The following is a 46,489-nucleotide window of genomic DNA, read 5'->3' as shown; positions in this document are numbered from 1 at the left end:
CGCAGGGCGACCGTGGCCCGTGGCCGCATCGGCCCGTCGCCCGTGCGTGAGAGCAGGACGAGTTCCCAGACCGTCGCCGTCATGGCCTCGAGCCGGGTGGCACAGTCGGCGGTGACTCGCCGCGGATCCCGGGTCCGGCCCAGGGACAGATGCGGGGTGAAGTCCTTGGCAGGCCCACGACAGCGCGGGAACCGCTGCCGCAGAACGCGGTGCAGGTCCGCCCACGGCGCCCTGCCGGCCGCCGTCGGGTCGAGCCACACGGTGAAGTACGCCCTGTGCCGGAAGGTGCACACTCCGTCCAGCCGGGCGGTGAAGACCGGCGTCTCGGCCATCGCCGCGGCAAGCAGCGGGGCAGCCCGCTCGAAGTCTGACTCCGGCACGAAGCCGAAGAGCACATTGACGTGCGGCGGCCAGCGCTGGAGCTGCGGATCGTAGTCCCGGCGGATGTCCTGGATCGGTGGCCACAGCTCGGCAGGCGGGATCCAGGCCACCGCCGTGCGGGCCGTCGGGGACACGTCGAGGACGCCGGCAGGCCCGCCCCTGCCGGAGCTCGACTCGAAGCTCAGGTCCGCCTGCGGGTCCCGCACCCGGCCGGCGCCCGACGCGTCGATGCGGTCCACACCCGTGGCCCGGTCCCAGACCACCTCGCCGTCCGCCTCGATGAACACCACCCGGTGCCACGGGATGTCGCCCCCGGGCACGAAGGAAGACAGCGGGATGCGTTTGACGGCATTCCTGCGCTGGCTGATCCCCAGCACAAACCGGGCCGGGTCGAAACGCGGGTCCCAGCGGACCCGGTGATAGATCTCGTCACTGGTCCGCATCACGCCTCCTCTCCCGTCTTCACGCCTTCTCTTCCTCCAGGGTGCCGCCCCCCTGTCCTCGACGGTTGTTCCATCCGCACCGCGACGCACCAGGTGCGGTACGTGATGGTGCCGGCGTAGGCTCCTCGACGTCCGCCCCACCGGCAGGGGGGATGCGCTCACTGACGACATGGCCGTGAGTACGCAAGGGGGCGTGCCCGCTCGCACCGCTCGTGGTGCTGATCTTCAGACAGGGGACGGGGCGGGAGCCGAGCAACGAGCCGCGTCCTGTCGTGAAGGACGGCAGATCCGCGCCGTCGGCGACCGTGCCGTTGGCCGACACCGGGGCGTAGCCGGGAGTGTCCACGAATGTGAGTCCTGGTGCCCTGTGTGGCGTGCACGCGACCGCGTGCACGCCACACAGGGCATGGAGACGGCGAGTGACCCGGAGAGCACCGCCTACTTGAAGCGGACCACCTGCGGGTCGTGATCGCTCGTCTGGTCGGAGAACTCGGCGTTGATGTGGACGACCTGGTAGTGGAACTTCTTGATGGCCGGTGAGACCAGGATGTGGTCCAGCGTCTGGGAGTTGCCGTCGTACACGTAGCTGTACCGCTCGTTCACCGGCAGGGTGTTGATGACGTCCGTGAGGACACCGCCCGAGGTCAGGGCGGCCAGCGGCTTGGAGAACTGGTAGTCGTTCAAGTCGCCGAGGACGACGACCCTGGCCTTGCGGTCCTTGGCCAGCAGGTCCGAGACGAAGGCGTTGACCTCCTTCGCCTGGGCCATGCGCTGGGTCTCGGAACCGAGCGTGGGCGGCTGGAAGGCGCCGTGCACCGGCTGGTCGCCGCCCTTGGAGTTGAAGTGGTTACCGACGACGAAGACCTGCTCGCCGCGGAACCGGAACTCACCGACCAACGGCTTGCGGCTGCTTGTCCAGGCGTTCGACGTGGGGTTGATCCGGCCCGGGGAGACCGACAGACGCACGTCGTCCTTGCCCGTGGTGACGGCGGTGACGGCGGTCGTGGAGTCGCCGCCGGGCCGGTCCACGAAAGTGACGCGCTCGGGGTTGAAGAGGAAGACGTTGCGGATGTTGCCACCGGGCTCACCGCCGTCCGAGTCGTTGACCGGGTCGATGGCGCGCCAGTCGTAGGACGGGCCGCCGGCCGCCTTGATGGCGTCGATGAACTGGGCGATGGTCTTGTCGGCCGCGACCGTTCCGTCGTCCTTCGGACCGTCGTTGTCCTGGATCTCCTCCAGGCTCACGATGTCCGGGGCCGCCAGGTTCGTGACGATCCCCTTGGCCAGCCGGTCGAACTTGCTCTGCGGGTCGGTCGGGTCGAGGTTCTCGACGTTGTACGTGGCCACGGAGAGCTCGTCGGACTTGCCCTTCTTCGCCACGTCCGGCGTGAGTCCACCGCGCTCGACCGCTCCGAGAGTGGTCGCCTGAATGTTGTAGCCGCCGAAGTCGGAGTAGTCCACGGGGCCCGCGGTGGTGCCGGACAGGGTGTCGCCCACGTCGGCCTTGAGCTGATCACCGGTCAGCGAGGTGACCAGGAGACGCCCGGAGTTGGGGTTGTCGTAGCCGGTGACGATGGTCCCGCCCCGGGGGGTGGGGTTCTCGTCGGGCTTGGTGGTGATCCACGTCTCGTCGTAGGCGTTGGTCGCGCCCACCACGCGGGAGTCGCCGATCTGCACACGCATGCCTTCGTGGGCTTCCAGCCAGTCCAGCGCGTAGGCGCCGGGCTGCAGTTCCAGGGCCTCGATGCTCGCTCCCTGTGCCTGCGGCGCATAGGCGTCGGCGAGCGTGGCCGAGTCGATGACCTGGGCCTCCGGCAGCGTGTTGCCCGAGGAGAGGGCGACGGCCGTCGGTCCGGTCAGTTCGGTGACGGACTGAGTGCCGCTGCTCTTGCCACCGGGGTAGTACTCGCTCACCTTGCCCGAGACGAGTACCGAGTCGCCGACCTTGACCAGGGGCGTGGCGGAGCCCGTGTAGACGAAGATGCCCTCGCTGGTGGCCGGGTTTCCGTCGGGCTCGGGGTCCTGGATCCAGTAGCCCTTCGAGCCGGTGCTTCGCACACCGGTCACCACGCCGGGCACGTCGGTGACGGTCTTGCCGTTCTGCGGGGAGATCCGGCTGGTGCCTTGGATGTCGTGGATGCGGAGACTGCCCGGGGTGGGGGTGGGCGACGGCGTGGGGGTGGGCGAGGGGTCGCCGGTGCCGCCACCTGTGCTGTTACGGGGGCTCGGAGCAGCACCGGTCAGGTCCGCCGAGTTGTCGTCGGTGTCGGTGAACGTGGCGTCGCGTGAGACGGAGGTGGTGTTGCCGGCGCCGGTGGCGGGGGAGCCCTCCCGGACCACGGCGGTGCCGAAACCGACCAGGTCCTTGATGGTGCCGTCCGCCGCGCAGTCAGCAGCGGTCAGGCAGGTGAGGGCGGTGGTCGAGTGGACCAGTGCCACGGTGCCGCTGGTCGCCGACATGGGGATGGTCCCCGTGGCGTCGGGCGAAGGCATGGGCGTGTCACCGCCGGAGCCCTTGGCCTCCTGGACCAGGTAGGTGCCGCCCGCGGGGAGGGCGCCGGCGAGCGGGGTGACCTGCCACTTGCTGCTGGCGGAGGGCGAGCCGGGCAGGTACTGCACGGACCATCCGCTGAGGTCGAAGGGTGCGGTGGCGGCGTTGCCCAACTCGATGAAGTCATTGGTGTAGGAGGCGCCCGAGTTGCCACCGCCGCCGTACACCTCGGAGATGGCGGCGTCCGACGACGGCGCCGCCTGCGCGGTGAAGGGAAGCGCGATGAGCGATCCGGTGAGACCGACCGGAAGCGCCACGAGGAGGGCCTTGGCACCTCGGCCGCGCAGGGCCGGGGGTATGCGTGAGGACACGTGGGTGTCACCTTCTGACGGGAGCGGATGTCGATGGCGCGGCTCAGATGTGGGGGGTGTGTGATTCTTTCAAGTCCGCGTGAAGATACGCGCGTAGATCCGCGTCGTACAAGGCACCGGGCCCTCGAAATGGCAAACGTTTCCCGACCGTTCGCCGACGGTGCGGACCCTTGATGCTCCGGTGAAGCCTTGTCTCCCGGCCGGGATTCTTTTCTTTGGCCAAGTCGGGGACGGCTGAAGGCGGGCGGGAGCGTCGAGTCGGAGTTGTCGCTCGCGCGGGTGGCGGGCCGATTCGGGCCGGCGGACCGGCGGTGGCGCATGGGGATGTGACGGGCCCTCACCAAGCTTCCACGCCTCGTCGGCAGGCGGGGGACCGGGCGCTGCTGAGCCGACGAGGGGGAGCCGACCAGACGCGTCGACCAACTGGCGTAGTAGACATGACCTGTTGGGGCGTCACATCTTTCAGCCCGAGGGTGACGCGCCGACCCCCCGGGTTCGACATTCGACAACGTCGGCCGGCCGGCCCCCACTACCGACGGCAGGAGGAGGACCATCATCTACCTGGACCATCGCGGCGCAGTTCCGAACACTGAGGACGGATCCCCAGCCCGCGCCCGCGAGACAGGAGAAATCATCCGCGCCCGCGAGAGCGGACATACCGTCCCCCGGGCCCATGTCACACCGATTCTGCGGTGGTGGGATCGACCGATGCTCCGCCCGCCAGCTCGAGCAGCGTGATCAGGACCTCCTTCCCGGAATCCCGATCCCGCGCGTCGCACAGCACCACCGGCGTCCCTTCATCCAGGTCGAGGGCCGTCGCCACTTCCCGCGCGCTGTAATCGCGTACGCCGTCGAAGCAGTTGACGGCCACGATGAACGGCAGCCTGCGCCCCGCTCGAAGTAGTCGACGGCGGGGAAGGAGTCCCGCAGCCTCCGGGTGTCCGCGAGTACAACCGCGCCCAGGGCGCCACTGGCGAGCTCTTCCCACCGACGAACAGGAATCCGTCCTCCAGCTCGACCAGTGTCTGGACGACCCTGCCTGCCTCGAAGTGGCGTCCGGCACCTTTGGCGAGGCTGTGGAAGCCGGAGGCGATCGCCGCGAACCGTTCTCCGTCGTCCCTGGACAGCGCCTTCGACGTGCCGACCGGCAGTCCTTCGCCTCTTGTCTCGTGGTCGCTCTCCCTCTGAGGGCGCGGCCCCGTCCTGACGGCCTGGCCGCGGGTCCAGCCCGCCCGGAAGGACGCCATGGTGGCGCGGGCCTCCTCGGGTGTTCTCCCGGACCGTTTCCGCGCCTGCTCGTGCGGTTCGGTCTCGTCGGGCGACTCGGGTGCCGGACCGGCGTGGCGTACGCGGCGGGGCAGTTCGGGCCGACCCGCAGGCGACGGGGGGTCTCCGGCGGCGGTCGGCGACGGCCGTTCGGCGGGAGCAGACTTCGACGTGGGGAGCACGGGCTCCGCACCTTGTGCGGTCGTAGGACGTGCCGACTCCTCCGGCGTGTGCACCGGGACCGGATCAGGGGCAGCCGGAGCCCCATCCACCTGGCCGGCATCCGCGGCCGCACCCGGCGCCGAGACGGTGGCACTCGGCCTGACCGGGGCCCGGCGGGGCAGACCGGCGGTCGTACCGTCCTCGGCCGCTTCCCTCACCGCCGCACCGTCACCAGCCTCGTCGATCGGCTCGCCCGCCACTTGGCCGGGCAGGAGGACCACGGCGACGACGCCCCCGTACACCGACGAGCGCAGGGCCACACGCACGTCCAGGCGGTGCGCAAGCCGGTTCACGACGAACAGGCCGAGCTGGCCGCTGTCGAGCAGGTCGATCCGTTCGGTGTCGGCGATGCGCCGGTTGGCCTCGGCGAGCGCGGACTGCTCCATACCGAGTCCGCGGTCCTCGATCTCCAGGGCGAGGCCCGCGCCGACGCGCTCGGCGGACACGCGCACCGTGGTGTGCGGAGGTGAGAACGCCGTGGCGTTCTCGACGAGTTCGGCAAGCAGGTGCGTGAAGTCCGCGACGGCCGCGCCGGGCAGCCGGACTTCTGGGATCTCTGTGATCAGCACCCGGTCGTAGTCCTCGACCTCGGCCACGGCCGCCCGGACCACGTCCATGAGCCAAACGGGATGCCGCCAGCCACGCCCCGGCACGGCACCGGAGAGGATGATGAGGCTCTTCGCGTGGCGGCGCATCCGGGTGGTGAGATGGTCGAGCCGGAACAGATCCTCCAGTTCGACCGGGTCCTCGTTGCGGCGTTCCATCGTGTCGAGCAGGGCGAGCTGACGGTGCACCAGGGCCTGGCTGCGGCGCGCGAGATTCACGTAGACGCCGGAAATGCCGTGCAGGACCTCGGCCCGATCGGCCGCTGCCTTGACCGCGGCCCGGTGGACGGCGACCAATGCGGCGCCGACCTGGCCTATCTCGTCGTCGCGATGGGCATGCACGGGTGCTACGGCATCGAGGTCGACGGGCTTGCCGGCGTGAAGCCGCGCGATGGCACGAAGCAGTTCGCGCCCGGCCAGCCTGAGCGCCGAGTTGCGCAGGCCGACGAGTTCGACGATCAGGCCACGGCCGATCCTGACCGAGATCACCAGCGAGAGCACCACGCCCACAAGGCCGAGGAACACGGCGGCGCCCGAGCCGCCGAGGGCGTCGAACGAGAGGGGGTCCGCGCTGTCGGCGGCGCCCGTGCTCGCCTGCTGCTGCGCCTGTGCGAGCTGCTGGAGGACGTCTCCGGCAGGCGTGCTCCAGCCGGCGGACGCGGCGACGTGTCCGGCTCGCCCGGCATCGCCTGCCTTGCGCACGGCGTCTTCGACGGCCTGCAGGTCCCACATCGCGGTCCCGGTGAGGACCCTCCGGTACGTTGCCGCGTCGGCGGCCTGTAGATCGTCCGCGGAGGCGGAGAGGAGGTACCGCTGGGTGTGGACCGCGCCGGTGAACTCCAGATATTGGTCTTCAGTCATACGGCCCGACACCTGCGCGGAGCCCATCAGCGCGTCCTCGCGGGCGATCATCTCCCGGGCATGCGCCAGTTCGAGGACGACGCGCGCCGCCGAGGCCGTGTCGGGGCCGTGCATGACGGCCAGGGATCCTTCCAGGGCGAAGGCCCGGGCGATCGTGCTGTTGTAGGCGTCGTAGGCGTCCTGCCACCCGGCATCGCGTCCGCGCAGCCGCTCGTGCAGCGCACCGAGGTCGTCGAGGCCGGTCATCAGCTGGTCGACGCGGCCCTCGAGGGTCGCGCCCACGGCCTCGCTGTCCAGGCTGCTCTCCCGGATTCCCCTGTGGAGCGCGGCGACGGCCGCATCGGTGGCCTTCCCCCTGTCCGCCATGGTCTCGGCCCGTTCACGGCTGCTCGGAGAGTCGACGCAGTGCGGCGGAGCGTTCATATCTTGATCCCGTAGTCGACGGGCACTCACCCCGAGCTGCCCTACTGGCGAGTTCTGTGATCACAATGTGCGTCACCCGGACACTTCGCCTGCCCCGGCGATGAGACTCTCGACCATGCGTTGGTGACGTAGATCACGCCCCGACGTGCCGGCGCGTGGTGGAAGGCGGGTTCGGACTTGACGGACTGCGGGCTCTTCGTCAGCCTGGCGGCGGCAGGTGATGGACGGTGACACGCGGCTCTCGCAGACCTCACCGACTTGGGCACCGCCGTAGGGTTCCAAGGGCCCTGCCTATGCGCCGACCTGGGCGTTCGCCGATTTTCCTGATCTTCCTCAGGTGGCGTTGCGGTACTCATGGATCAGCCCGCCGAGGATGTCGGCCACGCTCATGTACCGGCTGACCCTGTGCTTGACAGGACTCGCCGTGGGATGGCCGTCAACAACCGTGCCATGCGGTTCGCCTTGGGCACGGGGGTCACTCAGCAGACGTGCACCGGCACCACCACCGCTTCCGGTAAGGCGAGTTGCACTATCTACTCGGCCGGCCAGCCGCAGGGGGCGTCGAACACGGTGCCGGTCACCGTCGTCTTCGGCGACGACGACCACAACCCGTCCAGCACATCCACCGAACTGGGTCTGACCTCTGCGACGAGACTCGACTCCACCGTCGTGCGGCGCCTCGCCAACGGCACTCTGGCTCAACATGCGGGCGGACTCGTCGACTTCGGTGGAGACGCGGTGCCCGGGCACAGTGCGCGTGTCACCCTCGGTACCGGCGAGGACCAATAGACGTGCGCGTTACGACGAGCCCTACCGGTTCCGCAACCTGCACCGTCACCTTGGTCGACCAGCCGGTGACCGACTCCGCCACCGTCCCGCTGCGCGCGTCCTTCGCCGGTGACGCCGGTCACCTGGCCTCCGACACCTCCGCGCAGCCCCTGAAGGTCGCGGGAATTCCGGTTACCGTGTCGGGTGATCCGAATACGGAGATCCCGCTCGTCGGAGGTGGCCGGCTCATCGTGAACCGACAACTGTCCTCGACCGGTGCCGATGCCGGTATCGAGGTCAACGGCGTCCGCCTCGTCCCTCCCGCCGACGGCGGTGAGGCCGTCCTGGCCCCGACGGACAGCGCGATGCGCAACTGCGGTGAATGACGACCCCGCCGGCGGGGCCGGGCCGCAGGAATACACGGACGTATTCCTGCGGTCCGCCCTCCGGGCTGTCCAGGATCTTTGCGAACGACGTGGCGGCGAACTGCAGTCACTCACCTGCGAAGTCGTACCCGACGCTACGGGCGACGTGGTCGTCGCCGCCACGACAGTGGTGCTCTTCCGAGGCCGTCGCTGCGTCTTCCGCCGAGGGGTCTGGCCGCCGAACCACCCTGCCGGCACCCGAGCCGCCCTGTACGCGTCCGTCCTGGAGGAGTGCCTGATGACGCGGGTACGCCCCTGGCCCGGCAAAGACGCGTCGCCAGTCGATCTCTGAGGGCACGTACTCCCGATCGCGGTCGGGTGCGCAGAGCAAGGGGCGCCGCCTGACCTTGGGTGCAGCGGGTGAGCATGGTCATCCGCTACGGGAGCGCCAGGATCACCCAACCGTCCGGTCAGGCACCCCGCGAATTCGGCCACAGTGGTTTGGGTACGAGTGGCGGAAGGGGCGAGGGCGGGTGAACGGTGACCGCTTCGAAGTCTCCAGGTTTTGGGGTGTGCCGGGGCTGAGGCGTCGTACTGAGCCGGCACCGCCCGTGCAGAAGCTGTGGATCGCCTGTCGGGGGCGCGCGGGCGTGATGTGCGAGTACCGGAAACAGGCCTTCACGAAACCTCCTCACGGGGTGGCCGGAAGGTGCCTTGTTTCGACAACCACACCCGAACCAAGGTGGGTTGAGCACTTGGGCATCAGGAGTCACAAGCACGTTGCTTGACCCGGGCGGTCGATCGTCCGGGCGCTGACGGGGGAACTGATGCGGTGCGCTCGGCCGCCGTCGTCCAGTCGTGCGGGGCTGTGTGCCGCGCCGATCCGGAACATGTCCCTCCGCTGTCTTCTCTTGGTGCCTTCGTCCGGTGCCCGAGACAGGTATAGGAGGGGGAAAGCCGATGAGCGCGGTGAGCGCCGCCAAGCCGATGTATCCCGGCGTCTACGTCGAAGAGCTTCCCAGCAGCACTCGCACCATCTCGACCCTGACCACTTCAGTGACCGCCTTCGTGGGACACACCCGGCGCGGTCCGCTGAACGAGCCGGTACGCGTCACCAGCTTCGCGGAGTTCGAGCGTCGTTTCGGCGGACTGAGCGCGCGCAGCGCTGTCGGCTACGCGGTGCACCAGTTCTTCGGCAACGGCGGCACCGTCGCCGTGATCGTCCGCGTGACCAAGGCCGGCAGCGGCAAGGCCGCGCACGTCACCCTCAAGTCCACCGAGGGACACAGCGGGAGCAAGGTCCTCGAGGTGCACGCCAAGGAGCCCGGCGTCTGGGGCAACGGGCTGCGCATCGCCGTCGACCACGACACGAGCTGCCCCGACGAGACCTTCAACCTGCGCGTCCACGACGCCCGCGGCGAGGCTCGCGAGAGCTTCACCGGCCTGTCCGCGGACCCCGACAGCGGCAGCTACGCGCCGACCGTGATCAACGCCGGTTCCCGGCTGATCCGCGTCGAGGTCGTCGGCGAGGGCCGCCCCGACCCGTCCGGCACCGTCTCCAAGCCGTTCGGGCACGAACTGCCCGACCTGGCCGTCGGCCTCACCGTCAAGATCGGCGACGTGGAGCGGGAGTTCACGCTCTACGACGCCGACTCCGACGGCGAAGCCCCTTCCTCCGTGACCGAGTTGGCGCTGTTGCTCGAGCGCAAGCTGCGCGCCCTGCCCGACGCCCCCGGCAAGCACGCCTTCGCCGGTACCGAGGTCACCGCCTTCGGCCGGCGCCTCCAGGTGATCGCGGGCTCCACGGACCCCGAGGACGTCGTCCGCTTCGTCGGCGAATGCGCCAACGACCTCGGCCTGGAGGCCTCCGTCAACCCGCCCGTCTTCCCCCTCGAGGGCGGAGAGGACGGCGAGGCCCCGGGACCAAGCGACCTGATCGGCTCCGAGGCGGGCAAGTCCGGCATCCAGGCTCTGCGCGGCGTGGCCGACGTCAACCTGCTCGTCCTGCCCGAGCTGGCGGCGTACGAGAAGACCGAGGACGCCGTCACCGTCGTCTCGGCGGCCCAGCGTCTGTGCGAGGAGCGGCGGATGTTCCTGCTCGTCGACGCCCCCGCCACCTGGGTGAGCGTCGACTCGGCGCGTGCGGGCCTCGCCGCCTTCGACGCCGTCCGCGGCAACCACGCGGCCCTCTACTTCCCGCACCTCCAGCTGACCGACCCGCTCACCGGACGGCTCCGGTCCTTCCCGCCGTCCGGCGCAGTCGCGGGCGTCGTCGCGCGCACCGACTCCGAGCGCGGCGTGTGGAAGGCCCCGGCCGGCACCGAGGCGCGGCTCGCGGGCGTGCACTCGCTGACCGTCAACCTCACCGACCGCGAGACCGGACTGCTCAACCCACTGGGCGTCAACTGTCTGCGCAGCTTCCCGCTGACCGGTGCGACGGTGTGGGGCGCCCGCACCCTGGAGGGCACCGACGCGCTCGACAGCGAGTGGAAGTACGTGCCCGTACGGCGGCTCGCGCTGCACGTCGAGGAGAGCCTCCAACGCGGCCTGCAGTGGGTGGTGTTCGAGCCCAACGACGAGAACCTGTGGCAGCAGATCCGCCTCAGCGCATCCTCGTTCCTGCACAACCTCTTCCGACAGGGCGCCTTCAAGGGCGGCACCCCGCGCGAGGCCTATTTCGTCAAGTGCGACAGCGACACCACCACCGACGAGGACATCGCGAACGGCGTCGTGAACGTCCTGGTCGGCATTGCGCCAGTGCGCCCGGCGGAGTTCGTGATCGTCAAAATCCAGCAGACGTCCGGCCAGTTCGAGCTGTAGGCCCCGGGAATCGTGGAGAGCTGAAGGAATCCGATGGCAGAGTTCACCGTCAACGCCCATCGTTTCGACCCCTACAAGAACTTCAAGTTCCTGGTCCTGTGGGACGGTCGCACGGTCGCCGGCATCAGCAAGATCAGCCCGCTCAAGCGCACCACCGAGGTCGTCAAGCACCGCCACGGCGGCGACCCGTCCTCCCCGCGCAAATCGCCCGGCCGCTCCGAGTTCGAGGGCATCACCCTGGAGCGCGGGGTCACCCACGACCCCGAGTTCGACCGCTGGGCCAACAAGGTCTGGCAGGTCGGCGCCGGGCTCGGCTCCGAGGTGTCCCTCGCCGACTTCCGCAAGGACATCGTCATCCAGGTCCTCAACGAGGCCGGCCAGGTCGCCGTCTCGCACAAGCTGTACCGGACCTGGCCCAGCGAGTACCAGGTGCTCGGCGAACTGGACGCCAACGCCAATGCGGTGGCCATCCAGTCGCTGAAGCTCGAGTGCGAGGGCTGGGAGCGGGACTACGAGGTGCCCGAGCCGGAGGAGCCCTCGTTCCTCAACCCGGCGTGACGTAGGGCTGGTCGAGGGATCCGGGGGAGGACATGGCGAATACCGCGGCGACCGCGCTGCTGGCCGCCTGGGAGGCGGGGCTCGGCGAGGCGCCCGTCGGGCGGGCGCTGCTGCTGCACCGCACGGCACGCCCGGACGTCGACGTCTCGCGGCTGCCCGCCCTTCCCGTGGGCGAGCGCGAGGCGGACCTGTTCGCACTGCGCCGGGCGCTGTTCGGCGAGCGGATGCAGGTGCGTCTGGAGTGCTCCTCGTGCGGCCAGGACATGGAGTTCGACCTGGACGCCGGGGAGCTCGCCGGGTCGCTGGCCGGGCCCGGCGAGTCGGTTGTACGGGTGCGGGAGGGCGGCTGGGACGTCGAGTTCAGGCTGCCTGGGGTCGCCGATCTGCAGGCCGCGGCCCGTTCGGCGGATCCGCGTGCAGCGCTGATCGCCCGGTGCCTGGTCTCGGCGGCTCGGGGCGGCACCGCCGTGGCCGCCTCGGAGCTGCCCGCCGCGGTGCAGCGCCGGATCGCCGAGGCCGTGGAGGCGGCCGACCCGGGGGCCGACCTGGCGCTCAGCGTCGCCTGCCCCGAGTGCGGCGCGGCCACCCGGGCCGAGCTGGACATCGCCTCCTACCTTTGGACCGAACTGGACGCCTGGGCACGGGACGTGCTGCTCGACGTCCATCTGCTCGCCACCGCCTACGGCTGGAGCGAGCCGGAGATCCTGGCGCTCAGCCCGACGCGGCGCCGCTACTACCTGGAGCTGTGTGCGGATGTCTGACTCCCCGGACGCGCCGGACCACCCGGCCCACGCGGACTTCTTCGACCGGCTGATCGCGCGGCACACCGCACCGCGATCGGCCGCGGTGCGGGTGCGTCCCCGGCTGCCCGGTCCGTTCGAGCGCATCGAGGCGGTACGGCCCCGTGCGGCGGAAGTGGACGAGGACGCGCTGCTGTGGCCCGCCACCACGCCGGCCGCGGTGCCGCCTGCGGACGTGCCGCGCCCGGCGGCCGTTCCGACGCGCACGCACACCGAACGGGAGCGGACCGTGGTACGCACGGAACGGGAACCGGCCGACCCGGCCCCGCGACCGTCCGCGTCGGTACGCGCCGAGGCGCACCTGCTGCGACCCGCGGCGCCTGTCGCTCCCGGGCCGCGACCGTTGCCCGATGCCGGGCGGCGCGCGGCGGGGCGGGGGCGTAGGGCGCAGCCGGAGACGTCACGGACCGCAGCCTCCGCACTCATCCCCCCGGGAGCGGAGGCCGCACCTCACGCCGTGTCGGCGGCGCTGCGCCCCAGCGCCGCCGACACGGCGGCAGCACGCGACGCCGTACGGCAGGCCGCGGCACGGCGAACCGCGCGGGGCGCCGAGCAAGTGGTGCAGGTGCAGATCGGACGGCTCGAAGTGACCGCGCAGCCCTCGGGCGGCGGGCGGCAGGGGGCGCCGGCGAAGCCGCGGGCCGGGGCGGCCTTGAGCCTCGCCGAGTATCTGGCGCGGGGGCGCGAGTGAACCACGGACAGGAATCAGCAGGCCGAGAGGAACCGAGGAACTGACGTCATGAGCAACGCACTTGCCATCGCCCATGTCACCCAGGCCCTCGCGCTGCTGATCGAGAACAACGTGGGGCCGGAGTTCGGCGAGGCCGTCAAGGTCGAGCCGCGCAAGCCGCCCGCCGACCCGCAGCTGGAGCAGCCGACGATTTCGGTGTTCCTCTACCAGGTCACGCCCAACACCTCGCAGCGCAACAATGACCTGCCGACCCGGGCCTCCGACGGCACCCTGGTCAAGCGGCCCGCCGCGGCGCTCGACCTGCACTATCTGATCAGCGCGTACGGCGACGAGAAGGAGCTGGTCGGGCAGCGGCTGATCGGCTCCGTGGTGCGCACGTTGCACGAGATCCCGGTGCTGCCCAAGGACGCCGTCGAACTCGCGGGGGAACGCCCTTACTTGACGGGCAGCAACCTTGCCGAGTCCGCGCAGCGCGTGCGGTTCACGCCGACGGTGATGGACGTCGACGAGACGTCGAAGCTGTGGGGGATGCTCTACCAGACGCCGTACACGCTGTCCGTGGTCTACCAGGCGACGCTCGTCTACATCGACGGACGTCAGACACCGGTGGCGGGGAAGCCGGTCGAACGGCCCGAGGTGAAGGTACTGCCGTTCGGGGCCCCGGGGGCGCCCGTCCCTCCGGGGGCTGAGCCGAAGGACGCCGACTCTTCAAGTGACGGTGCGTCCGAGGAAGTCGAGAAGGCGGAGCCGAAACCGCCCGCTCCGCACACGGCGAAGAAGGCGGCCAAGGCTCCGGCGAAAGCCGTGGCCAAAACCGCCGTCAAGTCCCCGGCGCGTGCCCGGAAGACGGCGCCCCGCACCAGCAGGCAGACCCCGCGGCAGGGCGACGACAGCACGGAGAAGTGAGGCGGCATGACGACGGCGGGGGCAGGTGAGGACATGGGGACGAACGAGCACGGGACGACACTGACCGCGGAGATCCAGCGTGTCCTGGCCCGGGTCGACGCGCACGCGGCGCGGTCCGCCGGGAAGGGCGACGCACCCGGTGCCGAGCTGGTCCCCGCCCAGGGCCCCGGCACCGCCCCCCTCGACGCCCTCGTGGCCTGCTTCGGCCTCACCGCCTTCGAGCGCGACCTCGTACTCCTCGCCGCCGCCCACGAGTTGGAGCCCACGGCCGCCGCCCGCTGCGCCGCCGCCTGCGGTGACCCCGAGCGGGCGTACCCCACCTTCTCCCTCGCGCTGGCCGCGCTGGCCGAGCCGCACTGGAGCGCGCTGACGCCCGTGGCGCCGCTCAGGCGCTGGCGCATCGCGGAACTCGACGACGAGACCCGGCTGACGACCTCCCGGCTGCGGCTGGACGAGCGCATCCTGCACTTCCTGCTCGGCTCGCCCTACCTGGACGCCCGGCTGCACGGCCAGCTGCGCCGCACCCCAGCACCGGACACGCTGCCGCCCTCCTACGACCTTGCCGCGAGCCGGCTCGCGGAGGGCTGGACGGAGGACGTCCGCAGCCCCGACGCACCGATGCTGGTCGAGGTGACCGGCGGCGACCTGCGCAGCCGGGCCGACATCGCCGCCGCCGCGGCCGCCCGCTGCGGCCTCGGCCTGTACGCGATGAGCGCCGAGGACGTGCCGACCGACCCCGCCGAACGCGACCGGCTGGCCCGGCTGTGGCAGCGCGAGGCGATTCTGCTGCCCGCCGCGCTGCTGGTGGAGGCCGGCGATCTCGACCGCGACCAGCGGGCCGCGACCGAGGCGTTCCTGTCCGGGGCCGCCGTACCCGTCGTCGTGTCCGGCGAGGACCCGTTGAGCAGCGGGCGCCCGCACGGCGTCCGCGTGCCCGTGCCGAAACTCGACGACGAGGAGCAACTGGCGCTCTGGTCCCAGGCGTTCGAGGAGGTCACCGACCTCGGTGACACCGAACTCCGCTCCCTGGTGGCGCAGTTCCAGCTGCCCCCGCACGTCGTACGGTCCGCCGCCGCCACCGTGCGCCGACGGCTGCCCCACGAGGACGAGCTGGACCCCGCGGAACTCGCCTGGCGGGCAGGTCTGGACGAGGCCCGGATCGGCATGGACGAACTGGGCCGCCGTATCGAGCCGCAGGCCGGATGGGACGACCTCGTCCTGCACGAGCGGCAGACGGCCGTGCTGCGGGAGATCGTCGCGCACGTGCGGCAGCGGGCGACCGTCCACCAGGAGTGGGGCTTCGCCGCGACCCTGCGCCGCGGCCTCGGCGTCACCGCGATGTTCGCGGGCGGCTCCGGCACCGGCAAGACACTGGCCGCCGAGGTCATGGCGAAGGAGCTCGACCTCGACCTGTTCGTCATCGACCTCTCGCAGGTCGTCAGCAAGTACATCGGCGAGACCGAGAAGAACCTGCGCCGGGTCTTCGACGCCGCCGAACGCGGCGGCGCGCTGCTGCTGTTCGACGAGGCCGACGCACTGTTCGGCAAGCGCAGCGAGGTCAAGGACAGCCACGACCGGTACGCCAACCTGGAGGTCAGCTATCTGCTGATGCGCATGGAGGCCTACCGCGGCCTCGCCATCCTCACCACCAACATGAAACAGGCCCTCGACACCGCCTTCCTGCGCCGTATCCGCTTCGTCGTCGACTTCCCCTTCCCGGCCGAGTACGAGCGCGCCGAGATCTGGCGGCGCGTGCTGCCGCCGCAGGCCCCGGTGAAGGACATCGACCCCGCACTCCTCGCCCGGCTCACCGTGGCCGGCGGCTCCATCCGCAACATCGCCCTGTCCGGGGCGTTCCTCGCCGCCGAGGAGGGCGACCGGCTGCAGATGCGGCACATGCTCGCGGCCGCCCGCACCGAGTACCTCAAGCTGGAGCGCTCGCTGACCCCCGCGGAGGTGCGTGGATGGGTGTGAGCAGGCAGCCCTCGGCGATCCGCGTGGAGATCGGCGAACTCGTCCTCGACGGTTTCAGGGCGGACCCGGAGCGCGTCTCCGCCGAGTTCGAGCGCGAACTGGCCCGTCTGGTACGGCTGCACGGCGTGCCCGTGGCGGCGAACGGCGCCCTGAGCGTCGACGCGCTGAGCGGTCTCGCGACACTGCCTGCCGGCCTGTCCGCGCGCCGCCTGGGCCAGGAGCTGGCCCGCGCGGTGCACGAAGGGCTCAGCGGTCACGGGGAGGTGTCCCTATGAGCACCCAGTTCCAGCAGGCGAGTGCGGATCAGGCCGCCGAACAGCGCCGGCGCAAGCGCAAGGAGCGTGCGGCCAAGTCCCGCGCCCCCGAGCCCAAAAACATCGTCAGCGGCGCCGGCCAGCCCCTCGACCCCGGCATCCGCCGGGACCTGGAGGAACAACTCGGCCACGACCTCAGCCGAGTACGCCTCCACACCGGCCGCGACGCCGGCCACCTGACCGAACTCCTCGGCGCCGACGCCGTCGCCGTCGGCCAGGACATCCTCTTCCGCGAGGGCGCCTTCAAACCGGGCACCGACGAGGGGCGCCGTCTCCTCGCCCACGAACTGCTGCACACGGTGCAGAACCCGCATGGGCTGGGGGCGTTGCGGGCGGGGCGCGAGCCGGGCGCGGTGAGTCTGCCGCAGCAGGCGATCGAACAGGAGGCTGAGTCGGCGGCCCGGGAGCTCGTACGGCACGGGCGGGACGAGTCCGCCCCGGAGGTGGAGGAGGGTCAGGCCACTCCGGGCTGGCTGCGCTACGCCACCGTGGACGCCGACCGGATGCGCGCCGAGGCCGTCGACCCGGCGACCCTCGTGGACCGGCTCGCGGGCAACGTGCTGCGCTCTCTGCGCGGGGATCCGACCGACGCCTCCGGCCGCGTACGGCTCCAGCTGGCCCGAATGTCCGAGGAGTTGGAGGACGCGGTCGTCGAGCGCCTGGAGAACCGGCTGCTCACCCCTGAGTACGACCAGCTCCTGGAGATCGCCGACCAGGCCCGTCTCGGCCCCGTCGAACTCCAGCCCGCCGACGCTCCGTTGCCGGAGATCGACCTCTTCGCAGAGCTCGGCGTCGAACGCATCCAGTGGAAGAAGAAGCAGGAATCCGACCGCAGCTCCGCCGACCAGCGCTCCGCCGACGCCCGTGAAGAGCAGCGGGATGCCAAGACGCGCGACGCCAAGAGCAGCAGCGACCGCAGCCGGGCCCGTGCGGACGCCGCCACCGAGGACCAGGACGCCGCTCAGCGCACGGAGCAGGAGGACGAGCGCAACGCTTCCCGACAGCGGGCCAAGGAGGAGCAGCAGCAGGAGGACGAGCAGGCTGCCGGCGACCGCGAGCGTACCGACCAGGCCGGCGACGAACGAGCCCAGGGACAGCAAGAGGGCACCGAACAGGCCAAGGAAGAGCGCAAGGAACAGCGCGAGCGGGAGGAGGCCGACCCGCAGCAGGCCGCCGCGCCCGGCGCCGACAAGCGCAAGCGGCAGGACGACCAGACGCAGCCGGCTGCCGGGTCGAAGCTCGAGGAGCCGGATCCGAAGCAGAAGGCCCAGCCCGGCCCTGTGCGCCCGGAAAAGGTCGACGAACGGGCCGAGCGGCCCGACTCCGCGTTGTCCGAGCACGGGCTCAACGAGAAGGACGAGGACGGCGGCGCCGAGACCGAGCCGCGCGAGGAGGAGCGGCCGCTCGGCCTCGAAGCGGGCGCCGACCAGGAGGTCGCGGCCGGAGAGGACGAGGGCGCCCAGGCGCCGGGCGAGAAGGACGAGCCCGCGCTCAAGCCCGAGGACTACCTGCCCGAGGCCGACCTCGACCTGTCCGGCGTACCCACCGCGGACAAACTCGGGCCGGGTACCGCCGAACCGTCGCTGAGTTCCTTCCCCACTCCGCCGCCGACGAAGGCGGAGAAGACCGAGCAGGAGCGGGAGAAGAACGAACAGGAGCAGGACGAGGACGGGGCCGGACCAGAGGCGAAGGCACCCGGTCAGGACGAGGGGCCCGTCGAGGGCGAGGCTGCGCAGCCCGAGAACGGACCCGTCGCGCAGTCCCATGACCGAGGCACCAAAGACCTCCAGGAGACCGACAAGCCGCTGGACCAGGAGGTCGGCCCGGATCTCGCGACCCAGGACAAGGAGCGTCCCGAGCCGGAGACCGAGAAGCCCGACCCGGAGCAGCAGCAGGAGAGGGAGCAGACTAAGGCCGACTCCGGTTCGGACTCGGCGGACGGTGACGACGAGCGGCCGGACGCCAAGGACGAGCAGGAGGAGAAGGACCAGCAGAGGGAGCGTGCGGCCACCGAGACCCGTCCGACCGCTTTGTCCCCGGCGACTGCGGGACCCACGCCCTCCGTGGCGAGTCCGGTCGCGGCCGCCGTGTCCCGGCCGGCCGGCGCACAGACCCCCAAGACACCTGTCGAGGACCGCGATCCCTCGCCCGCCGCTCGCCGCGGTGCCGAACCGCCCCGCTCCGAGCGCGAGGCGCCCCAGGCCAAGAGCCAGGTGCCCAAAGAGACCGGTCCCGGCGCCGCACCGCGCGGACCGGTCGGCGCGGCCGAGAAGACCGGACCTGCGGTGGCCGCGGGTCCGGGTGGCGCGCCGTCCGTCGCACAGGCGGCGGTGAGCCCGGCCGCAGAGCAGACCGACGGGCCCGGCCAGACCGCGGCGACCGACGCTCCCCGGCCGGAGGCCTCCCTGGAGAAGGACGGCGGTGGCTGCGCGCCGCCCGCGCCCGCGCCCGAGAAGGACGAGGACGGGCAGGGCAGTTGCGGAGGGGGCGGCGAGGCCGCGCCCGAGCAGAAGCAGGAGGAACCGCCAGACGTCTCGGGGCAGGACCCCAAGGCGGCCGTACAGACCGTGAGCAAGTTGGCGCCCGACCAGGCGGCCGCCGCCATGCCGGGGGTCGACAAGGCCGCGGACAAGAAGATCGCCGACGAGCAGAAGCGGCTCGACGCGGCCCCGCCGACACGGGAACGTCCTTCGGGTGCGCCGCAGACGCGTTCCGCGCCGCCCGAGGCCGCACCCGCGGCCGCTCGGGTCACCGGCAAGGTGGAGCGGGTCGGCCCGGAGGACCAGGGCGAGAAGCAGAAGGCCAAGGGCGGCGACAAGGCCGAGGGCCAGCAGCCCGCCTCGGACGTGCCTCCGCCGCCGCATCCTGCCGTGCCCGACAAGGGACTCAGCGAGGCCGAGGCCAAGAACGTCGAGGCGGCGGCCGACGCGGTCCCGACCACCGACCCCGCACTCGAGAACAAGACCGTCGGCCCGGCGCCCAAGATCCGCCTCGAGGGCGCCAGCGACCCGACCCGCACGGACGACCAGGCCAAGGCGCTCAAGGACAAGCAGTCCGACCTGCAGACGACCGGGCGCGAGGACGCGGCCAAGCCGATGGGCGAGGACCAGGTCTTCCCCGACGCGCCCCGGGAGCAGCTCACCGGCAAGGCCTCCGGTGGTTCCGGGGGCGGCAAGGGTGGCGCGCTCGAGGCGACGCCCGCGCCGAAGGCCGGCGTCGGGGCCGTCGCCAAGCAGGAGAAGGGCACCGAGATCACCGGTGCCGCGGGCAAGGCGCAGGGCGACCTCGGTGCCAAGGAGAAGGAGCACCAGCAGAGCGAGCAGCAGGCCAAGCAGGACAAGCAGAACGAGATCGACCGCGAGGTCGAGCGCAACACCGCGCAGCAGACCGCCGAGCGCGGCAGGGTCGCCGACGAGACGCACAAGCAGCGCGAGGACTGGCGGGCCGAGCAGGACAAGAAGGTCGAGGACGCCGACAAGCAGTCCGGCGACGAGCACGACAAGAAGAACAAGGAGATCGTCAAGGCGCGCGACGACAAGGACAAGGAGATCGGCGCGCGCAAGGACAAGGACAACGCCCAGATCGACACCGAGCGCGAGAACGCCGAGAAGGAGGCCAAGAAGAAGAAGGAGGAGAAGAAGAAGCCCTCCGGAGGCCTGCTCGGCTGGATCGCCGACAAGGTCGCCGACTTCTTCAAGGGCCTGCTTGCAGCGGTCACCGCGGTCTTCGACGCCGCCCGCAAGGCGGTCAACGGGATCATCGACCAGTTCAAGGAGTGGGCCAACCAGGCCATCGACTTCGTCCGCGATCTCGCCATCAAGGCGATCAACGCGCTGGCGGATGTCCTGATCGCCATCGGGGACACGCTCCTCGCCGCATTCCCCGAACTGCGAGATCGCTTCCGCAAGGCCATCGAGGGTCTGCGGGACGCGGCCATCGCGACGGTCAACAAGCTGGCGGACGGCCTGAAGAAGGCCGTCAACACGCTCCTGGACGCGCTGGCAGCCGGCCTGAACAAACTGCTCGACGTCCTGGAGGCGGGCGTCAAGGCGGTCATCAAGGCCTACCAGGCCGTCATCGAGGGCGCGATCAAGTTCGCGCAGGCGGCCATCGAGGCGCTGGGGAAGTTCGCGGCACTGGTCGCCGACATCGCGCCGGACCCGGGCGGCTGGATCTCCAAGGCGGGCAGTTCTGCGAAGACCGGCATCACCGACCACCTCTGGGGCGCCATCAAGGTGGCGGTCAAGCAGTGGTTCGACACCAAGGTCGAGGGCATCCTCGGCCTCGGCAAGGCGGTCATCGACGTCCTGGTCAAGGGCTGCGTATCAATCAAACAGATCGGCAAGATGGCGTGGGACGCGATCATCGCGTCCTTGCCGATGATGATCGCGACCTTGGTCATAGAGAAGGTCGTCTCGATGATCGTCCCGGCAGCCGGGGCGATCCTGACGATCATCCAGGGCCTGATGGCGGCCTGGTCGACCGTCAGCTCGATCCTGTCAGCGTTCGGGAAGTTCTGGGCGTACCTGAAGGCGGTGAAGGCTGGACCGGCGGCGTGCCTCTTTGCGGAGGCGGTCGCGGCAGGCGTCGTTGCCCTCCTCGACTTCATCACCAACTTCCTCCTCCAGAAGCTGTCTTCAGCGACCAAGGGCGTCGGCAAGCGCGTCAAGGGCATGGCCCAGAAGATCATGGACGGCCTGAAGAAGGTGGGGGGCGGAGCGAAGAAGGCGGCGGGGGCGGCGGTGAACTCGGCGCGGGGGGCAATGAGGAAGGCCAGGCAGGCGTTGTCCCGGGAGGGCACGAAGCCGAGGCCGAAGGGCAAGCCGTCACCGGAAGAGAAGTCCCCGGTGAAGCCGAAGGACCACGCGACGCCTAAGGGGCCGGCGAAGAAGCCTGACGGGGCGGAGACAAAGCCGAAGGACAGGGCTGAGGGGCCGGCGAAGGACAGAACATCGGATCGGGATCCGTCAAAGGACAGGACGCCCGACAAGGAGCAGGGGCCGTCCAAGGACCGAACCCCGGACAAGGAACAGGATCCCGCCAAGGAACAGACCCCAGACTCCACTCCGAAGAAGAAGCAGAAGGAGATCGAGGGTCCCAAGCCGACCAAGGCAAAGGAGCACAAGTCCCCCGTCGGCAAGGCCCTCGCGAAGGCCAAGGGCGCGGTCAAGTCGGCGCTGAAGAAGGTCGGCAACGCGGCCAAGGCCCTCGGCCGGAAGCTGAAGAAGTCGAAGCTCGGCAAGGTCCTCAAGAACGGCGCGTCGAAGTTGCGGAACTTCTTCAAGCGGAAGAAGGACCGGCTTCGGGACGACAAGAAGCGGCGACAGGAACAGAAGAGGCGGAAACAGGACCAGCGGAAGAAGGACGAGAAGTCCAAGGAATCGAAGGAGGCACGTCTGGCAAAGATCGTGGCACGCATCAAGCCTCGCCTGGACAGAATTCTCCGGCGCGGGACGAAAGAGCCCGTCATGCGAGCCACATTGAGCGGCCTGCGCATCTGGTACCGCCTGAGCCAGCTGAACCTGGAAGGTTCCTCCAAGTACGCGATCAACGCCCTGCTCAACCCGCGACGGCAGGTGAGCGAGGCCGACCGGCAGCGCGTACAACTGGTCCTGGACGGCGAAGATTCCGAAGTCCTGAAGGAAATGCAGAAGAGGGTGGGCATCAGGGAGTTCGATGACTGGTTCCTGCTTCAGGGTGACGAATCGGACACGGAGTTCGCCAAGGGTTTCCAGAAGCTGTACCAGGAGTTGAAGCGCGCGATCGAAGCGGAGAACAGGATCAAGGGCGCCCGTGAGGCGAACCTCGCCGAGGTGGAGCTCCAGGAAATGATCGCCAAGATGCCCAACGACCTGCAGGACATCAAGACCAGCGAATGGGCCAAGGGTAAGACCGACAAACTGATCGAAGCGCTCGCCAAGACTGTTGGTACTGGCCGGGAGCAGGTAAAGCGCAAGAAGTCCAGAGGAATTGGTGACTCCCGTCCGTTGCCGGGACAGCAGGACCGCGCCACCATTCCCATCGAGTTCGAACAGGTAATGGACAAGATTGACTTCGTTGTCAAGGTAGTCGAGCTCAAGCGGTGGGAATCTGAGGACCAAGAGGAACTCTCACCCTTCAGGGGCGAGAAGGTCGACGGTACCGGCAGGCGAAGCGGCACGGTTCAGGATTCGTATCGCGATGCCCTCGCGACTTACATCATGGACAAATTCAAGAGCGACCCGGATCTCGCCGAAGCCGCCAGGCAGTATGCGATGAATAAGCAGGCGGACCATCTTCGTGAGCTTCAGGGGGCTGGCGAAGACCATCCGGAGACCATGAGGCAACTGCACAACAACACCAACTCGAAGGTTGGCCGCCAAATCCGAACCGGGATGCAAAAGTTGGAAGTTGGTCGACTGGTAAAGTTCGTCATCAAGGGATGGTGGAAGTAGCACGACGAATCATCTCGCTTCATTACGAGCAAGTAGACACCACACCGGCGAGGAAATAATGGCAACTCAGCAGCAGCTCATCGACCTCTTTGGGGCGGGCAATATCACCTGCCTCGACGTCTCGGACCGCGAGGTTTTCAAATCGGCGGGAATTGAGGCGGCAGAGCTCTTTGACGTCGGTCTGCCCGACCGGCTTACCGGGATGTTCTCGGCGGAGGTCGTTTCCGACCCGGAGACCTTCGATGGTGTTTCCGCTAGCATCGGCGGTACGCAGGTCACGCTTGTGACGCTGGGGGCACCGCACAGCGATTCCGATCTCCGTTACTACCTGAACCCGTTGGACGGGCAGATCCTGCTCGCACGCCTGGTCGCTGAGAACGTCGAGATCGAGGTCGTCAACGAGTCGCTCGGAAACTTCATCGAATTCCTGTATCGCATCGGGAGGTACAAGGCCTTCAGTAAGGCAGCGGACGACAGTCAGCAAGCCGATTACAAGGATCTACTCACCGCGTATCTCACCACCCTTGACCCCGGCTCTCTGAAGGAGTCGGACAACTGGTGGTCCATGGTGATCCGGCAGCTCTGAATCCATGCACACCACCGACAGCGGCAGAGGCGAACCGTGACCCGCTATGCAGACATACCCAAACCCATCCGCTCCGGAATAGTCGTCGTCGCCCCCGACACCGGCACCCCCCAGCGCATCATTGTGCTCCAGTTCAATCCGGACACCCTGGAGCGCAGCATCGCGCCGCAGTCCGCCGGGGACGGTGGTGACGGAGCCGGCGGAGGTGCCGGGAACGGGGATCGGAACGAGGCCCTCCGCCTCAAGGGTCCCGCCCAGGAGACCTGGAAGTTCACCGCTGAGATCGACGCCACCGACCAGTTCGAGGTCGCTGCGCCCGACGGGATCCATCCGCAGCTCGCCACGCTCGAGATGCTCGTGCAGCCGACCACCGCTCAGCTGCGGGCCGCGACACAGCTGTCGCAGAAGGGCACCATCGAGATCAGCCCGATCGAGATGCCGCTGACGCTGTTCACCTGGGGCAGCAAGCGGGTGATGCCCGTGCGGCTCACCGAGTTGTCCGTCAACGAGTCCGCCTTCGACGTGAATCTGAATCCGATACGGGCCTCGCTCTCCATCGGCATGAAGATCCTGACTGTCAGCGACCTGCCCGCCGGGCACCGCGGTGCCGATCTCTACATGGCGCACCTCGCGCAGAAGGAGCGGCTCGCCGCCGCCGCGCGCGGTGGGAGCCTGGGCGTCCTCGGGCTCGGTGGCACCGACCTCGTGACCGGAAGGGGCTGAGCAGCACACCATGGCCGACATCGAGCCGTACGAGAGCGCCCTCGACGCCATACCGGGCGCCCACCCCTACCCCCGCACCAGCCGCTACCACGACGCCGAGATCGGTGTCCACCGGCTCGCCGACGGGACCGAAGTCCGTTATTCCAAGCGCCGGTTGCTGCCGCCGCTCGACGAGGACACCCAGCCGCACACCGTGGGCGCCGGCGAGCGGCCGGATCTGCTCGCGCAGCGGTTCTTCGGCGACCCCGGTCAGTGGTGGCGGATCGCCGACGCCAACCCCGCACTCGACCCGCGGGAGTTGACGGACGAGGCCGGGCGCGTCATCGGGATTCCGCTCGCCGGCGGCCTTCCGCGTGGAGACCGGCGTGTCTGAGCTCCCCGTCGGGCAGGGCCCCGTCCACGTCACCCTTCTCATGGGGCCGACTCTCGCCCGCCCGGTCCCCGTCGAGGTCGCCGAGGCGCTGCTGTCCGCCCAGATCACCGCCACCGCTGGTGAACGCAGCGGTTTCCAGCTCGCGTTCGACCTGACCAAGAACGGGCTGATCAACCAGCGCCTGCTGCCGGAGGGGTTCTTCGATCCCAAGACCCGTCTCATCGTCACCGTCAGCGTCCGCGGCACGCCCGAGGTGTTGTTCGACGGTCTGATCGTCCGCCAGGAGGTCGGCGCCAGCAACCAGCCCGGCCACTCCACCCTCACCGTCACCGGCGAGGATCTGACGCTGCTCATGGACCTGGAGGAGCGCACCGCCCCGTACCCGAACCTCCCGCCCTCCCAGCGCGTCCTCGCCATCCTGCGCCGCTACTCCGACTACGGCATCCGACCCGACGTCTATACCGAGAAGATCGCCCAGCCCCCGCATCAGGATCTGCGGGTGCACTACCAGACCGGGACCGATCTGCAGTACGTCACCGAGCTCGCCCGGGCCAACGGCTACACCTTCTACCTGGAGCCCGGGCCCAACCCCGGTCAGTCCTCGGCTCGTTGGGGACCTGAAGTACGCCTCGGCATCCGCCAGCACGCCCTCAACGTCAACATGGACGCCAACTCGACTGTCGACCAGCTGACGTTCGCGTACGACGGCACCGCCCGCGAAGAGCCCCAGGCCCGGTGGCAGGACCCCGGCACGCGGCTGGCCACGCTGCTTCCGCAGCCGCCGATCAGCCCGCTGCGCCCACCACTCGGCAGGCGGCCCACCCCGGCCCTGAAGCGCAAGACGCTCTCGGGCACAGCCAAGCAGCAACGCGAGCAGGCCGAGGCCGAGTTGCTCGCGCGTGCGGCCGTGTCCGCAGACGTCGTCTCGGGTTCAGGCTCGCTGGACGTCAACCGGCACGGCTATCTCCTCCAGCCGCGCCAGCTTGTCGGCGTGCGCGGCTCCGGACGGGCGTACGACGGCGACTACTACGTCAAGTCCGTCACGCACAACCTGCGCCCCGGCTCCTTCCAGCAGAACTTCACCCTTTCCCGGGAGGGCCTCGAAGCGCGCAGCGACCACGTCCGGCCCTGATGGGGACACGAACCACGACGCGAACCACCCACCAACCAGGAGCAGTTCAGCATGGCGGCACCCAGCAATCGCTACCTCGGCAAGTTCCGCGGCCGGGTGGTGGACAACAACGACCCGCTGCGCATCGGCCGGATCACGGCCGAGGTCCCGGACGTGCTCGGCGACGAACCGTCCACCTGGGCCCTGCCCTGCCTGCCTTTCACAGGCCAGGAGGCGGGCCAGTTCGTGGTGCCACCGCCCGGCTCCGGTGTATGGGTGGAGTTCGAGCAGGGGGACCCGAGCTTCCCCGTCTGGACCGGGTGCTGGTACGGCGCCGCCGACGAACTCCCGCCGGACGCCCGCCGCGAGCTCCAGGCGAACGCGACCAGCAAGCCGGTCGTCGTCCAGACCCCGCAGGCGCACAAGATCGTCATGAACGACACGGCCGGCGCCGAGCAGGGCATCCTGCTTCAGGCCCAGGGCGGCGCCTACATCCGCATCACCAAGGAAGCCGTGGTCATCGCCACCGGCGGGGGTGCCGAGATCGTCCTGCGGGGGCGTGAAGTGACCATCAACGAGGGCCAGTTGACGGTTCTCTCGAAGCGATAGAAGACGGGGGACGGAAGAAGAGATGCCCGGGAGTCTGCTCGACGCGGCGGCCGTGATCGGCTGCCCGCACGGCGGTCGTGTCACGCCCGCCACCACACCCTCCGGCGGAGCGCTCAGCCAGGGCGCCGCCGTCGCCACGGCCGCGCACAGCTATGTCGTCACCGGCTGCCCGCACACCGTCGCCGGTGTGCCCTCGCCGTGCGTCCTCGTGCGCTGGACCGCCGACGGCAGCGGCGTCCTGGTCGACGGCGCGCCGGTACTGCTCGACACCTCCGCCGCCCAGTGCTTCAGCGCGGCCTTCGTCCCGCAGGGGCCGCCTCTCGTCCAGGCCGCGCAGCGAAAGGTCACCGTCCGATGAGGCCGCTCAGCCAGAGAACGCGTACCGACATCGCCTTCCCCTTCCACGCCGACCGCAGGCGCCGAACCGCGCACGCATGCCCCGCCGAGCACGTCCACGACCTCATCGAGCAACTGCTGTTCACCAGCCCGGGTGAGCGGGTGATGCGCCCCGACTTCGGCTGCGGACTGCTCGACCTGGTCTTCGCGCCCAACAGCCCCGAACTGCTCAGCACCCTCGAGCTGTCCGTCCAGGCCGCGCTCCAGCGCTGGCTCGGCGATCTCGTCGAGGTCGTCGCCCTCGACATCGACGGCGGCGACGACGTTGTACGTGTGCATCTGTCGTACGCCGTCCGGGCCACCGGCACGGTACGCGAGGACGTCTTCGAGGGGAGGGCGGCATGAGCACGGGAACCACCCGCCGGGCCAAGGTACGGGCCGCCCAGCTCAACGGCGTCGACGCCGTCGAGGTCAGCGACGACGGGCTGCTCCTGACCGTGACCTTCCTCGGCAAGGCACCGCACGGCCTGGGCCCCGAGAACGTCCGCGTCGACGGCGGCCGGCGGATCACCGGCATCACCGCGGTCGGCGCGAGCGTCGAACGCGAGGAGGACCCGGAGTTGGACGACCGGCTCTACGTCACCCTCGACCGGGCCGGCGACAGCTCCCGCTACCGCCTCTCACTGGTGGAGACCGACCCGTACGGCCGGCCGGGCGCCGAGCCGTTCCGGGGCTTCGACCAGCGTTACCACAGCGCGTACTTCAGCTTCCGGCCCGACTGTCCCACGCCCTTCGACTGCAGGACCGACGGCGCGGAAACCCCGGTCTTCCCGTCCGCGCCCGTCATCGACTACACGGCCCGCGACTACGACACCATCCGCAAGCTCCTCCTTGACCGGCTGGCACTCACCACCCCGGACTGGAGCGAGCGCAACGCCGCCGACCTCGGTGTGACCCTGGTGGAACTGCTCGCCCACACCGGCGACCAGATCAGCTACCAGCAGGACGCGGTCGCCACGGAGGCCTACCTCGACACCGCGCGACGCCGTGTCTCCGTCCGACGGCACGTCCGCCTGATCGACTATGCGATGCACGACGGCTGCAACGCCCGCGCGTACGTCACCGTCGAGACCGCGAGCGACCACACGCTCTCGCCCGGGACGTACCGCTTCGCCGCAGTCGACATGCGCACCCTCGACCCGCACGACCGTCCCGAGCCAGGCACCGTCCTCGACGAGAACGACCTCGGCGACCTCGGCGAGCGTGGCACGGTGGAGGTCTTCGAACCCGTGGTCGCCGCCGAACCGCTGGAGCTGAGGGTCGCCCACAACGCGATCCGGCTGTGGACCTGGGGCGGTGAGGTGTGCGCCCTGCCGAAGGGGGCCACCGCCGCCACCCTGCGCGACGCCTGGGTGGACCCGGAGACCTGCCGGGAGCGTCAACTCGCTCTGAGGCCGGGCGATGTGCTGGTTCTCGAGGAGGTCAGGGGACCACGCACCGGCACCCCCGGCGACGCCGACCCCGCCCACCGCCAGGCCGTCCGGCTGACCTCGGTCACGCCCGGCCTGGACCGGATCGAGGACCAGCCGGTCCTGGAGATCACCTGGGCCGCCGAGGACGCCCTGCGCTTCCCCCTCTGCCTCACCACACGCGGCGGCCGCGACTGCCTGCCCGTCGAGAACGTTGCCCTGGCCCGCGGTAACACGGTCCTCGTCGACCACGGCAGCTCGGGCTCTGCCGAGACGGTCACCGTGCCGCCGGTGCCGGCCGTCGTCGCGTCCTGCGATCCTTCCCCAGCCTCCGGCCGGGGGTACGCCCATCTCGCTTCGCTCGCCTTCGGCTGCGCGGACCGTACGGAGGGCAACGCGCCCGCACGGCTCATCAACTCCCTCACGGACCGGGCAGAGCGCGGTGAGGCGCTGAGCCCCGACGACGTCCGTGAACTGTTCGAGGTCGTGGGGGAGCGGGCCACCCTGCGCGCGGGACTCGGTCTGGAGCGCGCCGGGCAGCGGCACGAACACGTGGTGCCCGGTACGGCGTACGCCCAGGCCGCGGCGCTGCGCACGCTGCTCGCGCAGTCCGTCTACCCGGGCATCGTGCCCCGTTTCCGTCCCGTGCTCCACCGCGCTCCCGTCGCACAGGCGGTCCCCTTCCCCGACCCCGGCACGGTCGCCGCCGGACAGGCCGAGCGGATCGCCGCCGTCCCGGGCCAGGTCCGGCAACGGCTCGTCGACCTGTGGCGCAGCGCCCGCGACCGCGACGGACTCGGCCAGGATGAGATCGCCGAACTCGCCGTGATCTACGGTCTGAAGACACTGGAGCGGCTGGAACTCCAACGGCATCCCGTGCGCGCCCTGCGGGAACTCCTCCACCGCAGTGACGAGTTGCTCGGCACCAAGCTGCGGCGCGTCGAGGTCCTCACGGCACGGGCCCGCGCGGGCACGGTCCTCGACGGGCACATCGCCTGGGAGATCGCCCACAGCTGGGGCCCGGCGTATGCGGCGGGACTGCACCCCGACGAAGCGGTGCTGCGCGGCGCCGCGGCCGCCGCCCTCGCCCAGGACCCGCGCCGCGCCCTGCCCGCCGTACGCGCGTACGACGGCGACACCGTCTGGGAGCCGCGCCGCGACCTGCTGGACAGCGGCCCCCGCGACCGGCACTTCGTCGGTGAACTGGAGGACGACGGCCGACTCGCCCTGCGCTTCGGCGACGGCCGGCACGGCGCGAAACCGGCGCCCGGGACGCGGCTCGCGATCCGCTACCGGCTCGGCGGCGGCCCGGCGGGCAACGTCGGCGCCGAGGCCATCAACCACCTGATCATGGCAGCCGGTTGCGAGACCACGGCCGCCACCGTCCGCAATCCGCAGCCCGCCACCGGCGGCACCGAGCCCGAACCCATCGAGCAGGTACGTCAGTTGGCCCCGCTCGATCTGCGCCGCACACGGCTGCGCGCCGTCACCGCCGAGGACTACGCGGCCCTCGCCTTAGCCCTCCCCGGGGTGCAGCGCGCCGCCGCCGACCTGCGCTGGACCGGCAGTGGCCAGGAGGCGCACATCGCCGTCGACGCGTACGGCACCGGGGACCCGAGCGAGGAGCTGCTCGCCTCGGTGGCGCAGGCCCTCGAGACGTACCGGCGCATCGGACACGACCTGGTCGTCGGCCCCGCCCGCCTGGTGCCGCTGGACATCGCACTCACCGTCTGCGCCCGCCCCGGCCACCAGCACGGGCAGATCCTTGCCGAGCTGCACCGCGTGCTCGGCAGTGGGCGCCTGCCCGGCGGACGGCTGGGCTTCTTCCACCCGGACGCGTTGACCTTCGGCGAACCGGTCCGGCTCAGCCGCCTGGTCGCCGTTGCCGCCGCCGTGCCCGGCGTGGAGAGCGTGCAGGTCACCCGGTTGCGGCGGCTGTTCGAGCAGGATCGAGGAGAGAGGGAGGACGGCGTGCTGCGGCTCGGCCCGCTGGAGATCGCCACCTGCGACAACGACCCGGACCGGCCGGATAACGGGCGGCTCGCGATATCCCTGGGAGGTGCGCGATGAGCCAGGCGTGCTCCTGCGGCGGCGCGTGCGGCGGCCACGACGAACGCCTCGCCCCAGCCCCGCTCCACAACCCACCCGGCCGCACCGCGCTCGACTACCGCATGGGCGCGTACGGCTCCTTCCTCGCCGCCCTCCTCGACCGGCTGGCCTCACCCGCGTACCCGGCGCTCGACCGGCTGACCGTCCGCACTCCCGACGACCCGGCGATCGGCCTGCTGGATGCCACCGCCGTCCTCGGTGACCTGCTCACCTTCCATTCCGAGCGGATCGCCGACGAGGCGTACATCCGCACGGCGAACGAGCACCGTTCGCTGGTGCTGCTCGGGCGGCTCGTCGGACACCGGCCCCGACCGGGCGTGGCGGCCGGCACCCATCTCGCGTACACCCTGGAACGCGATCCGCGCGCCGAGGCGGCGCCGGTGCTCGTCCCGCGCGGCGCGCGCAGCCACAGCGTGCCCGCCTCCGCCGACGAGCAGTCCCTGGCCTTCGAGACCACCCGGGACCTCACCGCCCGCTGGGACTGGAACGAGCTGAAGGTGCGGCGTCGCCGGCCCTCCCTCGTGACGCCCGAGGACCTCGACCGCCGCTCCGCCTTCTTCGTCGAGGGCACGGCGAACTCCGTCCGGACCGGGGACCAGCTCCTGTTCGTCTTCGGTGAACAGGCGGGCGGGGAACGGAAGCTGCTGTCCGTCGCGGGGGTGCGGATCGACCGTGAGGACGAGATCACCGCGATCTCCCTGCCCAGGTCGGCCCCGCCCACGCTGAAGGAACTCGTCGACGAGGTACGGCGCTGGACGGCCGAGCCCGCGACCCCGGGCGAGCCTGGCGACGAGCCCCCGACCCCCGAGGTCCCGGGCCCGCGCCCGGTCAGCCGCCTGATCGAGGACTTCGATGACCAGGTGCTGGCCCCCCTGCGGACCGACCTGGACGGCATCAGGACCCCGGAGCGTCTCGCGGCCCGGCTGGTCGAGCCGGTGGCTCGTCTGAACGAGGCCCAGGTGCTGGCCGAGCCGTACGAGGACGTGTCGGCATGGTTCGAGCAGCTCGAGGCGGAGCTCTCAGAACTGGCCGAGCATGCATTGGAGTTGGCACCTGCGCAACCTGTGGCGCCGACCGGAGCAGCCGAGCAGGAGGGTACGCAGCCGCTGCATGCCGCCGTACGGGATGAAGCCCCGGACCCCCGCCGGGCAGCCCTCCAGGCCCTGACCGGCGTCCTCCCGGCCCTGCGCACCGCCACCCCCGCACCCGCCCCTGGGACGGGGAGCGGCACCCGGAGCCCCGGCACCGACACCGCGCGCCTTCTCTCGGCGCTCAACCCCGGTCTCGGCGGCGGCCTCTACCCCGCCTGGCGCACCGCCGCCGCGCCCGGCGCGCCCCAGCTCCTGCGTGAACTCCTCGCCATGCGCGTCACTGCGGCACCCTTCGGCGCCACCGCCCCCCTCAAGCCGGTCCAGGACGGCCAGGGCCGCGTCATCCGCACCGCCGACTGGCCGCTGACCGGCGCCGTTCTGGCGACCATGCGCGTCGTGTACGACCCGACTGGCAAGGTCCCGGTCCGGGCGGAGTTCCAGTACGTCGAGGGCAGCGGTTCCGACCAGCGCGCCGAGAACCTGCCGGTGACCCAGCAAGTCACCTTCACCCTCGGTCCCGGACAGGTCGACCTGTCCACACGCTCCGGCCAGGACCGCGACCTGAACTGGCTCAGCCGGCGCCCGGCCGACTCCCAGGAACCGGGTGTCACCGCCCGGCTCCGCACCGGCCTGCCCGAGCGCACTTTGTTCGTGTCCCCCCCGGACGACGACGGAACGGTCCATGTGGGCGTCGACAACGGCACGGCCCACGAGGAGCTCCTGCGGCCGGGCGCGAGCGCGCGGTTCACGCACGGCGAGTACGAGGTGACCCTCAAGTACACGGTGGGCAGCACCGAACCCAACGTCGAGATCGTCATCGCGAGCAAGCCGGAACCGCTCAACCGCCGCGTGCTGCAACTCGACACCGTGCACGACGGCATCACCGTCGGCAGCTGGGTGGCCATCCAGCGCCCCGGCAAGGGAACCGGCGTCCCCGGAGACGCGAAGCTGGCCTTCGTCACCACCCAGGTCGTGGCCGCGCGCACGGCGGCGTACTCCAACTACGGCATCACCGGCCGCGGCACCGAACTCACCCTCGCCGGCCCGTGGCTGGACGAGTTCGACGTCCTGCTCTCCCACGTCCGCGACACCACCGTGCACGCGGCGGGCGATCCGCTGCGCCCGGCGGACGAGCCGCTCGGCGACGAGGTCCACGGCCACGAGATCGAACTCGCCGAGCTGTACGACGGGTTGCGCCCCGGACGCACACTCATCGTCACGGGCGAGCGCACGGATGTCCCCGGCGCCGCAGGCGTCACCGCCACCGAGGTGGTCACGATCGCCGCCGCCGACCCGGCCGTCGATCCGCAACTGCCGGGCGACCGTGTGCACACCCGGCTCACCCTCACCACCGGCCTCGTGCACCGCTACCGCCGCGCGAGCGTGCGCGTCCTCGGCAACGTCGTCGAGGCCACACATGGCGAGAGCCGCGAGGAGGCCATCGGCAGCGGGGAATCCGATCGCGTCAACCAGACCTTCGCGCTGTGGCAGTCCCCGCTCACCTGGCTCGCCGACGACACCCCGCTCGGCGCCACCCCCGTCCTGGAGATCCGGGTCGACGGTCTCCTGTGGCACAAGGTCGACAGTCTTGCCGGGCGCACCCCGACCGAGCGCGTCTACATCACCGGCACCACCGCCGACGGCCGCACCACCGTGACGTTCGGCGACGGCGTCCACGGCGCACGCCTGCCCAGCGGCCACGAGAACGTCCGCGCCCGCTACCGGTTCGGCACCGGCAAGGCCGCCAACGTGCCCGCCGACCGCGTCACCCAGCCCCTCACCCGCCCGCTGGGCGTCACCGCGGTCACCAACCCGCGGCCCGCCACCGGCGGCGCGGACGCGGACGGCCCCGGTCTCACCCGTCGTACGATCCCGCTCGCGGTCTCCGCACTGGACCGGCTCGTCTCCGAGCCGGACTACGAGGACTTCGCCCGCTCCCGCGCCGGTATCGGCCGGGCAGCCGCACGGGAACTCTTCGACGGCCGACGGCGCGTGCTGCACGTGACCGTCGCCGGGACCGACGACGTGCCCCTCGGCGAGGAGAGCCTCCGGCCGCTCAGGGCGGCGCTCACCGAGTACGGCGACCCGAACCTCCCAGTCCGGGTGGACGCGCGCGAACTGGTCCTGCTGCTCCTCGCCGCCAAGGTGAAGATGGCCCCCGATCACGCGTGGGAGATCGTCGAACCCCGGCTGCGCCAGGCGTTGCTGCAACGACTCGGCTACGAGGGACGGGAGCTGGGCCGGCCCGCCCGGCTCTCCGAGGTGCTGGCCACCGCCCACGCCGTGCCGGGCGTCGACCACGTGGACGTCGACGTCTTCACCGGAGTGCCCGCCTCGGCGACCCCGGACCAGCTCACCGCGCTGCTCACCGACCCCGGCGCCCCACGCGTGTCCGTACCGGCGCACCCGGCGGCGTACGAGGAGAGGAGCCACATGGTCCGCGACGCGGACGGTGAGACGCTCTCGTCGGTGTGCGCCCGGTACGGCGTCCCACTCGCCGAGCTCCTGCGCCTCAACCCCGACATCACCGACACCCGGCCCCTGGTGAAGGGCCGGACGGTGTTCGTCTTCCGTGGCATCCGCCCCGCACAGTTCGCGCTGCTGTCGGCCAAAGCCACGGACACCCTGATTCTGACGGAGGTCAAGTGATGGCCGCGAAGTCGACGGATGTCGAGTTGGAGACACCGGCCACGGTGGCGCCCCGGGATCCGGACGGGCTCGCCGCGCTGCTGCCCCGCTGGCACCTGCTGCGCGACGCCGAGGAGGGAGAGCCGCTGCGCGCCCTGCTCGCCGTGATCGCCGAGCAGCTCGACCGGGTCCGCGACGGCGTCCAGCAGGGCTACGAGGACCTGTTCGTGGAGACCGCCGCGCCCTGGGTGCTGCCCTATCTCGGCGACCTGGTCGGCTACCGCACCCTGCCGGGGTACGAACACGTGCTCACCACCGGTCTGCACACCGGCGGCCGGGAGGCGCTCGCCGAGGCGATCGCACCGCGCCGCGACGTGGCCGCCACCGTCGCCCACCGCCGCCGCAAGGGCACCCTCCACCTCTTGGAGGAGCTCGCCGAGCAGGTGGCCGAGTGGCCGGCCCGCGCCGTCGAACTGTCCCGGCACGTCGCCCACACCCAGCCGGTGAAGCTGTACGGCACCGGCCGGCGCGGCCGGCGCGGACGCCTCGTCGACCTCCGGGACGGAGGCGAACTCGCCGTCGCAGGCGGCCCCTTCGGAAGCACGGCCCGCACGGTCGACGTGCGACGGGCCGACGCCGCGCGCAAACAAGGCGGTTGGACACCCGCCGGAGTGGGCCTGTTCGTCTGGCGGCTCAAGCCCCACTCCCTCACCTCGTCGCCGGCCTACTGCATCGACCGCGCCCGCAACCTGTACACCTTCTCCATCCTCGGCAACGACACCCCGCTGGTCACCAAGCCGGTCCCGGAGCCGTCGCCCGCGTTCCCTCACTCTCGACTTCGTTCGAGCGGGGGGACCCCCACCGCCGCCGTGGACAACGTCCCGGGGTTCATCACCCGCCGACTGCTGCACGACCGGCTCGCCGACTACTACGGTCCAGGCAAGAGTCTCGTCGTCCGCCGCGACGGTGAGGACCAGCCGGTGCCGCTCGCGGACATCGTGGTCGCCGACCTGTCCGACTGGCGCTACCGGCCCAGGCGCGGGCAGATCGCCCTCGACCCGGAGCTGGGGCGGATCGCGTTCGGCTCCCGCTCCGCTCCCCGGCAGGGCGTCTGGGTGGACTATCACCACGCCTTCGGCGCCGACATGGGCGGCGGCGAGTACGAGCGCGACCGCGAGCCGCGCCCGGACGCCGACTTCTACCGTGTCGGTCCGGAGCAGCCGTACCGACGGATCATGGACGCCTACCGCGCCTGGCAGGAGGCGCGCCACCCGGACCGTACCGGCATCATCGAGATCACCCACAGCGGCGCCTACCAGGAACAGCTGGACTTCGACCTCGGCCCCGGCGACCGCCTGGAACTCCGGGCGGCCGAGGGCACCCGGCCGGTGATCCGGCTGCTCGACTGGTACAGCAACCGGCCCGACGCGCTCAACATCCGAGCGGTGGACGAGGACTGCGCGCCGCACGAGCGGCCACGCCTCGTCCTCGACGGGCTCCTCGTCGCCGGACGCGGCATCAACGTCACCGGACCGATGGGCGCCGTCGTTGTCCGGCACAGCACGCTGGTGCCGGGCTGGTCCCTGGAGCCCGAGTGCGAGCCGCACTCGCCCGACGAGCCCAGCATCGTCCTCGAACGCACCACCGCCTGCCTCCAGATCGAACACAGCATCCTCGGCACCATCGAGGTCATCGGCGACGAGGTGAGCGAGGACCCCCTCGACATCCACCTCCGCGACAGCGTCCTGGACGCCACCGGTGACGACCGCGAGGCGCTCTCCGCCCCCGACTGCCGGCACGCCCACGCCGTGCTGCACGTGCATCGCAGCACCGTCATCGGCGAGGTGCACACGCACGCGGTGGAGATCGCCGAGAACTCGGTGTTCACCGGGAGGCTCCATGTGGCTCGGCGCGGCATCGGCTGCCTGCGGTACTCGTACGTCCCGCCCGGCTCCCGCACCCCGCGCCGCCACCGTTGCCAACCCGACCTCGCCGGACCCGGACAGGCGGGCCGCGTGCGGCCGTTGTTCACCTCCCAGCGCTACGGGACGCCTTGGTATGGGCAGTTGGCTGACCTCCCCCACTCTCGACTTCGCTCGAGCGGGGGGACCCCCATCGCCGAGGAGATCCGGCGCGGCGCCGACGACGGCGCCGAACTCGGTGCCTTCCACGACCTGTACCGGCCGCAGCGCGAGGACGCCCTGCGGGCCCGGCTCGCCGAGTACACGCCCGCGGGCACGGACGCCGGGATCTTCTTCGTGACGTGAGCAGTGCCGCCCACACCCACCCGCAGACTTCCGAATCAGGGGGCCCCTTCATGCACGCCGATCTCTCCCGCTCCACCTTCCGCCCGGAGCGGCACTACTCCGCGGTCGTCGCCCAGCAGGGCCGCGTCCAGCTCGACGCCGACCTCAACGAACAGACCGCCCTTCAGCTCCACCGGGAGCGGACCCTCGTCGCCGACCTGATCGGACAGCACGGCGGACCCCGCGAGGCCACCGGCTTCCGCATCGAGTACGTGGGCGGCAACCACGACATCGACACCCTGTACATCCACGGCGGCCGCTACTACGTCGACGGCATCCTCGTCGACGCCGACCGTCCGGCGCCCGGCACACCCGTACCGGACGAGGGCGCCGAGGCCCAGCAGCCGGCGGACGCCAAGACGTACTGGGACTACTGGGACCAGCCCGACGGCTTCCGGGACCCCGAGAAGCCCGGCGACCGACTGCCCTCGCCCACCTCGGAGCCCTTCCTCGTCTATCTCCACGTCTGGGAGCGGGCCGTGAACGCCGCCGAGGACCCCGCCCTGCGCGAGGTCGCGCTCGGGGCGGCACTGCCGGACACCGCCGTACGCAGCAAGGTCGTCTGGCAGGTGCTGTCCCTGTCCCTGAGCGAGCTGGAGCTCGATGACAGCGACGCCGCCGAGCCGTCGAAGGAGGTCGTCCGGGCCGCCTTCGCCCGCTGGGCGCAGCACCGGTCCGCCGTTGCGTCCCGGCTCGCCGCCCGCAGCGAGCGTCCCGAGCACGCCGACGACGACCCGTGCCTGGTCCGGCCCGACGCGCGCTACCGTGGCCAGGAGAACCAGCTGTACCGGGTCGAGGTCCACGCGGGCGGCGAGGCGAAGGACGCCACCTTCAAGTGGTCCCGCGAGAACGGCTCGGTGGTCTTCCCGGTCGACGAACTCGACGGCAGCTGGGTGCAGTTGGCGTCCCTCGGCGTCGACGACAAGCTGGACCTCGACGTCGGCGACCACGTCGAGTTCACCGACACGGCGTACGCCTCCCGCCTCGAGGCCCTGCCCCTGCTGCGGGTCGAGGAGCTCGACCTGCCGGGCCGCCGGGTCCGGCTGTCCGCCGAACCTGCTCCGGGGGTGGGCCGGTTGCCGCATCTGCACCCGTTCCTGCGCCGCTGGGACCATCACGAGGGCCCGCGGCGCAAGGGCCGTACGACGGCCCTGAAGGGCGGCGCCGTACCCGTCACCGAGGGCGAGTGGCTGCCCCTGGAGGACGGCGTCGAGGTCTACTTCGCCCAGGGCGGCAGCTACCGCACCGGCGACCACTGGCTGATCCCCGCCCGCACCGCCATCGGCGGTGTCGAGTGGCCGGCCGATCCGGCCCGCCGCCCCCTGTTGCGTGAGCCTGCCGGAGTCGCCCGCCACTTCGCCCCGCTCGCCCTGGTCAAGGGCGAGGAGAGCGCTGTGGACCTGAGGCTCGCCTTCGGTCCGCTGGCCAGCAGCATCCCGGCGGCGGACGAGGCGACCCTGGCCGCCGAGGCACAGGCCGCCCGGGAGGAACAGGCAGCCGAGTCCGGCCCCTCCGGGGGCCGTTCGCAGACCACTGCGGCGGCCGAGGCCGCCGCGGAAGGAGATAAGTGATGGCCCAGCCGCTGAGCGCGTCCAAGCTGGTGGAGATCCTGCGCGCGGAGGGCGTGTCCGTCCACGAGGTGCGCGACTGGCGCCACCACAACCGCAACACCAAGGGCCCGTGGGGCCCGGTGAACGGCGTGATGATCCACCACACCGTCACCTCGGGCACCGAGAACTCCGTGAACATCTGCTACAACGGCTACTCCGGGCTGCCCGGCCCGCTGTGCCACGGCGTCATCGACAAGCAGGGTCATGTCCATCTCGTCGGCAACGGCCGCGCCAACCACGCGGGACTCGGCGACAGCGACGTCCTGCGCGCGGTCGTCAACGAGACCAAGCTGCCGTCCGACAACGAGGCCGACACCGACGGCAACCGGCACTTCTACGGCTTCGAGTGCATCAATCTCGGCGACGGCAAGGATCCCTGGCCCGAGGCGCAGAAGGAGGCCATCGAGAAGGTCGCCGCCGCGATCTGCCGCCACCATGGCTGGTCCGAGCGCTCCGTCATCGGTCACAAGGAATGGCAGCCCGGCAAGCAGGACCCGCGCGGCTTCACCATGGACGGCATGCGCCGGCGCATCGCCGAGCGCCTGGCCGGAAAGGGCGCGGGGAAGGATCCGGGAGACCCGCACAAGCCCGCGCCCAGGCCGAAGTACGCGCCCTTCCCGGGCAGCGGCTTCTTCCACATCGGGCAGAAGTCACCGGTGATCACCGCCATGGGCCGCCGCCTGGTCGCCGAGGGGTGCAGCCACTACGAGAGCGGGCCCAGCCCGGTGTGGACCGAGGCCGACCGCAAGTCCTACGCCGCCTGGCAGCACAAGCTCGGCTTCAAGGGCAAGGACGCGGACGGCATTCCGGGCAAGGCCAGTTGGGACAAGCTGAAGGTTCCGTCGGACAGTTGAGCGACGCTGGTTCGCGCCCGGCGGGGGCTCAGCCCTGCCGGGCGGCCTTCGCCTGCCTCAGGTTCTTGATCCGCTCCGCCCCCTGCGGACCTCGCCCTGCATGGCGCGCTCGCTCGCGCTCGCGAAGCGCCACCTCGAAGACGTGCACCGTCACCAGGAGCACAGCGCGTGTCCCGCGTGAGAACCCGGGTTCGGGCGCAAGGAGACCAAAGAACGAGCCCACGCTGTGAAGACGAGGTGGAGCACTGCATCAGCCTCACCCGTATGCCTCCGGAACTCATGTAGTTTCAAACAGAGTTGGCTGCGGTGAGGCAGAGCCGGAGGGGGGTGCCGGTGGTGGCGGACAGTGCGGTGCCGGGGGATGCGGCGGTGGTCCGGATCCTTGACGAGGAGGGCCGGCCGGTCGGTGCCGGGTTTCTGACGGCGAAGCGTGATGTGCTGACCTGCGCCCATGTGGTCGCCGTCGCCGTGGGACTGCCCGAGGGCACCGGCGAGCGTCCGGACGGCCCTGTCAGGCTCGACTTCCCGCTGGCGGCACGCGGCAGGGTTCTCGAGGCCCGGGTCGAGCAGTGGACGCCCATGCAGCCGGACGAGTCCGGGGACATCGCGGTACTCCGGCTGCTCACCGACCCCCCGCCCGGCGCGGTGCCGGCGTCGGTGGTCGAGGACGGAGCCGCATCGGGCCGCCAGGTGCGCACCTTCGGCTTCCCTGCGGGCTACGACGCCGGTGTCTGGAGCGTCGGCGTGTTGCGGGGCCGGCAGGCCACCGGGTGGCTCCAGTACGACACGGATCCGACCAGCCAGTACGAGGTCGGACGCGGATTCTCCGGGGCCCCGGTCTGGGACCTGGCCCGCGGGGTGGTCGGGATGGTGGTCACCGTCGACGACGAGCCCGGCCGACGCGCCGCATACCTGATCCCCACCGAGACGCTCCGCGAGTGCTGGCCGCCCCTGCGCGAGGCCGCGCAGGGGAAGTGCCCCTTCCGGGATCTGCGCCCCTTCCAGGAGGGCGACGCGGAGCTGTTCCACGGGCGGGACGAGCCCGCCGGCCGGATCGTGGACCAGCTGGGCGTCGGTACGGGTGTCACGCTGGTGGGCGCCTCCGGGTGTGGCAAGTCCTCGCTGCTGAATGCCGGTGTGCTGCCCCGTCTCCGTGCCCGCGACGAGCTCCTGATCGTGCGGTTCCGGCCGGGCAAGGCTCCGCTCGCGGCGCTCGCGGAGGCCCTCCTGCCGTCCTTCGAACCGAGGTTGGGCGAGACCGCCCGTATGGCCCAGGTGCCTCAGCTGACGCAGCTGCTGCGCGAGGGCCGGATGCCGGCCGTGGTGGAGCGGATCCTGCAACAGCAGGCCAAGAGCAAGCTCCTGGTCATCGCCGACCAGTTCGAGGAGGCCCTGGTCCGTACCGACGACGAACAGCACGACACGGATCTTGATGCGTTTGCCGCCGCACTGGGCCACTGCCTGGACCCCGGAGCCGGCCTGCAGACCGTCATCGCCCTGCGCGCCGACTTTCTCGCCCCCGCCCTCAACCGCCCGGCACTGGCACCGCTGCTCGACGGCAGTCGGCTGTTCATGCTGGGGCCGATGCGCGACGACGAAGTGCGCGCCGCCATCGAACAGCCTCTCAGCGGCGTCGGAGTGCGCTACGAAAAGGGTCTGGTCAAACGGCTCCTCACCGACCTGGGCCCCGACCCGAGCAGACTGCCGCTGCTGGAATTCACCCTCACCAAACTGTGGGAGCGCAAGGAGCACGGCGTCATCGGCCACGCCCATTACCAGTCCCTGGGCGGTGTCGGCGAGGCCCTGGCGACGCACGCCGAGCAGGTGTGGGCGGCGCTCAAGGAGGAGGAACGGCCCAAGGCGCGTGCCCTGCTGGTCCAGCTCGTCCATCCCGGAGGCGCCCGCACCTCGCCGACCCGGCGCGTGGTGGCCCGGACCGAACTCCCCGCGGCTCAGTGGCGGATCGCCCAACGCCTGCTCACCACGCGCCTTCTCGTGCCGGGTGAGGATCTGCGTACGGGCGGTGCGCAGCCCGTGGAGACTGTGGAACTGGCGCACGAGGCGCTGTTGTCCCGCTGGCAGCGGCTTGCCGAGTTCGTTGTGGCGGACCAGGGATTCCGCCGTTGGCAGGAGGACCTGCGACGCCGGTTGGGGCAGTGGCAGGGGGACGAACGGGCCGGTGCGCGCCTCCTGCGCGGTGCCGACCTGCGGGACGCGCGGAACTGGTGGCGGGCCCGCGAGGACGAACTCGGCTCCGCGGAGATCGACTTCGTCACTGCCAGCATCTCCGGCGCCCGGCGTCGCCGGATCACTGCTGCCGCGATCGCCATGGTCTTGATGCTGATGGCAGGTGTGGGTACCTGGGCGTGGCGGTACCGGGCGGAGGCGCACACGGCACGGCAGTCGGCAGCCGTGGCCGCGGGCGTTCTGGCACAGCAGTCGCGGGATCTGGAGACCGGAACGGACCGCGGCGACCGGTACACCGCGCTGCTCCTCGCCCTGCGCGCCTACCGCACCCAGGACAACCCCGACACGCGTGCGCTGCTCGGAGAGATGTACCGGCGTTTCGGTTCCGCCGACCTTCTGGTCCCGTCGTACGCGCCGGCAGCGGCCTCGATCGCGGCAAGCGATGGGGTGGCGGCGAGCGCCGACGGGCGGGTGGTCGCCTCGTGGACGGCCGACGGCAAGCCGACGGTCTGGAGGAGCATCGGGAACGCCGCAGCGGGAAAGGCCATCGGGAGGCCGGCCGACACCATGGCCGTCAGCCCCGACGGATCACTGATCGCGATGGTGGCGGGATCCCTCTCTCTGACTTCGGGGACCACGGCCCCGCCGGACCCCAGGGGGCCGGCCGTGGAGCTGTACGACGTAGAGGCCGGTCGGGTCGTACGCCTGCTGCAACGCCCCGACCAGGGTGATCCATGGCCGATCACGCCCTCGGGCTGGCCTTCGATCCCGAGCTTCCCCGTACCGCCCGGGACGCGATTGCCCACGCAGTACGCGCAGTTCGCCTTCGACCCCACGGGCAGGAAGATGGTGGCACTGACCGGGATCGCTGGGACGGGTGGCCGGTTCATCGTGTGGGACATGGCCAATGGCAAGATCGAGAAGATTCTGCCGGGCCCTGACACTCAGGTCAGCCGACTCTCCTTCACCTCGGACGGACAGGGGCTCGTCGCCGTGGGACAGGACCTCACGCAGGGCCTGTCCGGTGAGCTGGTGATGTCGGTGCGGACGTGGGATCTGAACAAGCCGTCCTCGGCGGGCCGGACTCTGTTCACACTGGGCGGGCTGGACGGCGCGGCTCCTTACGACATCAGCCCGGACGGCGCCGTTCTGACCGCGGCGACCACCCGGACGGAGGGGTACCACGCCCACACCACCGTCACGACGTACATGTTGCCCGGCGGCAGGCGACTGACGCAGCGGCAGCTGCCCCACGACCAGGCCGTCACCGGTGTCGCCGTCACCGCGCGGGGCTCGCGCATCGTGGCCTACCAGGCCGTCGGCGACACCTCACTCGGTGGTCCGGTCTCGGCGAAGCCCGGTGTCGTCCAGGTGTCCGCTCCCTGGCGGGACATCGCACTGCTCGGTCCGGACAGCCGCCCCACGGTGTTCCTCACCGACGGGCTGGGCATGAACGGCTTTGTGACACCTGTTGGTGGCGACCCGGTGGGCAGGATCCCCGAGCCCGCCACCGGTTCCGCGGGTCCCGTACCGGCCGATCGCGCCCAGCGCTGGATGGACCGTTTCTGCCGGATCCTGGGCGATGAGACGCTGCCTGCCGCCGCCGAACAGAAGCTGCCTCCCGCGGCCTACCGCAAGTCCTTGTGCCCACACCCCTAGGGACGCCCGTCAGTCCCCGACCACGAAAGAGGATGCATGCTCCCGGACACCCAACTCATCCGCGTTCCGCTCGACGCCTCGGCGGATGGCGACGGCATCCAGGTGCTGCTGGAGGCGGACCCCTCCACCTCCGGCATCGTGCGGGCGGCGCGTCCCGGTGATGTGGTGGCGACGGCCGCCCATTCCCTGGACGAGAGCTTCGACCACGTCCGCGCCGCGGCGGAGTCACTGGTGGGTCGGCTCACCAGGCTTCCCGTGCGACCCAAGACGATCGAACTGGAGCTGGGCGTGAAGATCAGCGCGGAGGCGGGCGCCATCATCGCCAAGACGTCGGGTGAGGGCAACTTCCGCCTCAGGCTGGTCTGGGAGAGGCCCGACGGGGCCCCGCTCACGAACGACCGGCAGCAGCCTTCGAGGGGACCCAGGCCGGACCCGGAGTGACCCGCAAGCGACTAGCTGATGCGAGCTCCTGTGCCGCTGACTCGAACGCGCGGGTCACCCGCGCGCAGCGTCACCGTCAGTTCGCCCGGGCGGCCCAGGTCCTCGCCCTGATGCAGAGTGAGGACGGCGTCCTCGGGGACCAGGCCGAGCTCACGGGCGTACGCACCGAACGCGGCGGCCGCGGCGCCGGTTGCCGGGTCCTCGACGACGCCGCCGACGGGGAACGGGTCACGGACATGGAAGACGGTGGCCGACTCCCGCCACACCAGCTGAACCGTGGTCAGGTCCAAGCGGTGCATGAGGGCTTCGAGGCGCGCGAAGTCGTACGCGAGATCAGCGAGGCGCGCGCGCGTCGCTGCCGCGAGCACGAGATGGCGGGCGCCGGCGAACGCGATATGGGGCGGGAAGGCCGGGTCGAGATCGGCGGCCGGCCAGCCGAGCGCGGCGAGCGCTTCCGCGAGGTCGGCGTCGACGATCTCCTCGATGTGCGGCTCGACACTGGTGAGTGTGGCCTTGACCGTCCCGCCCTCTTCGGCCACCTCCACCGGCACGGTGCCGACACGCGTCGCGAACACCAGCTCCCCGGGGCCTGTCCGCTCGGCGAGCGCGATGGCGGTCGCGACGGTGGCGTGGCCGCAGAACGGCACCTCGGCCTTGGGGCTGAAGTAACGGATGCTGTACGCCCGTCCCTCCTGGCCGCCGAGGCCCTCCGGGGGCGCGGTCAGGAACGCGGACTCCGAGTATCCGAGGTCGGCGGCGATGGCCAGCATGTCGCTCTCGTCCAGGGCGCCGGCGTCCAGAACGACGCCGGCGGGGTTTCCGCCGTTCGGGGCGGTGGAGAAGGCGGTGTATCGCAGCACCTCGGGCCGCGGCGCATTTGTCGTCACGCCCGCGGTAACGCGGGGCGGGACCGCGGCTATTCCTGGACGCGGGCGGAGGCGTGATCGGTCCCTGCGACGAGCCGCACATCGATACCGTCTCCACGTCCACTTCCCGTTCCTGAACTGGGACTTGTGCCGAGAGAAGGTTTCGTGTGGCGTCGCCTCGGGCGGTTGTCCCAGCGGTGGGTGGTCCAGGACTGGCGGTCAAGTCTTCGGACGGTGGTGATCGTGTCCGCGAGGCCGAAGAAGGCGTCGATCACCATGGGACGGTGTTCGTACCGGTGGGCGATGCGGTGAAAGGCGTTCAGCCGGGCGTGCGTTCACTCGGTGTGCCGGGGCCGGCTCGCCTGGATCGGGGGCTTCCGGCCGGTCCGGTGTATGACACGGCTGCGGGCGAAACGACGCGGCGGGCCAACTTGCACCGTCGGCGCAACTGAGCCATGTATTCCGCAGTTTGCGGGAACCGGGGATCGTCACGGTTCATCTCCTCCCGCCTGGCGCCCGTATATGGCCACTGGCGGCGGGCGCTCGCCCACCGCATGGCGGAACTGGCCCACTCCCACGATCAGCGGGGTCTGCCAGGCCTCGCCCCTCACCGCCCCCGGCAGGGAGATCCCACGGTCGCGGGCGCGGGGCGACCCTGCGGAATCTCAGGCTGCTGCATGACGACGGGGGCGGTGGCGGGCGGCGATGGTGGCGGTGAGGGCCTCGACGGCGTCGACGGTAGCGGCGCTCAGAGCGACGGCGTGGCTGGTCGCGGCGCTGCGGGAGCCGTCGGACGTCGCGGCCGGCAGGCCGGAGCGGGCGGTGCAGGAGTCGAACATCGACCGCAGTGCTCCGGGGGCCACGGTCTCGGCTCCGGCGGCGGCGCGGGCCAGGGCGGCGAGGTGTTCGTGCAGCGGATCTGCCAGTTCGGTCAACTCCGGCACGGTGTCCTGCGGAGTACGCGGCAGGTGTTCGCGCAGCAGGGTGGCGCACCCGGCGACCGTGGACACCTGGGTGCTGATCTGTTCCATCTGCGCAGTCGACCAGGAGCCGCGGTGCTGGGCCGGCTCGGCATGCGACTGCTTCGCCGCGGCCTCCAGGTGCTCTCTGACCTGCCGTGATCGCGCCCGCAGCTTGTCGAGGGCTGCCAGATCGGTCGCTCCGACGTCGGCATAGCCGGTCAGCAGTTCGGGGAGCAGCCGGTCCTGCACCCGCAGCCATTCCGCGAGCAGACCCGGCAGCCGCCGGGTGGACCAGGTCGGCCACACCAGGAAGATGAGCACGGCGAGCGCGGCGCCGAGCACCGTGTCGGCGGCGCGTGCCCATGCCGTCGGCCCGGGCAGCCCGCCGACATGATGGATCAGGAAAACGATCCAGCTGGTCAGCCACAGGTTGAGCATCAGCTGTCCGGTCCGCAGGGTCAGGAACGAGGCCGCGGCCAGCAGCACCGCCACGACCGCGAGGCCGGCCGGCGACCAGTGCGGCACGGACAGCACCCAGGCGAGGAGGCCGCCCAGCACGGCCCCAGCCGCCCGTCCCCAGCCGCGGGCGATGGTGTGCCCGTACTCGGGGAAGAGCACCAGCATGGTGGTCAGGGTCACCCAGAAGCCGTGCGCGGAGATGCCCAGCCCGCCCCACCCGCCGATCGACCGGCCGATGACCTCGGCGATCACCACGCCCACGGCGAGCCGCACCGCATGGCGGAAGATCGGCGACTGGGGTAGCAGCTGTGCTCGGATTCGCCGGGCCGTGCGTGCCACGGAGGGGGTGCCCGCGTACAGGCCCGGCACCTCGGTGTGGGGTTCCAGCACATCGCCGAGGTGGTCGTCGGTCGTGCGCCGGGCCAGCTGCTCGGCCGACTGCAGCCGCGCGGCCAGGTCGCGCGGGCCGCGCACGGGCGAGTCGGCCGCCCACGACTCCAGGAGGGTCCAGACCTCCTCGGGAGTGCGGTGCGCGCGGCCGGAGGCCACCGTACGGGAGATGTCGTCCAGCGCCTCGCCGGCGGCGGCCAGTGCCTGCTGGTTCCCGGCCGCCGCCGGCGCGGGTACCGTCAGTCGCACGGTCTGCAGCGCGCGGCGGATGCGCTCGGCCTCTCCCAGCAGTCCGAACAGGGCCGCCGCGGCCGGCCGGCTGAACTGCGGCAGAAGGTCCAGGGCCTGCCGGGCCGCCGTGAACGGAGCGGACGGGCCCAAGGCCGCGGAGCCGGCCGTGACGGAGGCCTGTGCGAGTGACTGGTACAGAGCGGCCAGAGCGCGGCGCTGGGTGGCGAACCGAGGACCGTACGGCGGGAGCAGTTGCACCACCACGACGAATCCGGTCCCGGTCGCGATCCACCCGGCCATCACCAGGCCGCCGCGCACGTCGGGAGCGAGATCGGCCGTGATCATCAGCCCGATGAGCGTGAGGCAGCCCCGGATGCCGGGTGCGACGCCCAGCGTCCGCCACAGCCCGGCGGCGAACGCCGCGACCGCGAGCAGCAGCAGGAACAGCCAGGTGGTGCCGAGCACCAGGGCCCCCAGCACCGCCATGACGCTGAAGCCCGCTGCCATCCCGAGCGCGTTCACCACACGATGCCGCAATGGGCTGAGCAGGGTGCCGATGCCGCAGATGAACGCACCGACGCTCGCCATGGCCCCGGCGACCGGGTTGTCCAGCAGCAGGCCGAGTGCCGTGGCGAGCAGCACGTCCAGCACGGCCCGGGCGATCGCCGACGGGGAGGCGAATGCCCGCTGGACGCGCAGCCCCTCCCGGCCGGTCGTGACGAGCGACGACCACCAGCGCATGGCGGGGGCTCCTTACTTCTCCGTACGGTCGAAGGTGAGGGGAAGATCGAGTTCA

Annotated in this window: 29 protein-coding genes and 2 pseudogenes; 24 read left to right on the top strand and 7 right to left on the bottom strand. The window is 71.0% G+C overall.

The annotated features are described in order from the left end of the window. The 5 genes and pseudogenes from VXC91_RS16215 to VXC91_RS16195 all read right to left on the bottom strand — a co-directional run. A partial coding sequence (locus VXC91_RS16215; protein WP_329507974.1) for an RNA repair domain-containing protein occupies positions 1-824 on the bottom strand: 824 nt, incomplete at its 3' end. Between the two features lie 19 nt (positions 825-843). Further along, positions 844-1,218 (bottom strand): hypothetical protein, encoded by a 375-nt coding sequence (locus VXC91_RS16210; protein ID WP_329507973.1) that lies wholly within the window; start codon positions 1,216-1,218, stop codon positions 844-846. A 44-nt stretch (positions 1,219-1,262) separates the two neighbouring features. Then, positions 1,263-3,686 carry an endonuclease/exonuclease/phosphatase family protein gene (locus VXC91_RS16205; RefSeq protein WP_329507972.1) on the bottom strand — a complete coding sequence of 808 codons (2,424 nt, stop codon included), beginning with the start codon at positions 3,684-3,686 and terminating at the stop codon, positions 1,263-1,265. A gap of 676 nt (positions 3,687-4,362) precedes the next feature. Then, positions 4,363-4,673, bottom strand: a pseudogene (locus VXC91_RS16200) (GTP-binding protein); the annotation flags it as partial. A 62-nt stretch (positions 4,674-4,735) separates the two neighbouring features. Further along, a pseudogene (locus VXC91_RS16195) lies at positions 4,736-7,006 on the bottom strand (nitrate- and nitrite sensing domain-containing protein); the annotation flags it as partial. 486 nt (positions 7,007-7,492) lie between these two features. Between VXC91_RS16195 and VXC91_RS16190 the strand changes: the two are divergent. From VXC91_RS16190 to VXC91_RS16075, 24 genes are all read left to right on the top strand, one after another. Beyond that, positions 7,493-7,852 carry a hypothetical protein gene (locus VXC91_RS16190; protein WP_329507971.1) on the top strand — a complete coding sequence of 120 codons (360 nt, stop codon included), beginning with the start codon at positions 7,493-7,495 and terminating at the stop codon, positions 7,850-7,852. A 2-nt stretch (positions 7,853-7,854) separates the two neighbouring features. Next, on the top strand, positions 7,855-8,217 hold the full coding sequence (locus VXC91_RS16185; protein ID WP_329507970.1) for a choice-of-anchor P family protein: 363 nt from the start codon (positions 7,855-7,857) through the stop codon (positions 8,215-8,217). Between the two features lie 939 nt (positions 8,218-9,156). Further along, a complete protein-coding gene (locus VXC91_RS16180) occupies positions 9,157-11,016 on the top strand; it encodes a phage tail sheath subtilisin-like domain-containing protein (protein WP_329507969.1) in 1,860 nt (619 codons plus the stop codon). A gap of 33 nt (positions 11,017-11,049) precedes the next feature. Continuing rightward, positions 11,050-11,574, top strand: a complete 525-nt coding sequence (locus VXC91_RS16175; protein ID WP_004003113.1) for a phage tail protein — start codon at positions 11,050-11,052, stop codon at positions 11,572-11,574. A gap of 32 nt (positions 11,575-11,606) precedes the next feature. After that, entirely contained in the window at positions 11,607-12,335 is a 729-nt protein-coding gene (locus VXC91_RS16170) for a T4 family baseplate hub assembly chaperone (RefSeq protein ID WP_329507968.1), read from the top strand. Next, positions 12,328-13,065, top strand: coding sequence for a hypothetical protein (locus tag VXC91_RS16165; RefSeq protein WP_329507967.1), 738 nt, complete (start codon positions 12,328-12,330; stop codon positions 13,063-13,065). The genes VXC91_RS16170 and VXC91_RS16165 overlap by 8 nt, the downstream gene beginning before the upstream one ends. Positions 13,066-13,113: 48 nt before the next feature. Then, positions 13,114-13,971, top strand: coding sequence for a DUF4255 domain-containing protein (locus VXC91_RS16160; protein WP_329507966.1), 858 nt, complete (start codon positions 13,114-13,116; stop codon positions 13,969-13,971). A 33-nt stretch (positions 13,972-14,004) separates the two neighbouring features. Next, positions 14,005-15,945 carry an ATP-binding protein gene (locus VXC91_RS16155; protein WP_329507965.1) on the top strand — a complete coding sequence of 647 codons (1,941 nt, stop codon included), beginning with the start codon at positions 14,005-14,007 and terminating at the stop codon, positions 15,943-15,945. Continuing rightward, positions 15,936-16,220, top strand: a complete 285-nt coding sequence (locus VXC91_RS16150) for a hypothetical protein (RefSeq protein ID WP_329507964.1) — start codon at positions 15,936-15,938, stop codon at positions 16,218-16,220. The genes VXC91_RS16155 and VXC91_RS16150 overlap by 10 nt, the downstream gene beginning before the upstream one ends. Then, positions 16,217-22,693, top strand: coding sequence for an eCIS core domain-containing protein (locus VXC91_RS16145; RefSeq protein WP_329507963.1), 6,477 nt, complete (start codon positions 16,217-16,219; stop codon positions 22,691-22,693). The genes VXC91_RS16150 and VXC91_RS16145 overlap by 4 nt, the downstream gene beginning before the upstream one ends. 58 nt (positions 22,694-22,751) lie before the next feature. Then, the gene (locus VXC91_RS16140; protein WP_329507962.1) at positions 22,752-23,279 is read left to right on the top strand and encodes an SUKH-4 family immunity protein; all 528 of its coding nucleotides are present in this window, start codon (positions 22,752-22,754) and stop codon (positions 23,277-23,279) included. 36 nt (positions 23,280-23,315) lie between these two features. Then, entirely contained in the window at positions 23,316-24,002 is a 687-nt protein-coding gene (locus tag VXC91_RS16135) for a hypothetical protein (RefSeq protein ID WP_329507961.1), read from the top strand. A gap of 10 nt (positions 24,003-24,012) precedes the next feature. Further along, entirely contained in the window at positions 24,013-24,375 is a 363-nt protein-coding gene (locus VXC91_RS16130) for a hypothetical protein (protein WP_329507960.1), read from the top strand. Then, positions 24,368-25,507, top strand: a complete 1,140-nt coding sequence (locus VXC91_RS16125; RefSeq protein ID WP_329507959.1) for a hypothetical protein — start codon at positions 24,368-24,370, stop codon at positions 25,505-25,507. Before VXC91_RS16130 ends, VXC91_RS16125 begins: the two co-directional genes overlap by 8 nt. 51 nt (positions 25,508-25,558) lie before the next feature. After that, positions 25,559-26,095: a phage baseplate assembly protein V gene (locus tag VXC91_RS16120; RefSeq protein ID WP_329507958.1), complete on the top strand. Its 537-nt coding sequence runs from the start codon at positions 25,559-25,561 to the stop codon at positions 26,093-26,095. Positions 26,096-26,117: 22 nt separating this feature from the next. Continuing rightward, positions 26,118-26,453 (top strand): hypothetical protein, encoded by a 336-nt coding sequence (locus VXC91_RS16115; RefSeq protein WP_329507957.1) that lies wholly within the window; start codon positions 26,118-26,120, stop codon positions 26,451-26,453. Beyond that, positions 26,450-26,836, top strand: coding sequence for a GPW/gp25 family protein (locus VXC91_RS16110; protein WP_329507956.1), 387 nt, complete (start codon positions 26,450-26,452; stop codon positions 26,834-26,836). The genes VXC91_RS16115 and VXC91_RS16110 overlap by 4 nt, the downstream gene beginning before the upstream one ends. Then, positions 26,833-29,970, top strand: a complete 3,138-nt coding sequence (locus VXC91_RS16105; protein ID WP_329507955.1) for a putative baseplate assembly protein — start codon at positions 26,833-26,835, stop codon at positions 29,968-29,970. The genes VXC91_RS16110 and VXC91_RS16105 overlap by 4 nt, the downstream gene beginning before the upstream one ends. Next, a complete protein-coding gene (locus tag VXC91_RS16100; protein ID WP_329507954.1) occupies positions 29,967-33,749 on the top strand; it encodes a putative baseplate assembly protein in 3,783 nt (1,260 codons plus the stop codon). Before VXC91_RS16105 ends, VXC91_RS16100 begins: the two co-directional genes overlap by 4 nt. After that, complete coding sequence (locus VXC91_RS16095; RefSeq protein WP_329507953.1) at positions 33,749-35,995, top strand: hypothetical protein; 2,247 nt, start codon at positions 33,749-33,751, stop codon at positions 35,993-35,995. Before VXC91_RS16100 ends, VXC91_RS16095 begins: the two co-directional genes overlap by 1 nt. Before the next feature lie 50 nt (positions 35,996-36,045). Next, the gene (locus VXC91_RS16090; RefSeq protein WP_329507952.1) at positions 36,046-37,605 is read left to right on the top strand and encodes a DUF6519 domain-containing protein; all 1,560 of its coding nucleotides are present in this window, start codon (positions 36,046-36,048) and stop codon (positions 37,603-37,605) included. Further along, on the top strand, positions 37,605-38,498 hold the full coding sequence (locus VXC91_RS16085; protein WP_329507951.1) for a peptidoglycan-binding protein: 894 nt from the start codon (positions 37,605-37,607) through the stop codon (positions 38,496-38,498). Before VXC91_RS16090 ends, VXC91_RS16085 begins: the two co-directional genes overlap by 1 nt. 336 nt (positions 38,499-38,834) lie before the next feature. After that, positions 38,835-42,344 carry an nSTAND1 domain-containing NTPase gene (locus tag VXC91_RS16080; RefSeq protein WP_329507950.1) on the top strand — a complete coding sequence of 1,170 codons (3,510 nt, stop codon included), beginning with the start codon at positions 38,835-38,837 and terminating at the stop codon, positions 42,342-42,344. Positions 42,345-42,380: 36 nt separating this feature from the next. Further along, positions 42,381-42,785, top strand: coding sequence for a CU044_2847 family protein (locus tag VXC91_RS16075; protein WP_329507949.1), 405 nt, complete (start codon positions 42,381-42,383; stop codon positions 42,783-42,785). An 11-nt stretch (positions 42,786-42,796) separates the two neighbouring features. On the opposite strand, the gene VXC91_RS16070 is transcribed toward VXC91_RS16075, so the two are convergent. Both VXC91_RS16070 and VXC91_RS16065 read right to left on the bottom strand, forming a co-directional pair. Further along, positions 42,797-43,672 carry a PhzF family phenazine biosynthesis protein gene (locus VXC91_RS16070; RefSeq protein ID WP_329507948.1) on the bottom strand — a complete coding sequence of 292 codons (876 nt, stop codon included), beginning with the start codon at positions 43,670-43,672 and terminating at the stop codon, positions 42,797-42,799. Between the two features lie 644 nt (positions 43,673-44,316). Then, the gene (locus tag VXC91_RS16065; RefSeq protein ID WP_329507947.1) at positions 44,317-46,434 is read right to left on the bottom strand and encodes an FUSC family protein; all 2,118 of its coding nucleotides are present in this window, start codon (positions 46,432-46,434) and stop codon (positions 44,317-44,319) included. Positions 46,435-46,489 lie beyond the last annotated feature (55 nt).

The organism is Streptomyces chiangmaiensis (assembly GCF_036281785.1).
Taxonomy (GTDB): domain Bacteria; phylum Actinomycetota; class Actinomycetes; order Streptomycetales; family Streptomycetaceae; genus Streptomyces; species Streptomyces chiangmaiensis.
This window is presented reverse-complemented; position numbering and strand designations above follow the sequence as displayed.

Excerpts from the sequence above, each read along its gene's own strand:
- VXC91_RS16190 (WP_329507971.1), top strand. The coding sequence starts at position 7,493 with ATGGCCGTCAACAACCGTGCCATGCGGTTCGCCTTGGGCACGGGGGTC.
- VXC91_RS16180 (WP_329507969.1), top strand. The coding sequence starts at position 9,157 with ATGAGCGCGGTGAGCGCCGCCAAGCCGATGTATCCCGGCGTCTACGTC.
- VXC91_RS16175 (WP_004003113.1), top strand. The coding sequence starts at position 11,050 with ATGGCAGAGTTCACCGTCAACGCCCATCGTTTCGACCCCTACAAGAAC.
- VXC91_RS16170 (WP_329507968.1), top strand. The coding sequence starts at position 11,607 with ATGGCGAATACCGCGGCGACCGCGCTGCTGGCCGCCTGGGAGGCGGGG.
- VXC91_RS16165 (WP_329507967.1), top strand. The coding sequence starts at position 12,328 with ATGTCTGACTCCCCGGACGCGCCGGACCACCCGGCCCACGCGGACTTC.
- VXC91_RS16160 (WP_329507966.1), top strand. The coding sequence starts at position 13,114 with ATGAGCAACGCACTTGCCATCGCCCATGTCACCCAGGCCCTCGCGCTG.
- VXC91_RS16155 (WP_329507965.1), top strand. The coding sequence starts at position 14,005 with ATGGGGACGAACGAGCACGGGACGACACTGACCGCGGAGATCCAGCGT.
- VXC91_RS16150 (WP_329507964.1), top strand. The coding sequence starts at position 15,936 with ATGGGTGTGAGCAGGCAGCCCTCGGCGATCCGCGTGGAGATCGGCGAA.
- VXC91_RS16145 (WP_329507963.1), top strand. The coding sequence starts at position 16,217 with ATGAGCACCCAGTTCCAGCAGGCGAGTGCGGATCAGGCCGCCGAACAG.
- VXC91_RS16140 (WP_329507962.1), top strand. The coding sequence starts at position 22,752 with ATGGCAACTCAGCAGCAGCTCATCGACCTCTTTGGGGCGGGCAATATC.
- VXC91_RS16130 (WP_329507960.1), top strand. The coding sequence starts at position 24,013 with ATGGCCGACATCGAGCCGTACGAGAGCGCCCTCGACGCCATACCGGGC.
- VXC91_RS16120 (WP_329507958.1), top strand. The coding sequence starts at position 25,559 with ATGGCGGCACCCAGCAATCGCTACCTCGGCAAGTTCCGCGGCCGGGTG.
- VXC91_RS16115 (WP_329507957.1), top strand. The coding sequence starts at position 26,118 with ATGCCCGGGAGTCTGCTCGACGCGGCGGCCGTGATCGGCTGCCCGCAC.
- VXC91_RS16110 (WP_329507956.1), top strand. The coding sequence starts at position 26,450 with ATGAGGCCGCTCAGCCAGAGAACGCGTACCGACATCGCCTTCCCCTTC.
- VXC91_RS16105 (WP_329507955.1), top strand. The coding sequence starts at position 26,833 with ATGAGCACGGGAACCACCCGCCGGGCCAAGGTACGGGCCGCCCAGCTC.
- VXC91_RS16100 (WP_329507954.1), top strand. The coding sequence starts at position 29,967 with ATGAGCCAGGCGTGCTCCTGCGGCGGCGCGTGCGGCGGCCACGACGAA.
- VXC91_RS16095 (WP_329507953.1), top strand. The coding sequence starts at position 33,749 with ATGGCCGCGAAGTCGACGGATGTCGAGTTGGAGACACCGGCCACGGTG.
- VXC91_RS16090 (WP_329507952.1), top strand. The coding sequence starts at position 36,046 with ATGCACGCCGATCTCTCCCGCTCCACCTTCCGCCCGGAGCGGCACTAC.
- VXC91_RS16085 (WP_329507951.1), top strand. The coding sequence starts at position 37,605 with ATGGCCCAGCCGCTGAGCGCGTCCAAGCTGGTGGAGATCCTGCGCGCG.
- VXC91_RS16075 (WP_329507949.1), top strand. The coding sequence starts at position 42,381 with ATGCTCCCGGACACCCAACTCATCCGCGTTCCGCTCGACGCCTCGGCG.
- VXC91_RS16065 (WP_329507947.1), bottom strand. The coding sequence starts at position 46,434 with ATGCGCTGGTGGTCGTCGCTCGTCACGACCGGCCGGGAGGGGCTGCGC.